This window comes from Spirillospora sp. NPDC048819, assembly GCF_040650055.1.
Lineage (GTDB): Bacteria > Actinomycetota > Actinomycetes > Streptosporangiales > Streptosporangiaceae > Spirillospora.
Map to the genome: position 1 here is coordinate 109,903 of NZ_JBEZGN010000010.1, position 55,913 is coordinate 165,815.

55 protein-coding genes, 2 pseudogenes and 1 riboswitch (2 of these 58 only partly in view) are annotated in these 55,913 nt (G+C 70.9%); of the genes and pseudogenes, 33 read left to right on the forward strand and 24 right to left on the reverse strand.

Annotated elements, in window-relative coordinates:
- On the reverse strand, positions 1-93 hold the start of the coding sequence (locus tag AB0C35_RS16515) for a ribonucleoside-diphosphate reductase subunit alpha (RefSeq protein ID WP_358455991.1). Its footprint begins 2,259 nt before the window's first position; only the first 93 of its 2,352 coding nucleotides appear in the window; it begins with the start codon at positions 91-93; its stop codon lies off the left edge, out of view.
- A 124-nt stretch (positions 94-217) separates the two neighbouring features.
- A riboswitch (cobalamin riboswitch) is annotated at positions 218-438 on the reverse strand.
- Positions 439-545: 107 nt separating this feature from the next.
- Between AB0C35_RS16515 and AB0C35_RS16520 the strand changes: the two genes are divergently transcribed.
- From AB0C35_RS16520 to AB0C35_RS16545, 6 genes are all read left to right on the forward strand, one after another.
- The gene (locus tag AB0C35_RS16520; protein ID WP_358455994.1) at positions 546-1,184 is read left to right on the forward strand and encodes an MFS transporter; all 639 of its coding nucleotides are present in this window, start codon (positions 546-548) and stop codon (positions 1,182-1,184) included.
- Between the two features lie 77 nt (positions 1,185-1,261).
- The gene (locus tag AB0C35_RS16525) at positions 1,262-1,972 is read left to right on the forward strand and encodes a YcnI family protein (RefSeq protein WP_358455997.1); all 711 of its coding nucleotides are present in this window, start codon (positions 1,262-1,264) and stop codon (positions 1,970-1,972) included.
- Positions 1,973-1,995: 23 nt separating this feature from the next.
- On the forward strand, positions 1,996-2,598 hold the full coding sequence (locus AB0C35_RS16530) for a copper resistance CopC family protein (protein ID WP_358456000.1): 603 nt from the start codon (positions 1,996-1,998) through the stop codon (positions 2,596-2,598).
- Positions 2,599-2,672: 74 nt separating this feature from the next.
- Complete coding sequence (locus tag AB0C35_RS16535; protein ID WP_358456003.1) at positions 2,673-3,446, forward strand: antibiotic biosynthesis monooxygenase; 774 nt, start codon at positions 2,673-2,675, stop codon at positions 3,444-3,446.
- Positions 3,447-3,569: 123 nt separating this feature from the next.
- Entirely contained in the window at positions 3,570-5,702 is a 2,133-nt protein-coding gene (locus tag AB0C35_RS16540; protein WP_358456005.1) for an MMPL family transporter, read from the forward strand.
- A 14-nt stretch (positions 5,703-5,716) separates the two neighbouring features.
- Positions 5,717-6,295: a TetR family transcriptional regulator gene (locus AB0C35_RS16545; protein WP_358456008.1), complete on the forward strand. Its 579-nt coding sequence runs from the start codon at positions 5,717-5,719 to the stop codon at positions 6,293-6,295.
- A 71-nt stretch (positions 6,296-6,366) separates the two neighbouring features.
- Here the strand turns inward: AB0C35_RS16545 and AB0C35_RS16550 are convergent, their stop codons facing one another.
- Entirely contained in the window at positions 6,367-7,365 is a 999-nt protein-coding gene (locus AB0C35_RS16550; RefSeq protein ID WP_358456011.1) for an NADPH:quinone oxidoreductase family protein, read from the reverse strand.
- 112 nt (positions 7,366-7,477) lie between these two features.
- Here AB0C35_RS16550 and AB0C35_RS16555 point away from each other — a divergent pair, with 112 nt between their 5' ends.
- Together AB0C35_RS16555 and AB0C35_RS16560 are read left to right on the forward strand one after the other, a co-directional pair.
- Complete coding sequence (locus AB0C35_RS16555) at positions 7,478-8,104, forward strand: TetR/AcrR family transcriptional regulator (protein WP_358456013.1); 627 nt, start codon at positions 7,478-7,480, stop codon at positions 8,102-8,104.
- Positions 8,105-8,214: 110 nt separating this feature from the next.
- On the forward strand, positions 8,215-9,345 hold the full coding sequence (locus AB0C35_RS16560; protein WP_358456016.1) for an IS30 family transposase: 1,131 nt from the start codon (positions 8,215-8,217) through the stop codon (positions 9,343-9,345).
- Between the two features lie 160 nt (positions 9,346-9,505).
- Here the strand turns inward: AB0C35_RS16560 and AB0C35_RS16565 are convergent, their stop codons facing one another.
- The 4 genes from AB0C35_RS16565 to AB0C35_RS16580 all read right to left on the reverse strand — a co-directional run bounded on the left by AB0C35_RS16565 (position 9,506) and on the right by AB0C35_RS16580 (position 11,443).
- A complete protein-coding gene (locus AB0C35_RS16565) occupies positions 9,506-9,823 on the reverse strand; it encodes a transcriptional regulator (RefSeq protein ID WP_358456019.1) in 318 nt (105 codons plus the stop codon).
- A 425-nt stretch (positions 9,824-10,248) separates the two neighbouring features.
- Positions 10,249-10,443, reverse strand: a complete 195-nt coding sequence (locus AB0C35_RS16570; protein ID WP_358456281.1) for a DUF397 domain-containing protein — start codon at positions 10,441-10,443, stop codon at positions 10,249-10,251.
- 2 nt (positions 10,444-10,445) lie between these two features.
- Entirely contained in the window at positions 10,446-10,649 is a 204-nt protein-coding gene (locus AB0C35_RS16575; protein WP_358456022.1) for a DUF397 domain-containing protein, read from the reverse strand.
- The gene (locus tag AB0C35_RS16580; RefSeq protein WP_358456025.1) at positions 10,646-11,443 is read right to left on the reverse strand and encodes a helix-turn-helix transcriptional regulator; all 798 of its coding nucleotides are present in this window, start codon (positions 11,441-11,443) and stop codon (positions 10,646-10,648) included. Before AB0C35_RS16580 ends, AB0C35_RS16575 begins: the two co-directional genes overlap by 4 nt.
- A gap of 209 nt (positions 11,444-11,652) precedes the next feature.
- On the opposite strand from AB0C35_RS16580, the gene AB0C35_RS16585 reads away from it, so the two are divergent.
- Positions 11,653-11,853, forward strand: a complete 201-nt coding sequence (locus AB0C35_RS16585) for a hypothetical protein (protein ID WP_358456028.1) — start codon at positions 11,653-11,655, stop codon at positions 11,851-11,853.
- Positions 11,850-12,164 carry a hypothetical protein gene (locus tag AB0C35_RS16590; protein WP_358456030.1) on the forward strand — a complete coding sequence of 105 codons (315 nt, stop codon included), beginning with the start codon at positions 11,850-11,852 and terminating at the stop codon, positions 12,162-12,164. Before AB0C35_RS16585 ends, AB0C35_RS16590 begins: the two co-directional genes overlap by 4 nt.
- A 257-nt stretch (positions 12,165-12,421) precedes the next feature.
- On the opposite strand, the gene AB0C35_RS16595 is transcribed toward AB0C35_RS16590, so the two are convergent.
- Complete coding sequence (locus AB0C35_RS16595; RefSeq protein ID WP_358456033.1) at positions 12,422-12,952, reverse strand: hypothetical protein; 531 nt, start codon at positions 12,950-12,952, stop codon at positions 12,422-12,424.
- A gap of 324 nt (positions 12,953-13,276) precedes the next feature.
- A complete protein-coding gene (locus AB0C35_RS16600) occupies positions 13,277-13,879 on the reverse strand; it encodes a TetR/AcrR family transcriptional regulator (RefSeq protein ID WP_358456283.1) in 603 nt (200 codons plus the stop codon).
- A gap of 108 nt (positions 13,880-13,987) precedes the next feature.
- On the opposite strand from AB0C35_RS16600, the gene AB0C35_RS16605 reads away from it, so the two are divergent.
- Positions 13,988-14,809, forward strand: a complete 822-nt coding sequence (locus tag AB0C35_RS16605) for an SDR family NAD(P)-dependent oxidoreductase (RefSeq protein ID WP_358456035.1) — start codon at positions 13,988-13,990, stop codon at positions 14,807-14,809.
- Positions 14,810-14,881: 72 nt separating this feature from the next.
- On the opposite strand, the gene AB0C35_RS16610 is transcribed toward AB0C35_RS16605, so the two are convergent.
- Together AB0C35_RS16610 and AB0C35_RS16615 are read right to left on the reverse strand one after the other, a co-directional pair.
- Complete coding sequence (locus tag AB0C35_RS16610; protein ID WP_358456037.1) at positions 14,882-15,112, reverse strand: EF-hand domain-containing protein; 231 nt, start codon at positions 15,110-15,112, stop codon at positions 14,882-14,884.
- Positions 15,113-15,367: 255 nt separating this feature from the next.
- Positions 15,368-15,955, reverse strand: a complete 588-nt coding sequence (locus tag AB0C35_RS16615; protein ID WP_358456039.1) for an SMI1/KNR4 family protein — start codon at positions 15,953-15,955, stop codon at positions 15,368-15,370.
- Positions 15,956-16,108: 153 nt separating this feature from the next.
- Between AB0C35_RS16615 and AB0C35_RS16620 the strand changes: the two genes are divergently transcribed.
- The 8 genes and pseudogenes from AB0C35_RS16620 to AB0C35_RS16655 all read left to right on the forward strand — a co-directional run bounded on the left by AB0C35_RS16620 (position 16,109) and on the right by AB0C35_RS16655 (position 23,912).
- On the forward strand, positions 16,109-16,627 hold the full coding sequence (locus AB0C35_RS16620; RefSeq protein WP_358456042.1) for a DinB family protein: 519 nt from the start codon (positions 16,109-16,111) through the stop codon (positions 16,625-16,627).
- 109 nt (positions 16,628-16,736) lie between these two features.
- Positions 16,737-17,387, forward strand: a complete 651-nt coding sequence (locus AB0C35_RS16625) for a hypothetical protein (RefSeq protein WP_358456045.1) — start codon at positions 16,737-16,739, stop codon at positions 17,385-17,387.
- Positions 17,384-18,391, forward strand: coding sequence for a nucleotidyl transferase AbiEii/AbiGii toxin family protein (locus AB0C35_RS16630; RefSeq protein ID WP_358456048.1), 1,008 nt, complete (start codon positions 17,384-17,386; stop codon positions 18,389-18,391). The genes AB0C35_RS16625 and AB0C35_RS16630 overlap by 4 nt, the downstream gene beginning before the upstream one ends.
- 29 nt (positions 18,392-18,420) lie before the next feature.
- A pseudogene (locus AB0C35_RS16635) lies at positions 18,421-18,492 on the forward strand (DUF664 domain-containing protein); the annotation flags it as partial.
- Between the two features lie 142 nt (positions 18,493-18,634).
- Positions 18,635-20,317, forward strand: a complete 1,683-nt coding sequence (locus AB0C35_RS16640) for an AMP-binding protein (RefSeq protein WP_358456051.1) — start codon at positions 18,635-18,637, stop codon at positions 20,315-20,317.
- Complete coding sequence (locus tag AB0C35_RS16645) at positions 20,314-21,951, forward strand: AMP-binding protein (protein ID WP_358456053.1); 1,638 nt, start codon at positions 20,314-20,316, stop codon at positions 21,949-21,951. The genes AB0C35_RS16640 and AB0C35_RS16645 overlap by 4 nt, the downstream gene beginning before the upstream one ends.
- A 150-nt stretch (positions 21,952-22,101) precedes the next feature.
- The gene (locus tag AB0C35_RS16650; protein WP_358456056.1) at positions 22,102-22,932 is read left to right on the forward strand and encodes a helix-turn-helix transcriptional regulator; all 831 of its coding nucleotides are present in this window, start codon (positions 22,102-22,104) and stop codon (positions 22,930-22,932) included.
- A gap of 350 nt (positions 22,933-23,282) precedes the next feature.
- Positions 23,283-23,912 carry a TetR/AcrR family transcriptional regulator gene (locus AB0C35_RS16655; protein ID WP_358456059.1) on the forward strand — a complete coding sequence of 210 codons (630 nt, stop codon included), beginning with the start codon at positions 23,283-23,285 and terminating at the stop codon, positions 23,910-23,912.
- A 1-nt stretch (position 23,913) separates the two neighbouring features.
- Here the strand turns inward: AB0C35_RS16655 and AB0C35_RS16660 are convergent, their stop codons facing one another.
- Both AB0C35_RS16660 and AB0C35_RS16665 read right to left on the reverse strand, forming a co-directional pair.
- Positions 23,914-25,170 carry an amino acid deaminase gene (locus AB0C35_RS16660; protein ID WP_358456061.1) on the reverse strand — a complete coding sequence of 419 codons (1,257 nt, stop codon included), beginning with the start codon at positions 25,168-25,170 and terminating at the stop codon, positions 23,914-23,916.
- Entirely contained in the window at positions 25,171-25,935 is a 765-nt protein-coding gene (locus AB0C35_RS16665; protein ID WP_358456063.1) for an ABC transporter permease, read from the reverse strand.
- Between the two features lie 86 nt (positions 25,936-26,021).
- On the opposite strand from AB0C35_RS16665, the gene AB0C35_RS16670 reads away from it, so the two are divergent.
- Positions 26,022-26,843 carry a polysaccharide deacetylase family protein gene (locus AB0C35_RS16670; protein WP_358456066.1) on the forward strand — a complete coding sequence of 274 codons (822 nt, stop codon included), beginning with the start codon at positions 26,022-26,024 and terminating at the stop codon, positions 26,841-26,843.
- Here AB0C35_RS16670 and AB0C35_RS16675 read toward each other — a convergent pair.
- Complete coding sequence (locus AB0C35_RS16675; RefSeq protein ID WP_358456069.1) at positions 26,833-29,013, reverse strand: MMPL family transporter; 2,181 nt, start codon at positions 29,011-29,013, stop codon at positions 26,833-26,835. The two genes, AB0C35_RS16670 and AB0C35_RS16675, sit on opposite strands and share 11 nt — an antisense overlap.
- 213 nt (positions 29,014-29,226) lie before the next feature.
- On the opposite strand from AB0C35_RS16675, the gene AB0C35_RS16680 reads away from it, so the two are divergent.
- The 3 genes from AB0C35_RS16680 to AB0C35_RS16690 all read left to right on the forward strand — a co-directional run bounded on the left by AB0C35_RS16680 (position 29,227) and on the right by AB0C35_RS16690 (position 32,136).
- A complete protein-coding gene (locus tag AB0C35_RS16680) occupies positions 29,227-30,525 on the forward strand; it encodes a sensor domain-containing protein (protein ID WP_358456071.1) in 1,299 nt (432 codons plus the stop codon).
- A complete protein-coding gene (locus AB0C35_RS16685; RefSeq protein WP_358456074.1) occupies positions 30,489-31,133 on the forward strand; it encodes a response regulator transcription factor in 645 nt (214 codons plus the stop codon). The genes AB0C35_RS16680 and AB0C35_RS16685 overlap by 37 nt, the downstream gene beginning before the upstream one ends.
- Positions 31,134-31,230: 97 nt before the next feature.
- On the forward strand, positions 31,231-32,136 hold the full coding sequence (locus AB0C35_RS16690) for a hypothetical protein (protein ID WP_358456076.1): 906 nt from the start codon (positions 31,231-31,233) through the stop codon (positions 32,134-32,136).
- Here AB0C35_RS16690 and AB0C35_RS16695 read toward each other — a convergent pair.
- The gene (locus tag AB0C35_RS16695; protein ID WP_358456079.1) at positions 32,111-32,884 is read right to left on the reverse strand and encodes an enoyl-CoA hydratase-related protein; all 774 of its coding nucleotides are present in this window, start codon (positions 32,882-32,884) and stop codon (positions 32,111-32,113) included. The genes AB0C35_RS16690 and AB0C35_RS16695 overlap by 26 nt on opposite strands.
- Positions 32,885-33,403: 519 nt before the next feature.
- Between AB0C35_RS16695 and rho the strand changes: the two are divergent.
- Positions 33,404-34,516: pseudogene (gene rho / locus AB0C35_RS16700) on the forward strand (transcription termination factor Rho); the annotation flags it as partial.
- Between the two features lie 37 nt (positions 34,517-34,553).
- Here the strand turns inward: rho and AB0C35_RS16705 are convergent.
- A complete protein-coding gene (locus tag AB0C35_RS16705; protein ID WP_358456081.1) occupies positions 34,554-36,425 on the reverse strand; it encodes a serine/threonine-protein kinase in 1,872 nt (623 codons plus the stop codon).
- 70 nt (positions 36,426-36,495) lie between these two features.
- Complete coding sequence (locus tag AB0C35_RS16710; RefSeq protein ID WP_358456083.1) at positions 36,496-38,100, reverse strand: acyl-CoA synthetase; 1,605 nt, start codon at positions 38,098-38,100, stop codon at positions 36,496-36,498.
- Positions 38,101-38,343: 243 nt separating this feature from the next.
- On the opposite strand from AB0C35_RS16710, the gene sigE reads away from it, so the two are divergent.
- A complete protein-coding gene (gene sigE / locus AB0C35_RS16715; RefSeq protein ID WP_358456286.1) occupies positions 38,344-38,886 on the forward strand; it encodes an RNA polymerase sigma factor SigE in 543 nt (180 codons plus the stop codon).
- 24 nt (positions 38,887-38,910) lie between these two features.
- Positions 38,911-39,726, forward strand: coding sequence for an alpha/beta hydrolase (locus tag AB0C35_RS16720; protein ID WP_358456086.1), 816 nt, complete (start codon positions 38,911-38,913; stop codon positions 39,724-39,726).
- Positions 39,727-39,750: 24 nt separating this feature from the next.
- On the opposite strand, the gene AB0C35_RS16725 is transcribed toward AB0C35_RS16720, so the two are convergent.
- Both AB0C35_RS16725 and AB0C35_RS16730 read right to left on the reverse strand, forming a co-directional pair.
- Positions 39,751-41,055: a PQQ-binding-like beta-propeller repeat protein gene (locus AB0C35_RS16725; protein ID WP_358456088.1), complete on the reverse strand. Its 1,305-nt coding sequence runs from the start codon at positions 41,053-41,055 to the stop codon at positions 39,751-39,753.
- Between the two features lie 111 nt (positions 41,056-41,166).
- Positions 41,167-41,991 (reverse strand): SAM-dependent methyltransferase, encoded by an 825-nt coding sequence (locus tag AB0C35_RS16730; RefSeq protein ID WP_358456091.1) that lies wholly within the window; start codon positions 41,989-41,991, stop codon positions 41,167-41,169.
- A gap of 164 nt (positions 41,992-42,155) precedes the next feature.
- Between AB0C35_RS16730 and AB0C35_RS16735 the strand changes: the two genes are divergently transcribed.
- Both AB0C35_RS16735 and AB0C35_RS16740 read left to right on the forward strand, forming a co-directional pair.
- On the forward strand, positions 42,156-43,028 hold the full coding sequence (locus tag AB0C35_RS16735; protein ID WP_358456094.1) for a metalloregulator ArsR/SmtB family transcription factor: 873 nt from the start codon (positions 42,156-42,158) through the stop codon (positions 43,026-43,028).
- On the forward strand, positions 43,025-43,627 hold the full coding sequence (locus AB0C35_RS16740; RefSeq protein ID WP_358456097.1) for a dihydrofolate reductase family protein: 603 nt from the start codon (positions 43,025-43,027) through the stop codon (positions 43,625-43,627). Before AB0C35_RS16735 ends, AB0C35_RS16740 begins: the two co-directional genes overlap by 4 nt.
- Before the next feature lie 155 nt (positions 43,628-43,782).
- Here the strand turns inward: AB0C35_RS16740 and AB0C35_RS16745 are convergent, their stop codons facing one another.
- Complete coding sequence (locus tag AB0C35_RS16745) at positions 43,783-44,505, reverse strand: choice-of-anchor P family protein (RefSeq protein ID WP_358456100.1); 723 nt, start codon at positions 44,503-44,505, stop codon at positions 43,783-43,785.
- Positions 44,506-44,655: 150 nt separating this feature from the next.
- Positions 44,656-45,471 (reverse strand): L,D-transpeptidase, encoded by an 816-nt coding sequence (locus AB0C35_RS16750; protein WP_358456102.1) that lies wholly within the window; start codon positions 45,469-45,471, stop codon positions 44,656-44,658.
- A gap of 276 nt (positions 45,472-45,747) precedes the next feature.
- Between AB0C35_RS16750 and AB0C35_RS16755 the strand changes: the two genes are divergently transcribed.
- Positions 45,748-46,299, forward strand: a complete 552-nt coding sequence (locus tag AB0C35_RS16755) for a YceI family protein (protein ID WP_358456105.1) — start codon at positions 45,748-45,750, stop codon at positions 46,297-46,299.
- 118 nt (positions 46,300-46,417) lie between these two features.
- Here AB0C35_RS16755 and AB0C35_RS16760 read toward each other — a convergent pair whose 3' ends face one another.
- Positions 46,418-47,794, reverse strand: coding sequence for an ATP-binding protein (locus tag AB0C35_RS16760; RefSeq protein WP_358456108.1), 1,377 nt, complete (start codon positions 47,792-47,794; stop codon positions 46,418-46,420).
- A 154-nt stretch (positions 47,795-47,948) separates the two neighbouring features.
- On the opposite strand from AB0C35_RS16760, the gene AB0C35_RS16765 reads away from it, so the two are divergent.
- The 4 genes from AB0C35_RS16765 to AB0C35_RS16780 all read left to right on the forward strand — a co-directional run bounded on the left by AB0C35_RS16765 (position 47,949) and on the right by AB0C35_RS16780 (position 53,362).
- Positions 47,949-49,430, forward strand: coding sequence for a glutamate--cysteine ligase (locus AB0C35_RS16765; protein WP_358456111.1), 1,482 nt, complete (start codon positions 47,949-47,951; stop codon positions 49,428-49,430).
- A 64-nt stretch (positions 49,431-49,494) separates the two neighbouring features.
- Positions 49,495-50,187, forward strand: a complete 693-nt coding sequence (locus AB0C35_RS16770; RefSeq protein ID WP_358456113.1) for a response regulator transcription factor — start codon at positions 49,495-49,497, stop codon at positions 50,185-50,187.
- A complete protein-coding gene (locus tag AB0C35_RS16775; protein WP_358456116.1) occupies positions 50,184-51,251 on the forward strand; it encodes an ATP-binding protein in 1,068 nt (355 codons plus the stop codon). The genes AB0C35_RS16770 and AB0C35_RS16775 overlap by 4 nt, the downstream gene beginning before the upstream one ends.
- A gap of 635 nt (positions 51,252-51,886) precedes the next feature.
- Complete coding sequence (locus tag AB0C35_RS16780; protein WP_358456119.1) at positions 51,887-53,362, forward strand: DUF4173 domain-containing protein; 1,476 nt, start codon at positions 51,887-51,889, stop codon at positions 53,360-53,362.
- On the opposite strand, the gene AB0C35_RS16785 is transcribed toward AB0C35_RS16780, so the two are convergent.
- From AB0C35_RS16785 to AB0C35_RS16795, 3 genes are all read right to left on the reverse strand, one after another.
- Positions 53,340-53,975, reverse strand: a complete 636-nt coding sequence (locus AB0C35_RS16785; RefSeq protein WP_358456121.1) for an NUDIX hydrolase — start codon at positions 53,973-53,975, stop codon at positions 53,340-53,342. The two genes, AB0C35_RS16780 and AB0C35_RS16785, sit on opposite strands and share 23 nt — an antisense overlap.
- Before the next feature lie 2 nt (positions 53,976-53,977).
- Positions 53,978-54,727 carry a GntR family transcriptional regulator gene (locus tag AB0C35_RS16790; protein ID WP_358456123.1) on the reverse strand — a complete coding sequence of 250 codons (750 nt, stop codon included), beginning with the start codon at positions 54,725-54,727 and terminating at the stop codon, positions 53,978-53,980.
- A gap of 468 nt (positions 54,728-55,195) precedes the next feature.
- On the reverse strand, positions 55,196-55,913 hold the 3' portion of the coding sequence (locus AB0C35_RS16795) for a helix-turn-helix domain-containing protein (protein ID WP_358456125.1). It continues 560 nt past the right edge of the window; only the last 718 of its 1,278 coding nucleotides appear in the window; its start codon lies beyond the right edge, outside the window; it ends in the stop codon at positions 55,196-55,198.

Consider the following 55,913-nt stretch of genomic DNA (forward strand, 5'->3'; position numbering starts at 1 on the left):
GGCGCCCGGTACCCCGTCGCAGGCCGCCTCGACCTCGGCGGCGATCCCGGTGAACGGCGCCGCCGCCGGCGGCGCGGCCAGGTCCTGTGTCACGTGCTTCTCCCCTCGCAAGCCGCCTCGCGGAGGCATGCGAACGGGACGCGGGCGCCACCCGCCAGGGCACGCCGCGCTCCGTCCCCGGCCCACCCGCGAGGCCTGGACGTGTTGGTCCGGAACGCGTCCCGGACGCCGTGCCGGCAGGTCTTCGGACTCGCGGGCGCCGCCTCCTCCGAGGCGTCCTACTGGCCGTCGCTTCCCGGGCCCGCGCGGGCCCAGTGCTTCATGACGGCGGTCGTTCCCGCTCACCGCTGCGGGGCAGTCCCGGACTCGCACCGGGTTCCCTCTCGCGTCGCCCCCGCCGCGAAACGGCGGGGGCGAACCAGCACGGGATTGAACCCTACATCTAGATGACGATCTTTGTGCAACCCCAAGATGTTGGGCGTGTCTGAAAGGACCGGCAGGGCCGGATGCGGGGACGGCGACCCGGGTGGGAGGATGGTCTCGCCATGTCCCCGCATGCCCCAAACTCCGTTCTGCGAACCGCCCGCGCGGTGGTGTTCGCCACCGTGTGCGTCACGCTTGCGATCACCGGGCACGTGCTCGCGTCGGGGACGGTTCCGGCCTGGGCGGCGGTCGCGGGGTTCTGCGCCGTGCTGGGCGTGGCCTTCATGCTCGTGGGCCACGAACGCTCCCTCGCGACGATCCTCGGCGGCCTCCTCGGCGGCCAGTTCGCTCTGCACACCCTGTTCACGGCCGCGTCCGAGCCGATCCTTCAGCACTCGCCGGAGATGCACGCGGCGATGGGCGGGGTGACGCCGGCCGGTCAGGACGTCATGGTGCCGGTCGTGCACGGCACGGGCGGCACGACGATGACGCTCGCGCACACCGTGGCCGCGCTGGTGGCGGCGTGGTGGCTGCGACGCGGCGAGCGGGCCGCGTGGTCGCTGGCCCGGCGGGTCGCCGCGGCGGCGGACCGTCCGGTCCGGCTCCTGATCGCGCTCCTCACCGTTGAACCCGCGGCGCCTCCGCGGCGTACCCCCGTGGTACCGGCGGCTGCCGCCGTGATGGCCGTCGGCCGTGTGCTGCGGCACCAGGTCGTCCGGCGGGGTCCCCCGCCGCGTTCGAGGGCGCTCGCCCGCATCTGAGGCGAGCGCCGTACGTCACCGGACGCCGATCCAGCGGCGTTTCCGGATTTTCCGTACGACTCGAACGGAGTTCCGCCATGTCCTTTGTTCCGCATGCCCGCAGGGTCGGCGCGGTCGCGTCCCTGTCCGCCATATCCGTGCTCGCGCTGGCGACGGCCGCGTCCGCGCACGTCACCGCCAACCCGAAGACCGCCGAGCAGGGCTCGTACGCCAAGGTGGCGTTCCGGGTGCCGAACGAGCGCGACAACGCGTCCACCACGAAGGTCGTGGTGCACCTGCCGGTCGAGCACCCGCTGTCGTCGGTGTCGGTCCGTCCGGTCCCCGGCTGGACGGTGAAGGTGGAGAAGTCGAAGCTCCCGGAGCCGATCAAGACGCACGGCGGCGAGCTGACCGAGGCCGTCACCAAGATCACCTGGTCGGGCGGGGGCATCGAACCCGGCCAGTTCGAGGAGTTCGACGTCTCGATGGGGCGGCTGCCGACCGACACCGACCAGATGGTCTTCAAGGCCGACCAGACGTACTCCAACGGCGAGGTCGTCAAGTGGGCGGAGGAGCCGCCGGCCGAGGGCGCGGAGGAGCCCGAGCACCCCGCACCGGTCCTCAAGCTCACCCCGGAGGGCGGCACGGAGACGGCCGGGCTGACCGCCCAGACCAAGCCCGGCGAGAAGGCGGCGGCGTCCGCCGATGACGGGACGGCCCGGCTGCTCGGCGGCATCGGCATCGCCGCCGGCGTGGTCGGCATCGGCATCGGCGGACTCGGCCTGACCCGCGCCCGGAGCCGGGCATGACCCACCTCGAAAGGAATGCTGAGATGCGCACCTTCACGCGCCCCGTCATGAACGCCCTGAGGCGGATCGCGGCGGGCACGGCCGCCGTGGGGATGGTCCTGGCGATGTCCGCGTCCCCGGCGTCCGCGCACACCGCCCTGACGTCGGCGGACCCGGAGGCGGACTCGACGGTCAAGGCGCCGTCCCAGATCGTCCTGACGTACTCGGAGCCGGTGCGGCTGCCCCGGGTGCTCGTGACGGACGCGTCCGACAAGCAGGTCCAGTCGGGGGAGCCCCGCGCGGTCGACAACAAGGTCACACAGCCGCTCGGTGGGACACTGCCCAACGGCGAGTACACGGTGGCCTGGCGTGTCGTGTCCGCGGACGGCCATCCGGTGCAGGAGAGCTACACGTTCACCGTGAAGGGCTCGCCCGCCGGGGCGCCGGCTGACGCGCCCGCCGGCTCGCCCAGTGCCGCCGCCCAGCCCCCGGCCGCGTCCCCCGAGTCCTCCCCGGCGAACGCCACGTCCGCCGAGGATTCGGGCACCTCGTCGGGCTGGCTGTGGATCGGCCTGATCGGCCTCGTCATCGCGGGGGCCGCCGGCGCCGTCGCCTGGTTCCGCCGCTCCCCGGCCCCCAAGGGTTGATCATTTCGCTACCGGTCGGGTGATTACAGGATTACTGTGATTACCCGACCGGTTTCGCATACCTGGGGGCCCGAATGATCGTCGAGTACATCCGCTACCGCATTGACCCGCCGGCCACCGAAGACTTCGAAGCCGCCTACGCGCGGGCGTCCGCCTCGCTCGCCGCCGCACCCCAGTGCGTGGACTACGAACTGTCCCGGTGCGTCGAGGAGCCTTCCGTCTACATTCTGCGCATCGGCTGGACGTCCGCCGACGACCACATGAAGGGCTTCCGGGGCGGCGAGCACTTCCCCGCGTTCTTCGCCGAGATCAAGCCGTACGTCCAGGCCATCGAGGAGATGCGGCACTACGAGCGGACGTCGGTGCGAGGCGCGGGCTCGTCCGTCCCGACGATGTACGCGTGGGCGGGCGGCGGCGAGGCGCTCGAACGGCTCACCGAGGTGTTCTACACCAACGTGCTGAAGGACGACCTGCTCAGGCCGCTGTTCGAGCACATGGCCCCGGACCATCCGAAGTGGGTCGCGATCTGGCTGGGCGAGGTCTTCCGCGGCCCCGAGCGCTACAGCGGTGAGCGCGGCGGCTACCGCAGCATGATCGGGCACCATCTCGGCAGGGCCATCACCGAGCCGCAGCGGCGCCGCTGGGTCTCCCTTCTCATGGACGCCGCGGACGAGGTCGGCCTCCCGGACGACCCCGAGTTCCGGGCCGCGTTCACGTCCTACATCGAGTGGGGCACCCGCATCGCCCTCGCCAACTCCCAGCCGGACGCGAAGCCGCCGCTGCAGGCCCCGATGCCGCACTGGGACTGGGGCGTGGCCCCGCCCTACATTCCTGCCGCCGAGTCCTAGCCGAACGCTCTCACGTGCCGCCCTTCCGACGCGGAGGGCGGCACGTTCGCGTTCGGGGGCGGTTGACAGAAAACACTAGTTGACTAACACTTCCTATCTGACTAGTTAAAGGGAGTGACTGTCATGGCGGTGTACCTGTCCAGGCTTGGCCGGTTGTGCTTCCGGCGGCGCCGGCTCGTCGCCCTGGTGTGGGCCGGGCTGCTCGTGGTCGCCGCGTCGGGAGCGGCCTTCCTGTCCGAACCGGCCCCGGACAGGTTCTCGGTTCCCGGGACGGAGTCCCAGCGCGCGAACGACCTGCTCAAGGAGCGGTTTCCGCAGATCGCCACCGATGGGGCCCGCGCCCGCGTCGTCTTCGCCGCTCCCGGGGGACCCGAGGGAACGTCGCTGAACGAGCCCGCCAACCGGACCGCCATGGAACAGGCCGTCGCCCGGATCAAGGACGCGCCGAAGGTCGCCGACGTCAGCGAACCGGTCGTCTCCAAGGACGGCCGGGTCGCGCTGGCCGAGGTCGGCTACCGCGTCCCCGAGTACGAGCTGACCGACGCGGACCGGGACGCGCTCCGCGAAGCCGCCGCGATCCAGGGCGTCCGTGTGGAGATGAGCGGGGACGCCGTGGCGTCCCCCGAGGAGGGCGCGGGCGAGCTGCTCGGCGTCGCGGCCGCCGCGATCGTCCTGCTCGTCACCCTGGGGTCGCTCGTCGCCGCCGGGCTGCCGCTGCTCACCGCCGCCACCGGAATCGTCATCGCCCTGTCGCTGATCAGCGCGACGTCCGCGTTCATCGAGCTGAGCTCCGACACCATGGCCCTCGCGCTCATGCTCGGCCTCGCCGTCGCGATCGACTACGCCCTGCTTATCATCTCCCGTTACCGCCAAGAGGTCCTGGACGGACGGCAGCCCATCGACGCCGCCGGTCAAGCGGCCGGCACCGCCGGGTCCGCCGTCGTGTTCGCCGGGCTGACGGTCATCATCGCGCTGGCCGGGCTCGCGGTCGTGGACATCCCCGTGCTGACCCAGCTCGGCCTGGCCGCCGCGTTCACCGTCGCCGTCGCGGTGCTCGTCGCCCTGACGCTGCTCCCCGCACTGCTCGGGTTCGCGGGCCACCGCGCCCTGGCCCGCCGCCGTCCCGCCGCGTCGGCCGGACGCCGCTGGGGACGGCTCGTCACGTCCCGTCCCCTCCCCGTGCTCGCGCTCGCCGCCGGCGGACTCCTCCTCGCCGCGACGCCCGCGCTGGACCTACGGCTCGGACTCCCCGACGACGGCACCGCCCCACCCGAGACGACCCAGCGGCAGGCGTACGACCTGCTCGCCGAAGGATTCGGCCCCGGGATCAACGGCCCGCTGACGCTCGTCGTGCAGGCCCCGCACGACACCGAGGCCGCCGCCGAACGCGTCGCACGGGACGTCACGTCCCTGGACGGCGTCGCGGCGGTCGAACCGCCCATGCTCAACCCGGCCGGCGACACGGCCCTGGTCGGCGTCGTGCCCACCAGCGGGCCGACCAGCGAGGCCACCGAAGACCTCATCACCGCCATCCGGGACCGCTTCGCCGCCCGCGACGGCGCCACGGTCGCGGTCACGGGGCAGACCGCGCTCGACATCGACACCTCCGAGAAACTCGCCGGCGCCCTGGCCCCCTACCTGGCCGTCGTCGTCGGCCTCGCCTTCGTCCTGCTGACGCTCGTGTTCCGCTCGGTCCTGGTGCCGCTGAAGGCGACCGCGGGCTTCCTGCTCAGCGTCGCCGCCACGTTCGGCGCTGTCGTCGCCGTGTTCCAGTGGGGGTGGCTGGACCTGCTCGGCATCCACGCGTCCGGCGTCATCGTCCATCTCCTGCCGATCATGCTGATCGGCATGGTGTTCGGGCTGGCGATGGACTACCAGGTCTTCCTCGTCACCCGGATGCGGGAGGAGCACGTCCGGGGCGCGTCCCCCACCGAAGCCGTCGTCACCGGCCTCGGGCACGGCGCCCGCGTCGTCACCGCCGCCGCCGTCATCATGATCAGCGTGTTCGTGGGGTTCATGCTGTCGGACACGCCCATGGTGCAGTCGTTCGGCTTCGCGCTCGCCGCCGCCGTGCTCTTCGACGCGTTCCTCGTCCGCATGACGATCGTCCCCGCCGTCATGGCGCTGCTCGGCCGCGCTGGCTGGTGGCTGCCGCCCCGCCTGGACGGCGTCCTCCCGCACATGGACGTCGAAGGCGAACGCCTCCACGACCGGCCGCCGCCCGCGACAGTAGGCTCCTCGTCCGGGACGGAGTGACGAAAGGCTGGGCGATGGCGCCGAAGCAGGGCCTGCGGGAGCTGAAGAAGGCCAGGACCCGCGCCGCGATCCAACGGGAGGCGCTGCGTCTGTTCACCGAGCGCGGCTACGACGCGACGACCGTCGAGCAGGTCGCGCAGGCGGCGGAGGTCGCGCACACGACCGTCTTCCGCTACTTCCCCACCAAGGAAGACCTGGTCATCACCGACGAGGCCGACCCGGTGTTCTATGAGGCGCTGCGCACCCAGCCGCCGGAGCTGACCGCGATCCAGGCCCTCCGCGCCGCCATCCGCGACGTCCTCGGCGCCTTCTCCGAGGACATCGCCACGGCCCGCGAGCGGACCGTCCTCATCCTGTCGGTCCCCGCGCTGCGCGGCGCCGCCTTCGGCAACTACCTCGAGACCATGCGCACCGTGGCCGCCATCCTCGCCGAACGCACGGGCCGCGGCCCGGACGACATCGCCGTCCGCACCCTCACCGGCGCCGCCTTCGGCGTCATGCTCGACATCATGCTCCGCTGGTCCGAAGACCCGTCCCTAGACCTCCCCCAGTCCCTGGACAAAGCCCTCGCCACCCTCGACCCCGACCACTGAGCCATCAGACGGTGGTCGGTGCCCTCCTCGGAAAGCCGAGGAGGGCACCGACACCTGGCGTCACGGTCTGTTCAGGGCAGCAGTGCCAGCTTGCCCACGGTCGCCCGCGCCTCCAGCTCCGCGAGTACTTTCGGCCCCTCGGCCAGCTCATGCACGGCCGGCCGGCCAGGACCGAGCACCCCCGCTGCGAGGAGCCCGGACAACTGGCCCATGACCTCGCCGAATATCTGCGGTGCGGCCTGGATCAGGGTGCCGATGTTCAGGCCGATGACGTGGATCTGGTGCTTGTAGACCAGTTCCCAGTTGGTGATCGCGGCTTCGCCGCCGGCCACGCCGTAGACGACGACCCGGCCGGTGACCCGCTTGGTCGCGGCCAAGCTGGCGCCCAGGGTGGCGCCGCCGACCGACTCCAGTACCAGGTCGGCGCCCGCGCCGCCGGTCAGCCGCAGGACCTCGGCGGCGATATCGCCGCCGCGGGAGTCGATGACGTGGTCGGCGCCCAGCGCCCGCACCACCTCGTGCTTTCCTGGCGAGGCCGTGCCGATCACCGTTGCGCCGTAGTGTTTGGCCATCTTCACCGCGGCCTGGCCGGTCCCGCCGGCCGCGGCGTGGATCAGCACGGTCTGCCCAGCGGTGACGCCGCCCAGCGGCTTGAGCGCCGCCAGTGCGGTCGGCCAGTTCACGACCAGGCCCAGGGCCTGCTCGTCGGCCCAGCCCGTCGGCACCGGGACCGCGGCGTCCGCGGGCAGCACCATGTACTCGGCGAAGGCGCCGCCTTTGACGCCGACGCCGATGACGTGGGCGCCGGGCTCCAGGTCCGTCACCCCCTCGCCCACGGCGGTGACCTCACCGGCGCCCTCGATTCCCGCCAGATACGGCGGCCGCGGTCCGTCTGCGAACGTGCCAAGGGCCTGTGAGATGTCGACGAAGTTGACGCCGGCGGCGGTGACGCGGATCAGCACCTCACCCGGGCCAGGGCTCGGTACCGGCGCGTCTGTGATCAGGCGTAGATCCTGTGGGCCGTTCAGCGACGTCTGCTGCAAGGCGCACATGGTGGACGGGACGCTCACGACGATCGGCTCCCTCTTTATTTATCGAACGACAAACAAAGCGTGGCATGACACTGCAACGCGGGTCAACGTAAACTTGATCGAACGACAAAGAAGTCCGGAGGGACGCTGGATGGCTGCTCGCGGCAGGCCGCGCACATTCGACCCCGACGTCGCCCTGCGCAAGGCGCTGGCTCTGTTCTGGGAACGGGGCTACGAGGGCACCTCGCTCAACGACCTGGCCCAAGCCATGGGAATCGCCTCGGCCAGCATCTACGCCTGCTTCGGGAGCAAGGAGGATCTGTTCCGCAAGGTCATGGCGCTCTACGGCAGAACCTCAGGCGAGCCGCCCAGGCGCGCGCTGCGCGAACAGCCGACCGCACGCGCCGCGATCCACGCCATGCTGCGCGCTACCGCCGATGAGATAACACGCCCGGACACGCCGCACGGCTGCATGCTCATCCTGGCCGCGCCCACCGGCGCCGTAGAGAACCACGCGATCCGGGAGTTCCTAGCCGACCTTCGGTTCGACATGCTCAGCACCATCAAAGACCGGCTCGCCCGCGGCGTCACCGACGGTGACCTCACCCCGCCGGCCGTCGGCCTCGACGCCATCGCCCGCTACTACACCACCGTCGTGCAAGGCCTGTCCGTACAAGCCCGCGACGGCGCGAACCGCGCCGAGCTGGAAGAGGTCATCACCTGCGCGATGGCCGCCTGGGACACGCTCACCTCCGCACCGTCACACCCAGTGAGCTAGTGCGGTGTCCATCAAGGTTCACCGGGTGCGTTCACTTGCGGCGTGTTGCCCCTATGAGCGCGGGCGGTCTCTAGTGTCTGTTGCAACGAGATCTTTGAAAGGATCTTGTTGTGCCAGGACGTCGTCTTACGCTCGCCGAGCGTGCGCAGATCGAGGTGTTGTTCGGTGCGGGCCGGTCGTTTCCGCAGATCGCGGAGGCGATCGGCCGGGACCGGTCGACGGTGTGGCGGGAGGTGAAGCGCAACAACTCCTACCGGTGCTCGAACGTCGCTGGTGGTGGTGGGGTGCGCCATCCCGGCCGTGCCACCACGGCCCGCCCGGGCGGGCTGGGTGGGCTGTACCGGTGGACGTATTCGCATGTCGCGGCGCAGCGTAAGGCCGAGGCGCGGGGACGCCGGCACCGGCCGGGCAAGCTGGTCGGTAATAGCCGCAACCGCGGGCACGCCCGCACCGACGGGCCGTTGTGGCCGCAGGTGCGGGAGCTTCTGGCCCAGCGGTGGTCGCCGCAGCAGATCGCGGCGCACCTGCGCGCTGCCCATCCCGACCGTCCGGAGTTGCAGGTGTCGCACGAGACGATCTACCAGGCGATCTACTACCAGGCCCGCGGCCGGATGCGGGCCGAGTTGGACCGGCAGGTCGCGCTACGGTCGGGGCGGACCCGGCGCCGCCCGCAGTCGCGGCCGGCCCGTGCCGAGCGCAGCGCCAAGCCCTGGATCGGGGACCTGCACATCTCGGCCCGGCCCGTCCAAGCGGCCGACCGGGCGGTGCCCGGGCACTGGGAAGGTGACCTGGTCATCGGTGCCCGCGGCACTAGCGCCATCATCACCCTGGTGGAACGCACCACCCGGTTGGTGATGCTGGGCGCGTTGCCGCACTCGCGGGTGTCGGAGCAGGTCACCGGCGTGCTGACCACTCTGATGCGGCGGTTGCCGGCCGAGCTGGCCGCGACCCTGACCTGGGACCAGGGTTCGGAGATGGCCGAGCATGCCGACTTCACCCTGGCCACCGGGTGCCGGGTCTACTTCTGCGACCCGCACTCGCCCTGGCAGCGCGGCTCCAACGAGAACACCAACGGGCTGCTACGCCAGTACTTCCCCCGCTCGACCACCGACTTCCGCACCTACACCCAGCACGACCTCGACGAGGTCGCCCGCCAGCTCAACGGACGACCCCGCCAGACCCTGGACTGGAAAACCCCAGCCCAAGCACTCAACGAGTACCTCGTTGCAACAGCCGCTTGACATCGCCGCGCCCGAAAGGGCAACACGCCGCAAGTGAACGAGTGCCGACCCGGCCAACGTTTGTGGTCACCGCACTAGATGACTACCGGCAAGCACCGACGTGTTCACCCGAACCTCCTCCAGGGCCCTGGACGACCTCGCCACCCTCGACCGAGGCCCGTCAGGCCGTGGGCGGTGGCTGGGGGACGACCCGAGCGGCGGCGACGATCCGCTCCAAGGCCGCGGCGTGGCGCCGGAACGCTTCGCGCCCCTGCGGGGTGAGCCGGACATGGGTGCGCCGCACGGCTCCGTCCCGCCCCTTCCGGACGGTGACGTAGCCGGCGTTCGCGAGCGCCGTGATCTGCTTGGACAGGGCAGAGTCGCTGGTCCCGACGCTGTCGCGGATGAAGCCGAACTCGGCCCAGTCCGCCGGGGCCAGCAGCGCGACGATCGACAGCCGCGCCGGAACATGCAGGAACTCGTCGAAGCCCGCGTCCATCGCTACCGGACGACCTTCGCGTAAGCCCGGCGCACCGGGTGGGTCGACGCGATGCACCCGAGGGCCGTCGCGGCACCCGCCATCGTGTAAGGCGCCGGCGGGCTTTCGACGGACGGACGCGCGGGCGTACCCGACGGCGAGCACCCCGAGGATCAGGCCGTCCCCGAGCAGCACGGCGACAAGGTCCCAGGGATCCGGTAGATCGAACGACGCGAAGCACGATGAACAGCCCGAGCGCGACAAGCAGCACGCTCGGGCGCGAGGTGCCCTGGCGGATGTACTCGTTCCGGGTTCTGTCCTGAAGACGACGGATCTCGTCGAGCGAAGCGCGAGCCTCATCAGGGTTCATGACACCTCCCGAGCTACTTTCCCCAGAGGAAAGTTGAGCCCCAGCCATCATCCGGCCAGGGCTCGCGGGAGGGACGTCAGGTCAGGTCGTGCGCACCGGACTTGATGCCGCCGGTGAACGCGTCCCACGCGGCCGGAGAGAACGCCAACTTCGGCCCCTCCGGGTCCTTGGAGTCACACACCCCGATCACGAGATTGAGACCCGCAACCTCAACGCAGTCGCCGCCGCTGTGGCCGCTGTGGTTGCTCTTGCGCCAGTGGACGTCTCGCATGGTCACGCCCTGTCGTGCACGCCGGACTTGATGTCGGCAGCGAAGGCACTCCAAGCGGCCGGGGAGAAGGCCAGCGTCGGCCCATCCGGATTCTTGGAGTCGCGCACACCGATCTCCGGAGCAAGGTGCGTCACCTCTATGCAGTTGCCACCACTGTGGTCGCTGTGGCTGCTCTTGCGCCAGTGGACGCTAGGCATGTCCGTCATAGCCTCTCCATCATCGTCCTAATCAGGGCCCGCGACTCTTCAAGGGGGAGCGCGTAGCCTCGGAGCAGATCCCAGCGTACGACTTTGTCTCTGACCCTGACAGGTTTCTCGATCAAAAACCCTTCGCCCGCCGACTCGGTGTAGGCAAGATCTGGCCTTTCATCGAAACTCAAGATGGTGAAGTCGCCACCGAGTCCGGCATGGTAGCCCGCGCTTTTCGGTATGACCTGAAGCATCGTATTGACTCGTTCGGAAGCCTCGAGCAGGAAACTGAGCTGCTCTCGCATGACGTCGGGCCCTCCCACCGTGCGCTGGAGCACGGTCTCGTCCAATACCATCCACGTGTGCGGTGATACCTCACGGGCGAGGGCCGTCTGACGTTCCATCCGCTTCGCCGTCAGTTCCGAGACGTTGGTCCCGCCGTTGGCGTGGAGGATGGAGCGTGTGTAGTCCTCGGTCTGGAATAGGCCGTTGATGAGCAGCGCGCAAGAGATGCGATACGACGTCGCCTTCTTCTCGTATTCCAGGTACTCCGGGAAGCCCGGCGGGAGGACGAACTGGACCTCGATCTCGTTGATGAGTTTCCAGTGGCGGCGGAAGTAGTCTCCCGTCTTGAAGTAGGTGTCGAGGTCCTCGGCGCTCTGCTTGGAGACCTTGCGGCCGCTTTCCATGGTGCTTATCCACTGCGGGGTGCAGCCGAGTGCGTCCGCCAGCTCCTTGCCGGTGAGACCGGCCTCCTCGCGCTTGCGGCGGAGTTCGGTGCCGAAGAAGATGCGCGCTCGATTCTCGCTCATGGGAGCCTCCGGGGGATTAACCAGCGGGCGCTGGTTGAGGTGATCTTGGCTCGGCTTGACCGGCAGTGTGAAACGGTCACTAGCTCCCTTTTACCTAGCCTGTGAGTCTGATCGCAAGTCTTTTCGACGCTGCGACGGACAACGAGGTCTTCGACATGGCAAAGAAGCCGGTATCAACCAATTCCGAGAAAGTGAGGGGAATGCCCCTCATGTCCGATTGGTATGGGGAACCGTCGGACGACGGGTTCGTCGCGCACCGGATCGCCGAGCTGAGCGAATACCAGATGTCGAACGGCTGCCTGGCCGAAGTCCAGGCCAAGGACGAGGGCGAATTGTGGTTGCTGTGCGATGCGCAGACCCGGCTGTCCGAGCGGGTCGCCGTCGCCGAGTCCACGAGGAGGCGGCCGTGAGCGTCCCCGAGCACGAATCCCCGGCGGTGGAGTCCTACGTCCGGCTGCAAGTCCTCGGGATGCACCTCAAGGCGCATGGGTTCACGATCCATCACGTGGCCGGTGGCCTGGTCGTCCGCAACGTGACCTCTACCGCGCGGGGCCTCTGCGGGGGTGGGGGCGTGTCCGGCGACACCGTCGCGTGCCTTCCACACGACGGGGACGGAGGCCGCTATTGGTTCTTCACGTCCTGGCGGCAGCCCATCGCGGAGTGCGAGCGCATCACTGACGCCCTGGTCGTGATCAAGGGCTATCTGGGAGCCCCGGATTGAAGCCCGCCGACGACGGGACATGGCGGCTGGACCCGGCGTCCTACCTCGCCGCGTTGAGGCGCGAGTTTCCGGGGTTCGGCATCATCGCCGACCCGGAACGTCCGATCTGGATCGCGGTCCGGGCAACGACGTGTTCATCAGGGCGTCGGACGGCCCGGTTCTCCGACGGCGCCTTCTCGAGTTGTCCGGGCACTGACGCCAGGCCCGCCCCCGCCGGAGCCGAGAGGACACATTCAGGCGAACCGGTTGAAGCCGCGCTACCAGGTCCCGGACAACTGCCTCAGATGGTGGGCGATTCCCGGGGCGTTGGGGTCGGTCCGATTCTCAGCGATGGCGCGTATCAGGGCGTCGAGTTCGTGCTGGGGAGGAGGGCGGAGGGGATCGTCCGAGGTTCCGAGCGGCAGGTGGACCGCGGCCTTGCCGGGCGGGAAGACGATCAGCATGCGGGGCTCCGGCCGGCCGCTCATGGTTATCGCCGAGCGGTGCAACGCGAATCGAACGGTGCGCAGGTCGTACTTCCGGTACCCGCGTACCTGTCGCTGGACCAGCACGGGCCCGTCCAACCAGAACGCCTTCCGATACTCCTGAAGGCCCCGCCACAGCACGGCCGGACCGACGACGACGGGAATCACCAGCAGCACGGCCGCCGTGGCGCCCTGCCCGATCAGCGCCAGGACGATGGAGACGACCGGCGGCACAAGGGGTACGGGTGCCACCAGCGACCAGAAGATGGTCCAGCTCTTCGACGTCGCCCCAACCGACAGCCGCTGCCCGCGCATCACGTCCACCGCCCCTTCTCGCCACCGGTGTATACGACGGAGCGAGGCGCCATCAGGTTCGTCCACGGCCCCCACCGGTGAAGGGCGGCGACGTTGCGCGGTCTGTGCTCGCCACTTGCAGCAATGGTTCGGTCGGGTCGGCCCAGCGGTGTCACGAACCACTCATCTCCTTGGCCGCAGGGACGTGGTCGTCGTGAGAGCCGGGTCACGGCTCGGCGCCAGCGGCTTCTCCTCGGCGACCCCGCATGTGGGGGTGCAGGTCCGCCAGCCGAACGACGCCCTGGCCACGCTCGAACCCGCGTCGCTTGATCAGCGCCGTCCGTTCCGTACGGCTCAGGAGGCGAATGCGCGGAGGGTGATCTCCACCAACGCGTCCGCGTACTCAGGGGTGAGTGGTCCCGATCGGTGGAGCCAGCGCTGGTAGAGCGGGGCGTACAGCACCTCTAGGACCAGGTCGAGGTCGGCGTCCGCGGCCAGTTGGCCCGCCTGCTGGGCACTGCGCAGCCGCTCCTTCTTGGCCTCGTCCACGGGGCCGGCCAGCTTCTCGCGGTACTGGGCCGCGAGAGCGGGGTCGCCGATGATCTCCATGTTGAGCGCCCTGATGGGCGCCTCGAAGGCCGGGTCGGCGAATTCGGCGACGGTCGCCCGCATGACGGTCTTGAGGTCGGCCTCCAGGTCACCGGTGTCGGGGAGCCGCATGCCCTCGTCGGTTTCGCTGAGCTCCAGGAACGAGTCGAAGATCACCGCGCCTTTGGACGGCCACCAGCGGTAGATCGTCTGCTTGCCCACTCCCGCCCGCGCCGCGATGGCCTCGATCGACACCTTGGCGTACCCGAGTTCGGAGACCAGATCGCGTGCGGCACCGAGGACGGCCCGCCGGGACCGCTCACTGCGCCGGGCCGGGTTCGGCTTTCCAGGGTGCGACACGGTCGGAATCGTAACACCTAGCGAGACGAGACGTTCCGTCTTGACTTCACCAGGGACGTGACGCATACTCCTACGAAACGAGACGAACCGTCTCGTCTCACGTGAGGGGGAGATTGCATGACGACTGCGAGAGTTTGGTTCATCACCGGCGCGTCGAGGGGTCTGGGCCGGGCGTTCGCCGAGGCGGCGCTCGCCGCGGGAGACCGTGTCGTGGCCGCCGCGCGTGATCTCGGCCCGCTCGCTGATCTAGCCGATGCCCACCCGGACCAGCTCGTTCGGTTGACGCTGGACGTCACCGATCGGGCGGCCGTCCAAAAGACGGTGGATCAGGCCGCGGCGGCGTTCGGCCGGCTCGACGTCGTGGTCAACAACGCGGGCGCGATGCTGCTCGGCATGGTCGAGGAGGCGGACGAGGAGCAGATCCGCGCGCAGTTCGACGTCAACTTCTTCGGCGCGGTCTGGGTGGCGCAGGCCGTGGTCCCGCACCTGCGGGCACAGGGCTCCGGCCACATCCTGCAGGTCACCTCGATGGGGACCGGTGGCGGGGTCGCGTCCGCCGGGTTCTACGCGGCGAGCAAGTCGGCGCTCGACTCGCTGAGCCAGGCGCTGGCGATGGAGGTGGCGCCGTTCGGGGTCAAGGTGACGATCGTGCAGCCGGGCGGATACGGCACGGACCTGTTCAAGCGCGGCACCACGATGACCGAGCCGCGCACCGAATACGAGCCGCTACGCGTCCAGCTGGCCGAGATGTGGGGCGAGGACGCCGGTCCCGATCCGAGCACCGCCGCTCCGGTGATCATGGAGTTGGCCGACCTGGCGGAGCCGCCGCTGCGCCTCATCGTCGGCAGCGCCTCCTACGACATGGTTCAGCAGATGGACGAGGCCCGCACGGCGCAGTACCGCGCCTGGGAGCATCTCAGCCGCAAGGCGCCGGGCTGACCTGCAGTGCGGTCTCACCAGGCGTTGCGACAGGGACGGGGGCGGAGGCGAACACCCGGACGCGGGCGCTCGTCACCGGTCCCAGGCGACGAGGAACTCCGCCAGCGAGATGCGCCCGTCGGCGTCTCCGTCGCGCTGGTCCGCCGCCTGGAAGATCGAGTCGAGCTCGTCCGAGGTGACGTCCTCTCCGCGCCCCTTCATGGCGGCGGTGAACTCTTCACGGGTGATGTAACCGTCGCCGTCGCGGTCGAACTCTTTGAACGTGGTGGTCGGGTCGAGATCGGCCATGACGAGCCTTTCCATGCGCACTTATAGGACAGGCAACATCGAAGCACGATCTTGTGTCCTGGCGGGCCGAATTCTCCAATGCGCACACTCAGGGCGAGGATCGGCAGGTCGTCGCAGCGGCGCCCACCAGGGCGTGCACCTCTTGCTCGGCCGCCGGTTCAGGTCCGGTGGCGAGCGTGGCGTCCACGCCGGCGAGCCCGCCACCGGAGTCCACATCCCGTCGCCGGAGCCGATGATTGTTCCGTCGGGGATCGAGCAGAGTGGCGGTGGCTATCCGTGCCGGTCGAATCTGGCGGCGGTGAACGCCTCGAAGTCGGGTTGCCTGGACTCCAGGTCGTCCTCGTCCTCGTCCTCGTCTTCGCCGTTAGGGAAGCCGAACTTCTCGTGGTCGCCGATGAGCAGTGCGTAGACCACATCGGCGAAGCCGCAGGTCAGTGGCGGGCCCTGGTCGTTGTGCCGGGGCCAGAAGATCAGCGGCCAGGATTCGGGGTCTTCGCCCTCGGTCAGCCAGCCCAGATAATCTCCGTGCGCGGTGTCGGCGACCGGCAGGAAGCCACCCGGCTCCGGCCACACCGGGAGGCGGAACTCTTCCGGGAAATCGGCGCGCAGCGTGCGGTACCCGTCGCGGGCCCGTGCGGACTTCTCCGGCATTCCGTATCTTCCCGATCGGCCCGGCGGGAAGAACTTCAGCCAGCCCGCCCACACCCCGGCGCCGTAGTGGTTGATCAGCTCCACGTACTCGTTCGGCAGCCGGGTGCCCACGTCCGCGAAGACCGCTTCCCAGCCGCGTTCACCGATGTAGCGAGACTCGGGTGGTGGGACCAGGCTCAGGAGCGTGTCCAGTGCGGAATTTCCCATGCCGGGGATTATGGCGATCACCCATGACAATGTCCCCGATTCCCTGGACAGAGGCGGTGGACGACACGTCTGGCGACCGCGCCGGGTGAGCCAGGCCTCCGGGAGCGCTAATTTCGTTGACCGGCCGATGTTCCGCGGCGAGGATCGCCTTCCATGACATGGACGGCACCTGCGGTCGATCGCGGCGACTTCCCGAGCGGCGACGACGAGCGGACATCACTGGCGGCGTTTCTGGATTTCCATCGCAGCACGCTGCTGTCCAAGTGCAGCGGGCTGACCGGTGAGCAACTGGCGTCGAAGCCGGTGCCGAGCACGAGCCTGAGCCTTCTGGGACTTGTTCGGCATCTCGCCGAGAACGAGCGCTGGTGGTTCCGTCGCAGATTCGATCAGGACGAGGCGGTCGCCGACCTGTACTGCAGCGACGAACACCCCGACGGTGACTTCGATTTCGCGGACGCGGCCGATGCCGAGGCCGACTTCGCGACATATGCCCGCGAGGTCGATCTGGCACGCCGGACGGCGGCGGGTCGGTCGCTGGACGAGGAATTCCCCGGAAGGGGCGGCACTCTGACTCTGCGCTGGGTGTACCTGCACATGTTCGAGGAGTACGCACGCCACAACGGTCATGCCGATCTGCTGCGCGAAGCCATCGACGGCACCACCGGCGAATAAAGCCTGGCGCTGACGGGTGACGTCGTCCGCGCCGTCCTGCGCGATGTCAGTGGCGTTCGGCAGAATGAGCGGCGAGTCAGTACAGGGGCGGAGCGATTGCAAGGGTGCGGTGAAGGACTTCGCGGGCGTGTTCGAGACCCATCTGACGGTGCTGCCCCCGAGCCCGTCGGAGGACGGCGATGAGGTGATCCGCCGGTGGGCGGCGCGCCACGAGATGAAGTACACCAGGATTCTCCTGGAGCGAGGCAGAACCCCCGACCAGCCGATGCTCAGTTACCGCGGGCCGGGGGTACTCACCATGCAGCAGGCGCAGGCGCGGGAGTGGGTGCAGCGGCTGCGCGTGGAGGGGGTCGGCGTCACCCGGGTGAAAATCGAGGCGGCGCCCTGGAACGCGGACGTCCCGCAGACCGCGCAGGAGTGCGCGGCGCTGCCGCCGGAGTGCTACTTCGAACACCACGTGAAGCTGGTTCTGGCCGGTGCGGACGAGCTGACCGAGGTGCGGGAGCTGGGCCGGAGCCACGCGGCGCACCTGTCGTGGAACGCACGCCGGATGGTGGGCGGGGGCCGCCATGAACGCTTCGTCACCCAGCGGTGCCGGCGGGTCGGCCGTCCGGAAGCGCGCCGGAGACTGACGGCCCTGCTGGACGATCTCGCCCGAGCCGGGCACACGCCCGTGGAGGTCGAGGAGGAGTTCGTGGTGCACGACGACAACCCGGGCATCGACGCCGGGTGGGCCGGCGGCCCGGAGACCGGTACATGAACGGCGACCGGGAGAGCTCGGCGCGGCGCCGCGCGGCCCACCGCGCGGCGCTGGATCATGTGCTGGGCCTCGTCGCGGGTGCCGAATGGTGCGCGAGCCTGGTCCTGCGCGGCAGCATGAGCATGTGCGCGTGGGCGGGGAACCTGGCGCGCGAGCCGGCCGACCTGGATTTCGTGGTGCTTCCGGAATCGACCTGGCGTCCTGATGAACTGGATCCCTATCCCTATGTGGACCGGTTCGACGTCGTCCAGCAGTGGCCTGAAGCCGCCTGGGGCGCGACTGAGTACGACATCTGGATGGACGGGGAGGAAGAGTTCGAAACGCGCGGGCTGCATCCTCGTGTCTCCCCGGACGGTCTGCACTGGGAGATCGACGCCACGCCGGCGGCCCCGCCGTATGGTGACCTGCTCGACCTGCTGCGGCAGCGGCCGAGAGCGGCCCCGGACGTGATGATCCAGGCGGACCACGCTCAGGTGGACGGCGACTGGGGATATGCCTACAACGACGCCGGCGGGGATGAAACCGCCGGGAGCCGCGTGATCATCCCGTGGCGGGCGGAGGGACTGCCCCCGGGGCAGGTGCAACTCGACTTCGCCGCGGACGAGCGGCTGCCCGAACCCCCTGTGTGGAGCCTGGTGCCCCGTGCGGACGGCCGCGCACCGGCGGTCCTCAGGACGGCGAGCCGGGAACTGTCGCTGGCCTGGAAGCTGCTCTGGCTGCAAACCGATGCCGCGACCGGCACGAGATCGCGGTCCAAGGACCTGTACGACGCCGTCTTGCTGGCCGAAGACGATCGCACCCGGCTCGCCCCGCACCTCCTGCGCACGGTTTTCCGGCGGCGGGCCACCGACGACTTCGAACTGGAAGCCATCAGGCTCGAGGACACGGACTGGGCGGCATTCACGGCCGAGCATCCCCGCGTCCACGGAACCGCCCGGCAATGGCTTCAACGGCTCGGCACGGCCCTCGCGCCGATGCTCGCCGTCCGCGACGAGACCGACTGAAGACGATCTTCGCGGACGAGGTACCGCTGGAGGAGTACGCACGCCACAACGGCCACGCCGACCTGCTGCGCGAAGCCATCGACGGCACCACCGGCGAATAGTCGCCTCCGGTGCGCCTTCGTCGCCAGCGGGTAGGGGGCGGGCAAAGGATCGCGCCGGTACCCCCGTTCGGGGGTGGCGTGGGTCACTCGGTGTGGCGACGATTCGTTGTACCGGGTGTCCGTGCGGCTTCGAGGAGAGACCATGCCCGCAGTCGAGTTCCGTGCGGCGCGCGACTTCCTGCTCGCGCATCGCGATGACTACGCGACCGCGTACGAGAAGTTCCGCTGGCCGGTCCTGACCGGCTTCAACTGGGCGCTGAACTGGTTCGACAAGATCGCCGAGAGCAACGACTCGCCCGCGCTGTGGATCGTGGAGGAGGACGGCTCGGAGGCCAGGTACTCCTTCTCGCAGCTGTCGCGGCGGTCGAACCAGGTGGCGAACCTGCTGCGGCGGTCGGGGGTGCGGCGCGGCGACCGGATCATCCTGATGCTCGGCAACCAGGTCGAGTTGTGGGAGACGGTACTGGCCGCGATGAAGCTGGGCGCGATCCTGATCCCGAGCACGCCGCTACTGGGCACGGCGGACCTCCAGGACCGGCTGACGCGCGGCAAGGCGCGCCACGTGGTGGTCGGCTCGGGCGACACGGGCAAATTCGACGGTGTCGAGGGCGAGTACACGAAGATCGCCGTGGGCGGCGCCGTGGACGGGTGGGTGCGCTACGCCGACGCCTACGAGGAGGCGGAGTCGTTCACGCCCTACGGCCTGACGATGTCACAGGACACGCTGCTGCTGTACTTCACGTCCGGGACGACGGCGAAGCCCAAGCTCGTCGAGCACACGCACGCGACCTACCCCGCCGGGCACCTGTCGACGATGTACTGGATCGGGCTGCGGCCCGGGGACGTCCATCTGAACATCTCGTCGCCCGGGTGGGCGAAGCACGCGTGGAGCAACTTCTTCGCGCCGTGGAACGCAGAGGCGTGCGTGTTCATCTTCAACTACACGCGGTTCGACGCGGACCGGCTGCTCGACACGATCGAACGGTGCGGCATCACGAGCTTCTGCGCGCCGCCGACGGTGTGGCGGATGCTGATCCAGTCCGATCTGGGACGGCTGGCGACGCCGCCGCGGGAGGTCGTCGCGGCGGGCGAGCCGCTCAACCCCGAGGTGATCGAGCGGGTCCGGGACGCGTGGGGCCGGACGATCCGGGACGGGTTCGGGCAGACCGAGACGACCGTGCAGATCGCCAACACGCCGGGCCAGCCCGTCAAGCCGGGCTCGATGGGACGCGCCGCGCCCGGCTACAGGATCGCGCTGATCGATCCGCTGACGGGGCAGCCTGGCGAGGAGGGCGAGATCTGCCTTGAGCTGGAGGACCGTCCGCTCGGGCTGATGAAGGGCTACCACGGCGACGACGCCCGCACCGAGGAGGCGATGGCCGGCGGCTTCTACCACACCGGCGACATCGGCTCCCGGGACGAGGACGGATACATCACCTATGTCGGGCGGGCCGATGACGTGTTCAAGGCGTCCGACTACAAGATCTCGCCGTTCGAGCTGGAGAGCGTGCTGATCGAGCACGAGGCGGTCGCGGAGGCCGCCGTGGTGCCCTCGCCCGACCCGGTCAGGGCCGCCGTCCCGAAGGCGTACATCACGCTCGCGAACGGCTGGGAGCCGACCGCGGAGACCGCGAAGTCGATCTTCGCGCACAGCCGGGCGCAGCTGTCGCCGTACAAGCGGATCCGGCTGCTGGAGTTCGGCGAGCTGCCGAAGACGATCTCCGGCAAGATCCGCCGCGTCGAGCTGCGGGCCGCCGAGATCGACAAGCACCCCGGCGCGGACGACCGCCCAGCGAGTGAATTCCGCGAGGAGGACCTGCGATGACGCTCTCGTACGCATCCGGCGTCTCGGCCACCCCGCTGCTCGGCGACACCATCGGCGCGAACCTCGACAAGACGGTCGCCGCGTTCTCCGAACGGGAGGCGCTCGTCGAGAGGACGTCCGGCCGCCGCTGGACGTACGAGCAGTTCGCCGACGATGTGGAGGCCGTCGCGCTCGGCCTGCGGGGCCTCGGCGTCGTCAAGGGCGACCGGGTCGGGATCTGGGCGCCGAACTGCGCCGAGTGGATGCTCGTGCAGTACGCCACGGCCAAGCTGGGTGCGATCCTCGTCAACATCAACCCCGCGTACCGGGTCCACGAGCTGGAGTTCGTCCTCAACCAGGCGGGCATCCGGACGCTGGTGGCGGCGTCGTCGTTCAAGACGTCCGACTACGCGGCGATGATCGAGGAGGTCGGGCCGAAGTGCGCCGCGCTTCAGGACGTGGTGCTCATCGGCGCGCCAGAGTGGGACGCGCTCGTCGAATCGGGCCGGGCAGGCGACCCGTCCGTCCTCACGGAGATCGGGTGGACGCTCAGCACCGACGACCCGATCAACATCCAGTACACGTCCGGGACGACGGGCTTCCCCAAGGGCGCGACGCTGTCGCACCACAACATCCTGAACAACGGCTACTTCGTCGGCGAGCTGTGCGGCTACGACGAAGAGGACCGCATCTGCGTCCCGGTGCCCTTCTACCACTGCTTCGGGATGGTGATGGGCAACCTCGCGTCGACCAGCCATGGCGCGTGCGTCGTGATCCCGGCGCCGACGTTCGACCCGAAGGCGACGCTGGAGGCGGTAGCGGCCGAGCGCTGCACGTCGCTGTACGGGGTGCCGACGATGTTCATCGCCGCCCTCGCCGAGCCGTCGCTGGACGGGCTGGACCTGTCCGCCCTCCGCACCGGGATCATGGCCGGGTCGCCGTGCCCGGTCGAGGTGATGAAGCAGGTCATCGAGCGGCTCGGGATGAGCGAGGTCGCGATCTGCTACGGCATGACGGAGACGTCGCCGGTGTCGACGCAGACCCGCGCGGGCGACTCCCTCGACCGGCGCGTGTCGACGGTCGGGACCGTCCTCCCCCACCTGGAGATCAAGGTCGTCGACCCGGCCAGCGGCGTCACCGTCCCGCGCGGCGAGCCCGGCGAGTTCTGCACACGCGGCTACTCGGTGATGCTCGGCTACTGGGAGGAGCCGGACAAGACGGCCGAGGCCGTCGACGCGGCCCGCTGGATGCACACCGGCGACCTCGCGGTCATGGACGACGACGGCTACGTCAACATCACCGGCCGCATCAAGGACATGGTCATCCGGGGCGGCGAGAACATCTACCCGCGCGAGATCGAGGAGTTCCTCTACACCCATCCCGACATCGTGGACGCGCAGGTCATCGGCGTCCCGGACGAGAAGTACGGCGAGGAGCTGATGGCGTGGGTGCGGCTGCGCGAGGGTGTGCCGGACCTGACCGCCGGGCAGCTGCGGTCGTTCTGCGAGGGCAAGCTGGCCCACTTCAAGATCCCGCGCTACGTGCACGTCGTGGACGAGTTCCCGATGACGGTCACCGGGAAGGTCCGCAAGGTGCAGATGCGCACCGAGGCCGTCGACATCCTGGGCCTGGACGACCCGACCGATCACACCTGAGCGAAACGAAGCGCATCCGGGTGGTCGCCGCCCACACCGAACCCGGCTGACTTTTGGGGTGGGCGGCTCTTTCGTGACGGGTCTCGGGCGGGGCATCCTCTGAGGATGGGTGCGCCTACGCCGGGGGGCCTCAAGGGTCGTCCCCCCAGAATGTCGCGTGATGACGCGGGTGCCGTCCGGTCGGCGGTGCTGACGTTGCAGCGCACGACCGGTCTGCCCATGGTCTTCGGCGGTGCCGTGTCCGGCGGCGGGCAGGACCGCCTGCGCATCACCGAACTGGTCGGCAACACCACCGACTCGCTGAACGGCCTGGTCGTCCACCACGGCAACGGGCTCGGCGGCAAGGCGATGGCCATGGGACGCCCCCTGTGGGTGAGCAACTATCCGTGCTCGGCGTCGATCAGCCACGACTACGACAAGCCCGTCGGCCGCGAGGGTCTGCTGTCGATCGTCGCGGTCCCGATCGTCGTCCGCCGGCGGGTCCGCGGCGTGCTCTACGGGGCGCTGCGGGAACCGCTGTCGCTCGCCGACCGGGTGGTGGGCTCCGCCGTCCAGGCGGCCCGCGACCTCGAACAGGACCTCGCCGTCCAGGACAGGGCGGACGAGGCGCTCGCCCGCACGCCGCCGGGCACGTCGACGGCCCGGTGGGAGGAGGTCAGGGCCGTGCACGCCGAGCTGCGCGCTCTGGCGGAGGAGGTCCGCGACCTGCCGACCCGCGACCGGCTCCGCGCGGCGTCGCTGCGCCTGGCCGCCGCCGGGCTGGACGATCCGGACGAGTCCCCGCGGCCCGTGCTGACGCCGCGTGAGCTGGACGTCCTGTCGTACGTCGCGATCGGCTGCACCAACGCGGAGGCCGCCGAACGTCTCGGCCTGCTGCCCGAGACGGTGAAGAGCTATCTGCGTTCGGCGATGCGCAAGCTCGACAGCCACACCCGCCTGGAAGCCGTCACCACCGCCCGCCGCGCCGGCCTTCTCCCCTAGACACCAGCGGTCCCCGACGGCCGCGGTCTTCTTGACGGGGCAGGCTCCACCGACCGGAGGGAACCGCGGGGCCGCGCGGTCTTCCGGTGGATCTGGCCCGGCGACGGGGTCAGCGTCGCGGGTGGCGGACGTCGTCCAGGACAGATCGGCCCCCGTGGCGCACTGCCTGGACGGAACGGTCACCACTCGCCGGCTGCGCCGGGCCGTGATCGCACGGCCGTCCCGCCTCGTTCCCGGGCAGGGACGTCCGGCCCCCGAATTGCACTGGAACCGTAACACCTCGGCGAACAAGGTTGTTCATGGTTAATCGATTTCGTCATGCGCCACGAGCCCGTTGATACCTTGTGGGGGTGGACTCCGACGGCTTCACCTCGCTGCCGCGCGGGCGCCATCACCTCACCCGCGAACAGGTCGCGGCCTCCCAGCGGGACCGTCTGCTCCAGGGCATGACGCAGGCGGTCGGGGAGAAGGGATACGCCCGCACCTCCGTCGCCGACGTGCTGAAGCGGGCGCACGTGTCCCGCGAGACGTTCTACGAGCATTTCACCGACAAGCAGGCGTGTTTCCTCGCGGCCTACGAGGCCGCGGCGGAACGCATCATGGGCGTCGTCAACGACGCGCTCGCGGCCCGCGACCAGCCGCTGATGCAGCGGCTGGAACGTGCCCTGCGCGCCTACCTGCGGGAACTCGCAGGCGACGCGGGCGCGGCCCGCACGTTCCTGCTGGAGATCTACGCGGTCGGGCCCGCCGCGACGACGCTGCGCTACACGGTGCAGCGCGGCTTCATCGAGATCATCGACGGGCTGCTGGAGGAGGACGAGCGGTTCCGCTCGCTGCCCGACCCGCAGTTCGCGTGCCGGATGCTCGTCGGCGGGGTGGCGTCGCTGGTGACCGGGAAGGTCGCGATGGGCCAGCACGCCGCGCTCCCCAAGCTGTGCGCGCCGATCCTGGCGCACTTCAAATCGCTCCTCGACCAGTGAGTCAGAACCACGTCCTGACGTAGTCGACGACGGCGGGGTGTTCGGCGCCGGCGTCGTCGACGACCGGGATCATCGTCCACTTGTCGAGCGCCGTGCAGGGGTGCGACGGGCCGAGCCTGACGACGTCGCCGACCTCGGCGGAGCCGCCCACGAGGTAGGCGTGCTGGTCGTTGAGCGCGGTGATCCGCGCGCCGTGCACGGGCTCCGCGCCTCTGCCGCGGACGAGCTGCGGCTCGGGCAGTCCCGCGTCGAACGACAGGTCGCGCCTGCCCGCGTCCAGGATCGCGAGGCCGGGTTCGGGACGGGACAGGACCCGCGCCCACCCGTGCATCGCCGAACGCAGCCGCGACCCGGCGCCGCCCGCGCCGCGCGCGAACGGCGAGATGCCCCGGTAGAAGCCGTCGTCGTGGACGATGTACGCGCCCGACCGCAGCACGACCCGCCCTTCGAGGCCGCCGAGGACCTCCGCGACCTGGTCGAAGAACGCGCTGCCGCCCGCCGACACGACCGGCTCGTCCGTCTCGTACTCCAGGCCCCCGTACAGGTTCGCGAGCCGGCGCAGGTAGGCGTCGATCGTGCCGCGTCCCTCCTCGGACGCGTCGTGGGCGAGGGCGCCCTCGTAGCCGACGACCCCGGCGAGCCGGAGCGTGCGCGCGTCCCTGACGGCGCCGGCGACCGCGCGGGCGTCGCCGTCGTCGCGCACGCCCATGCGCCCGCCCGGCCCGCCGAGTTCGACGCAGACGTCGACCTGCCGCTGCGCGCGGGCGAGGCGCAGCGCCTCGTCCATCAGCTCCACCGCGCGGACCGAGTCGACCCAGCACTGGAACTCGAACTCGGGGTTCAACTCCAGCTCGGCCGCCAGCCAGGCGAGACCGGCGGGGTCGAGGAGTGTGTTGGCGAGCAGGACGCGGCGGACGCCGAACGCGCGGGCGACGCGGAGCTGCGGAAGGTTCGCGAGCGTGATGCCCCACGCCCCGGCGTCCAGCTGCGTCCGCCACAGCGCGGGGGCCATCGTCGTCTTGCCGTGCGGCGCGAGGTCCAGTCCGGCCGCGTCCGCCCATTCCGCCATCGTCCGGACGTTGTGGTCGAGGGCGCCGGCGTCCAGGGTCAGCAGCGGCGTCCCGAAGTCGTCCAGCGGCAGCCGCGCCCGGCGGGCCTCGCCGACCGTCAGCCCGTGCGCGGACGCCGGGATCGCCTTGAACCGCCAGTCGAGCCGCTCGCCGGCGAGCGCGTCCACGGCCTTGCCGTCGATTCCCACTTACGACCTCCCGTTCGAGACTGCGCCGTGCAGGCGGCCCGTCGCCACCAGTTCCAGTGTGACGAGGACCGCGATCGACTCGATGGCCAGCAGCCCGATGAGGACGAGGAGCTGGATCGCGCCCGCCTCGACCGGGTCGGCGCCGCCGAGCAGCACCCCGACGAACGCGCCCGGCAGCGTCACCAGCCCGACCGTGCGGGTCTGGTCGAGGGCGGGGTACAGCGCGAGCGCGGCGGCCGGGCGGCACACCTCCAGCGCCGCGTCCCTGGGCATGAGGCCGAGCGCGAGCCCGCCCTCGTACTCGCCGCGCCGCGTGGTCAGCTCGTCCAGCGCCCGGCGGCCGGTGAGCCCCGTCGCCGTCATCGCGCCGCCGATGAAGATCCCCGCGATCGGCAGCACCGCCACCGGACGCGACGGCACCAGCGTCGAGGCCAGCAGCAGCCCGAGGACCGGCGCGACCCCGGCGGCGATCGGCAGGACCGTCCACCGCCCCGACCGGACGGCCGAGCCGGTGATGCGCTTGCCCGCGGTCGCCGCGGCGACCACGACCATGCCCGCGATGAACACGGCCGTCCATCCGGCGCTGCGCAGCACCGCCGCGATGAGCAGCGAAACGACCGTGAGCTGCACGGCGGCCCGCGCCGAGACGACGAGCATGTCGCGGCCGAGACGGAGATCACCCAAGTGGACCAGCAGCGCGGCCGAGACCGCGAGCGCGACGAGGACCAGCGCCAACACCGGCCCGATCTCGGGCGCCGCGCTCACACGTCCGCCGATTGCACCGATTGTGATCCCATAGCGCTCTCCTACCCGCTTAAAACACCGATAGCGTGGGGCTTGTGGAGGTTGATGTGGCAGGTGGGACATCCCGCCGCAAGGCTCTCTGGCTGCTGGGTGCGTTCACCGGCCTCACCGCCCTCGGGGCGGACACCGCCCGTCCGCAGGACGGCTCCGCCGCGGCATCGGCGCAGGCCACTCCCCGTGCACGGCCGGTCATCCATCCGACGCCGACGCCTTCCCCGACACCGACTCCCCGTGCCGCCGCGTGGACGCCGGCGAAGCTGACCGCGGTGGAGACGCCCGTCCGGGAGCTGTCGCAGCTGTCCCCTCCGCCGCCGCCGAAGTCGATCGCGCTGACCCTCGACGACGGCCCGCATCCGGAGTGGACGCCGCAGATCCTCGACCTGCTCGCCGAGGAGAAGGTCCACGCGACGTTCTTCATCGTCGGCGAGCAGGTGAAGGAGTACCCGAAGCTCACCCGCCGCATCGCCGACGCCGGGCACCAGATCTGCAACCACACCGAGACGCACCCGATGTCCATCGCGAGGATGTCGAAGAAGAAGGTCCGCAAGGAGATCGTCGACGCGCACGACCGGATCGCCGACGCCGCCGGCGTCGTCCCGCAGTTCTTCCGGTCGCCGGGCGGCGCCTGGTCCAAGACCATCCTCGACCTGGCGGCCGAGAACGACATGCTGCCGATCGACTGGGCCGTCGACCCGCGCGACTGGGCGCGGCCGGGCGTCGGCCGCATCCGCAAGGCCCTGCTCAAGGGCAAGGACGGCAACATCCTGCTGTGCCACGACGGCGGCGGCGACCGCTCCCAGACCCTCAAGGCCCTGGAAGACGTCATCCCGAAGCTGAAAGAACGCGGCCTGACCTTCGTCACCCTCTGACCACCACGAGCTCACCGGCGTCGGGGGCGGCGGCGGGCTCGGCGTGGGAGATGCGGGGGAGCCAGTCCAGCCAGCGGGGCAGGTACCAGTTCGAGCTGCCCAGCAGGGACATGACGGCCGGCAGCAGGACCACGCGGACGATCGTCGCGTCGATCAGCACCGCCGCCGCGAGGCCGACGCCCAGCTGCTTGAAGTCCTGCATGGACAGCGTTCCGAAGATGCCGAACGTGGCGATCATGATGACGGCGGCGCTGGTGACGACCCCGGCTGTGGCGCGGACGCCCTCGCTCACGGCGCGGGTGGTGTCCAGGCCCCGGTCGTGGGCTTCGCGGATCCGGGAGACGACGAACACGTGGTAGTCCATCGACAGCCCGAACAGGACGACGAAGACGAACAGCGGGATCCATGACTCCAGTGCCCCGGCGCCCGTCGTCCCGACCAGGGAGTCGCCCCAGCCGTGCTGGAACACCGCGACCATCACGCCGTAGGTGGCGCCGACCGAGAGGAGGTTGAGGACGATGGCGCTGACCGCGATGAGGAGGGAGCGGAAGAAGACCAGCATCAGCAGGAACGTGATGCCCATGACGAACAGGAAGACCGGCACGATTCCTGCCTTGAGCTGGGCGTTGTAGTCGGTCGACCAGGCGAGCTGCCCGGTGACGGGGGCCTCGGCGACCTTCCCGACCGTCTGCGGGACGATCCGCTCCCGCAGGGTCTCCAGTGCGTGCTTGGAGGTCGCGTCCGCCCCCGTCCCGGCGAGCGGCACCTCGATCTCGGCGACGTTCGCCCGTTCGTGGACGGTGACCTCGATGGGCTCGTTCATCTCGCCGGACGCGACGGCCCGGCGCTTCAGGTCGCCGATCGCCGACGCGACCTCCGGGGCGTCGATGTCGGCGGCCTTCACCACGACGACCGCGGGGTCGGGGTTGCCGGGGAACGCCGTGTTCAGCCGCGTGTAGGTCTGCGCGATCTCCTCGCCGGGCGGGACCTGCTGGTCGATGCGGAGCCGTTCGGTCTTCATGCCGAGCGCGGGCGCCGCCAGGGCCAGAAGCAGGCCCGCCGAGAGCACCGCCGCGATGCCCGGACGCGCGAGAACGGGCTTCAGCAGCGTCCCCACCACGCCGTCGCGGCCCTCGCGGCGCCGCGGCAGGCGGATGCGCCCGAGGTCGACCTTGTCGCCGAGCAGGGACAGCAGCGCGGGCAGGACGGTCACCGACCCGAGCATCGCGATGAACACCACGAGGATCGTCGCGATCGCGAAGCCCTTGAACAGCAGCAGCCCGGACAGGAACATCCCGGACATCGCGACCATCACGGTGAGGCCGGAGACGAGCACCGAACGCCCAGACGTGGCCGCGGCGATCGCCAGGGCCGTCTCCCGGTCCCGGCCCCTGCGGCGCTCCTCTCGCTCCCGCTGCAGGTAGAACAGGCAGTAGTCGACGCCGACCGCGAGGCCCATCAGCAGCATCACCGAGTTCGTCGTCTGGTCGACGTGCACCGCGTGGCTGGTGACGGCGAGGAGCCCGCCGGCGGCGAGGAACGCGGTGAACGCCAGCATCACGGGCAGGACGGCGGCGAGGAACGCGCCGAAGGCGACGAGCAGGATGCCGAGCGCGAGCGGCACCGCCGTCATCTCGGCGCGCTTGAAGTCCGCGCCGAGCGCCTCGTCGAACCACGCGTCGGCGGTGGCGCCGCCGAACTGCCCGATCTCGACGGACGGGTTGTCGCGCTGCGCCCGCACGACCGCGTCCCGGATCGCCGGCAGCGGGTCGGGCGCCCCGTCCGCCACCTCCTTCACCGTGAACTGGACGATCACGTGGTGCCGGTCCTCGGACACGACGTCCGGCCGCAGATCGGTGATCTTCCCGGTGGCCCGGACGTTCGCCCGCACGGCGGCCGCGGCCCGGTTCATCTCGGGCGACCCCGCCGCGTGCGTCCCGCCGGAGATCAGCACCGTCTCCTGGTCGGGGTCGGCGACGCCGGCCGCGGAGATGATCTGCGCGGCCCGCGCCGACTGCCCGACGCCCTGCTCGTGGTCCTCCATCGTGATCTGGCCCGCGGCCCCGCCGAGCACCGAGGCCAGGACGACGAACGCGAGCCAGCCGAGAATGGCCGTCAGTCGGTGCCGCGCGCTCCATCCTCCGAGCGCGGCGGCGAGATTCCGTTTCATGGGGGTCCCCCGGTGTCGTCGAATGCGAGCTGACACCCATGGACGGTATGGAGGACGCCTCCGCCGCGACATGGCTCTAAACGGCGTCCCGACGGTGCACTCAAGTACACCCCACCTTCGGGTTGCGGGCACACTGTGCTGAAGGGCGCCTGCCAGAAGACTGGAGTCCAGACGGCATGTGACCTGCGGAGGACCCCGGTGAACGGTGAATTGGTGAACGAGACGCGACTGCAGCGGCACGTGAGGTCCCCGGGGCGGGGGCTGGCGTTCATGCTGCTGGGCATCCCGGCGACGCTGGCGGGCCTGTGGTTCATCACGGTCATCTCGATGATCACGAGCTTCATCGGGGTGCTGCTGTTCCCGTCCGCGACGATGCTCATGCGCACGCAGCTGGACGCGTACCGCACCCGGATCAACAAGTGGACGAACGTCAAGATCGAGCGGCCCTACCTGCCCGAACCCCCCGAGGAGCCCGGCCTCAACGGCATCGTCAAGCGGTTCGTGCGGCTGCTCACCGACCCCGCGACGTGGCGTGACTACCTGTGGGTGGTCGCCGACCCGGTGGTGGTGATCTTCACTGCCGCGCTGCCCGGCCTGCTGATCCTGTACGGGCTGTGGGGGTACGCGCTGGCGACGTTCGCCGGCGGGATGATCGGCCACTACGGCGGCAGCGACTGGTACACGTGGATCCACATCGACGGCGGCTACGACCGCGACCCCGAGCGGATCGCGTCCACCGTCGTCGTCGCCACCGTCTGCATCGCCGCCGGGTTCGCGATCGCGCCGAAGATGATGGCCGTGTACGGGCGCTGGGGCAAGGTGATCCTCGGGCCGACCAGGAAGTCGGAGCTGGCGCTGCGCGTCCGGCACCTCACCGAGACCCGCTCGGAGGCCGTGGACGCGTCCGCCGCCGAACTGCGCCGCATCGAGCGCGACCTGCACGACGGCGCGCAGGCGCGGCTCGTCGCGATGGGGATGACCCTCGGAGCGATCGAGCACCTGCTCGACAAGGACCCCGAGAAGGCCCGGTTCCTGCTGGCCGAGACCCGCGCGTCGTCGGCGAAGGCGCTGCACGAGCTGCGCGACCTCGTCCGCGGCATCCACCCGCCGGTGCTCGCCGACCGCGGCATCGGCGACGCCGTCAAGGCCCTCGCGCTCGACCACCCGCTGAAGACCGAGGTCACCGCGGACCTGCCCGCGCGTCCCGAGCCGCCGGTCGAGTCCGCCGCCTACTTCGCCGTCTCGGAGATCCTCACCAACGCCGCCAAGCACTCCGGCGCGTCCCGCGTGTGGGTCGACCTGCGGTACGAGAACGGGATGCTGCGGATCACCGTCACCGACGACGGCCGCGGCGGCGCCACGATGGAGGGCGGCACGGGCCTGCGCGGGATCGAGCGCAGGATCGGTACATTCGACGGCGTCCTCGCCCTCAGCTCACCGGTGGGCGGCCCGACGATCGTGACCATGGAGCTGCCGTGCGCGTTGTCATCGCCGAAGACCTCGCCCTCCTGAGGGAGGGACTGGTCAGCCTGCTGGAGACGCACGACTTCGAGATCGCGGCCGCCGTCGACAACGGCCCCTCGCTCCTGAAGGCACTGCTCGACCACCGCCCGGACGTGGCGGTGGTCGACGTGCGTCTGCCGCCGTCGTTCACCGACGAGGGCCTGCAGGCGGCGCTGGAGGCGCGCCGGCAGGTCCCCGGCATGCCCGTCCTGGTGCTGTCGCAGTACGTCGAGCAGCTCTACGCGCGCGAACTGCTCGCCGACGGCAGCGGCGCCATCGGCTACCTGCTGAAGGACCGGGTGTTCGACGCGGCGCAGTTCGTGGACGCGGTCCGCCGCGTCGCCGCCGGCGGCACCGCGATGGACCCCGAGGTCATCTCCCGGCTCGTCGCCACCAGCACCCGCGACACGCCGCTGGGCCGCCTCACCCCGCGCGAGACCGAGGTGCTGGAGCTGATGGCGCAGGGACGCTCCAACGCCGCGATCGCGGAGCGGCTCGTCGTCACCGAACGGGCCGTGACCAAGCACACGGCGAACATCTTCGCCAAGCTCGACCTGCCCGTCACCGGCGACGACAACCGCCGCGTGCTGGCCGTTCTCGCCTACCTCAACCGCTGAGCGGGCCGCCCGCGGCTTCCCTCTGCGCCATATCGGCCTATCCGGGCCCGCGCCGGGTGAAATATGTTGCTCGGCGAGATGGCCCCGGGAGGGCGCGATGACGGTGATTCTGGTCCTGCTCTGCTTGGCGATCGCCGGGCGCGAGCTGTATTCGGCGTTCGAACGCAAACGCACTCCCGGCGCTCCCGAGATCGCCGACATCCGCACCCAGCTCCGCGCGCTGAAGGGCACGCGGGACGAGCTGGAGGGTTTCCGCGCGTCCCAGCGGGAGCGGCTGGACCGGCTGACGCGGGAGCAGGACCGCGACCGCGAGGCGCTCGGCGAGGCCGACGCCCGCATCCGGTCGCTGATCGCGCAGATCAACGACCGGATGGTGCCGGACGTCAACGACCGGCTGAACCGGCAGCGGGAGGCCGCCGACCTGCAGCGCGCGGCCGTGGAGCGGCTGGCCGCCGAGGTCGCCGGGCTCCGCGCGCACCTGGTCGGGCGGCTCGACCAGGCCGTCGCCGCGTCCCTCGGCGCCGCCCCCGCCGACATGGTGGCCGGGGCCGTCGTCGCCCGGCCGTCCGCGGTGCGGCCCTCCCTGACCGGCCCGTACGAGCGGTTCGCCGAACGCCACGGGCTGCGCGTCGAGCTGACCGAGGCGTCCACCACGAGTGACCGCTACTACCTGTCGGGGCACAGCCCCCGCGGCCTGGAACGCGAGTTCACCGACCTGGTGCAGGAGCTGAGCGGGAACTGCGCGGACTCCGTCGAGAAGGCCCGGCCGCTGCTGGACGCGCTCCGCGACACCGACCGGGGCGGGATCCAGCTCGGGCCGCTCGTCATCGTCCGGACACCGGAGTCGCTGGTGTGCGGGGTCCTCCCCCTCGCCGAACTGCTCCGCCCCGAAAGCGCCGCGCTGCTGGACGACCCGGAGACCGCGGCCCGCCGCCTGCACCGGCTCCCCCCGGGCCGCTTCTGCGACGTGACCGCGCTCAGCGGGTCGGGGCCGTCCAGGTGAAGCCGGGCGGGCGGCGCTCCAGGAACGCGGCGATGCCCTCCTCGACCTCGCCGACGGCGGCCATCTCCTCCAGCCACCACCGCGTCCTCTCCGCGACCGGGCCGGCGGCGACGATGGCGTCCACGATGTCCTTGGTCGCCCGCTGGGTGAGCAGCGACCGGGACGCGAGGGTCTCGGTGAACTCCGCGACCCGCCCGCGCAGGCCGTCCGCCGGGACGACCTCGTCCAGCAGCCCGATCCGCAGCGCGTGCCCGGCTCCGACCAGGTCCGCCGAGTACAGCAGGTACTTCGCGGCGGACGGGCCGACCAGGCGGACGAGCCGGGTCGTCGCCGCGGCCGGGTAGACGAGGCCGAGCTTCGCCGGGGTGATCCCGAATTGGGAGCCCTCCGCCGCGAACCGCAGGTCACAGGCCGCGGCGAGCTGGCAGCCGCCGCCGACGCAGTACCCCTCGATCGCCGCGAGCGTCGGCTTGCGGAACGCCGCGAGGGCCCGCTCGGCGACCGTCGACAGGTGCGAGTCGTCGTCGCGGTGGATGTCGGCCAGCTCGCCGATGTCGGCGCCCGCGCAGAAGTTTCCGCCCGCCCCGGTCAGCACCACGACCCGGACGGCGGAGTTCACGGCGAGATCGTCCAGGATCCCGGGAAGCGCCCGCCACATGTCCGCCGACATGGCGTTGCGCTTGGCCGGCCGGTCGATCGTGATCGTCGCCACGCCCTCGGCGACCTCTGTGTGCAGCCCGGCGGCCATCGTCCCCCCTATGCTTCGACGCGGCTCATCGTACGAAGCTCAGTTCGCCGGGACCACAGGGGGACCACCCGCATGAAAATGGTCACCGACCTCCGGGAATGCGAAACCGTCCCGGAGTGCTGTACTGTCGAGACAACGTCTTCGAGTTGCCGCGATTCGCGGCGAGGGCGCTTCTTCCCCGCCCGGGCCATCTGAGAGCTCGGTGATCTCCGGTTCGGTACGCGCGCAGACCGGCGTTTCGGACCGCCGCACAAGGGAGTCGACGTCAGCCCGGTGAACGGAGCTGCATCTCTCACATTTCTCTCGCGTACGCGCCGCGGGTTCCGCCGCCGTACTCGGGATTCGACCCCGGGCCGCGCGGAGTGTTCCGCACCGGCCTGAGAAGGGACCCACATGTCCACTTCCACCCTCACCACCGAACGGCCCGCCGCAGAGCGCCGCGCCGATCACAAGTCGCAGGCGCACGGTGTGCCCGCCCAAGGGGCCCGCAAGAGCGGGCGCCAGGGACGGCGCCCCGCCGACGACGCGCCCGTCGTCCCGTTCCACGGCATCCTCGCCGTCCAGGACAAGCACGCGTTCGTCCGCACCTCCGGCTACCACCCCGGGCAGGACGACGTGCACGTCTCCCTCGCCCAGGTCAAGGCCGACAACCTGCGTCCCGGCGACGCCGTCACCGGCACCGCGCGGCCGCCGAAGTCGGGCCGCGACAAGTTCGCCTCCCTCGCCGCCGTCGAGACCGTCAACGGGGTGTCGCCCGCCGAGGCGGCGCATCGTCCCGAGTTCGGCAAGCTGACGCCGCTGTTCCCCGACGAGCGGCTGCGGCTGGACACCGGGCCGCTCGCGACCCGCGTCATCGACCTGATCGCCCCGATCGGCAAGGGGCAGCGCGGCCTCATCGTGTCGCCGCCGAAGGTCGGCAAGACGATGGTCATCCAGGCCCTCGCCAACGCGATCGCGCAGAACAACCCCGAGGTCCACCTCATGGTCGTGCTCGTCGACGAGCGGCCCGAGGAGGTGACCGACCTGGAGCGGTCGGTGCGCGGCGAGGTGATCCACTCGACGTTCGACCGTCCGGCGCAGGACCACACGGCGCTCGCCGAACTGGCCGTCGAGCGGGCCAAGCGCCTCGTCGAGCAGGGCCACGACGTGGTCATGCTGCTCGACTCGATCACCCGGCTCGGCCGCGCCTACAACCTGGCGGCCCCCTCCAGCAGCCGCATCCTGGCCGGTGGTGTCGCGACGACCGCGATCTACCCGCCGAAGAAGTTCTTCGGCGCCGCCCGCAACATCGAGAACGGCGGCTCGCTGACCATCCTCGCCACCGCCCTCGTGGAGACCGGGTCCCGCATGGACGACGTGTTCTTCGAGGAGTACAAGGGCACCGGCAACATGGAGCTGAAGCTCGACCGGAGCCTCGCCGACCGCCGCATCTTCCCCGCCGTCGACATCGAGGCGTCCGGCACGCGCCGCGACGAGCTGCTCATGTCCCCCGAGGAGCTCGCGCTCTCCTGGCGGCTGCGCCGCGCCCTCCAGGGGCTCGACCGGCAGCAGGCCGTCGAGCAGCTCCTGGAGAAGATGAAGGGCACCTCGTCCAACGCCGAGTTCCTCCTGCGCCTCCAGCAGACGACCTGACCGGCCCCGAGCCGTTCGCCGTACCCCCCGGCTCGTCTCAGCCCTGCTCCGGACGGAACGAATCCAGGATCTTGTCGTAGAGGCGCTGACCCGGCGTCCACCGCCGGTCGGGCGCGTGGAAGCAGAACTCGTACCCCGCCGCCCGGCTGCACAGCACGTGCCTGACGCCGTTCTCGTACGCTCCGCCGGCCACGCCCCTCCAGATGAACTCCCATTCCGCCGCGCCGGCGATGACCTCGGGGACGGCCTGGAGCCGCAGCCGCCGATATCCGGGGTAGCGGTGCTCCGCCACCGCCGCCTGTTCCGCGGCGCGGAGCCCGGCCAGAGGGTCGCCCGGCGCCGGGGAGATGCGCAGCCCCCGCCCCGTGCGGACGTCCTTCCAGCGCACCAGGGACCCGTGCCGCTCGGCCCGCCACCCCGCCGGGACGCGCACCGAGTAGCCGCCGGCCTCCCGGTACTTCGTCGTCTTGGCCGTCACGCCCGCCGCCGGACGCAGCGCGACCGAGTCGCTCGTGCCGATCGCCGTCCACCGGGCCGCCCAGGTGCCGGTTCCGGCCGCGAGCACGGCGAGGACCGTCACGCCTGCGAGGGCGCCGGGCCGCACCCGGCGTCCCGCCATCCGCGCCGGGACGCGCGGCCTCCACAGCACCCGCCGCTCCCCTGCGGCGCGCCGCACCGAATGGCGCGGGGTCCACGCGTCGCGGTGCCGCCACCAGCCGCGGACGCGCCGCGAACCGCACGGCGCCGGGCTGCCCTGCGGGTCTCTGCCGCCCTGCGGGTTGTTGATGCCCTGCGGGTTTCTGCCGTCCTGCGGGTCGCCGGACGGTTTCGCGCCGCGCAGCGTCCACGGGACGCGCGGCCCCCGGAACACGCGCACCCGGGACCTGGCCGCGTCCCGCGACACCCACGCGCCGCGCGTCGCCGCCCACGGCGCGCGGCGGCGCAGAATCAGCCGCCGCCTGGACAAGCCGCGCTCCCCGTTCGGAACACGACTCAGCGTCGCCACTGTGGCGCCCGGCTCGGGGACGGTCCCGACGACGTCCTGCAGTAGCTCGGCCGTCGCCTCCGCCGTCAGGCGGTCTTCAGGCCGTTGCCGCAGCAGTCCTTCGATGACGGGGGTCAGCGGCCCGGCCCGTACAGGACGCGCATAGTCGCCCAGCAGGACCGCCATCATGGACGCCAGCGCGTGGCAACGCAGGAACGGCGAGAAACCCTCGACCGCCATGTACAGCGTCGCGCCCAGCGACCACAGGTCGGACGCCTCCAAGCCGGGCAGTCCGTTGACACGCTCTGGCGACAGGTAGGCGGGAGAGCCCTCGATCCCCGCCGGCATTGTGTCGACGGTCTCGTGGTCGTTGACCATGTGGACGGCCAGGCCGAAGTCGGTGAGGAGAATCCTTCCGTCGTCGCAGACCAGGACGTTGCTGGGTTTGACGTCTCGATGCAGGATTCCCGCGGCGTGCGACGCGCGGAGCACCGACAGGACCGCCGCGCCGATCTCCGCCGTCCGGCGCACGCCGAGGGGGCCGTCCTCGGCGACGAGACGGTTCAGGGAGTACGACTCAAGGAACTCCATGACGATCCAGGGGCGGCCGTTCTCCATGATGAGGTCGTGAACGGCGACCACGCCCGGATGTTTCAGCGCGGCGGTGGCACGCGCCTCGGAAAGCAGACGCCGGCACATCACCCGCCGTTCGCCTTCGGTGATGCGCCCGGGGAGATGGACCTCCTTCACCGCGACGTCGCGGTCCAGCATCTCGTCGTACGCCCGCCAGACGGTGCCCATGCCGCCCCTGCCGACCACAGAGAGCAGACGATACCGTCGCGCGAGCGGTATCAGCCGATCCCCATTCATGCCGGAGTTATTCGCCCGGACGCGCCCAAGCCATGCTCCCTCGGCATCAATCATTTCTTGACCGGTGCCCGCCGGGGAAAAAGTGGCCGGACGTGGTATAACCCCGCCGTATAACCTCCGCCGTTTAGCCGAGGACGCTCCGGGCCCATTTGTAGTCGGATTTGCCGACGGCCGTGCGCTGCACCTCGTCCACCACCGTGATCTGGCGCGGCAGCTTGTAGCCGGCGAGGCGCCCGCGGCAGTACCCGGTCAGTTCCTCGAGCGTGACCGTCGCGCCGGGCCGGGGCGCGATCACGGCGGCGACGCGCTCGCCGAACCGCTCGTCCGGGAGCCCGACGACGACCGCGTCGTCCACGTCCGGGTGGTCCTTCAGCGCGACCTCGACCTCCTCCGGGTACACCTTCTCCCCACCCGTGTTGATCATGAGTGAGCCGCGGCCGAGGAGCACGATCGTCCCGTCCTCCTCCAGGGAGGCGAAGTCGCCGGGGATCGACCAGCGGGTGCCGTCCGCGTCGGTGAAGAACGTCGACGCCGTCTTCTCCGGGTCGTTGTAGTAGCCGAGCGGGATGTGGCCGCTGCGGGCCAGCCTGCCGATCTCACCGGGCGCGACCGGGTTCAGGTCGTCGTCCAGGACGGTGATGCCCGGCTTCATCATGAACCGGGCCGTCCCCTCCTTGCCGCCGACGGACGGGCCGCACGCACCCGTCTCCGACGCGCCGTAGTTGTCGAGGAACATGATGTTCGGGAGCTGCTCGGCCAGTGCCTGCTTCGCCCCCTCGGTCAGCGGGGCGCCGCCGGACGCGACCGCCATCAGCGAGGACGTGTCGTAATCGCCGGCCGCCAGCGCCTTCGCGACCGGCCGCGCCATTACGTCGCCGACCAGCATCAGCACATTCGCCTGCTCTTCGGTGAGCAGCCGGAGCGCCTTGTCGGCGTCGAATGCGTGGTCGGTGTAAAGGACGACTTTGGCGCCGCTGAACAAACCCATGAACGCGACCCACTGACCGGCGCCGTGCATGACGGGCGCGCAGTCGAGGACGGCCATCGCGGGCTGTTCGGCGTTGGCGGCGAGTTCCTCCGGGCTGGAGATCGGGTCGCCGAGAACGTTTCCGCCGCCGAGCGCGCCGAAGAAGATGTCCTCGCAGCGCCATTCGACGCCCTTCGGGTAACCCGTCGTACCACCCGTGTACATGATGTACCGGTCGTCGCTGGAGCGTTCGGGGAAGCCGTCGCCCGGGTCGGCGTCCGCGAGCGCCTTCTCGTACTCGACCGCGCCCGGGATCCCGGCCCCGTCCGCGGGCACGGAACCGTCCTCCAGCACCGCACCGTCCTCCAGCACCATGACGTGCCGGAGCTTCGGCAGATCCGCGCGGATCTCCTCCGCCTTCGCCAAGAGCGAACGCTCCCCGATGAGCGCGACCGAGTCGGAGTCGGACAGGACGTGCCGCAGTTCCGCGGCGACGTACCGGTAGTTCACCGGCACCGGCACGGCCCGGATCTTGAACGCGCCGAGCATCGCCTCGATCCACTCGGCGCGGTTGTAGGCGAGGATCGCGACATGCTCGCCCGGCCGCACGCCGGCCGCCGCGAGATGGTGGCCCACCCGGCTCGCACGCTCGCTGAGCTGCGCGTATGTGCGCCGCTCGTTCCCCGCCACCAGCGCGGGACGCTCGGGCCCGGCCGCGGCCAGGATCTCCAGCAGGTCGGCCAGGTTGTAGGTTCGCACCATGCACGTCCTCGCGTGTCGGGGTGGGGCATGTCGGGGTGGGGACTGATCCCGATCCTCCATGCGGCGGGACGGCGAACTCAATCCTTGTTGTAATCCAGTCCAATGAGATGGGTCACATCCGCGCCTCCGGGGGTGCCCTCATCCGGCCACGCCGGCAGTCCTTACACGGCTCTTATCCGGGTACCGGCATGCTTGGCCGTAACGATTCAGTATCAGACGGGGGTAGTGGTGAGCGCAGGCGCGATGGCGTGGACCCCGCCGACGTGGGAGGAGATCGTCAGCGAGCACTCGACCAGGGTGTTCCGGCTGGCGTACCGGCTGACCGGCAACCGGCACGATGCCGAAGACCTGACCCAGGACGTCTTCATCCGGGTCTTCCGCTCGCTGTCCTCCTACAGCCCCGGCACGTTCGAAGGCTGGCTGCACCGGATCACGACGAACCTCTTCCTCGACCGCGCCCGCCGCAAGCAGCGCATCCGGTTCGACTCCCTCGGCGACGACGCCGCCGAACGCCTGCAGGGCCGCGAACCGACCCCTCAGCAGGCCTACGACGACCGGCACCTGGACGCCGACATCCAGAAGGCGCTGGACGCCCTCGTTCCCGAGTACCGGGCCGCCGTCGTCCTGTGCGACATCGAGGGCCTGTCCTACGAGGAGATCGCCGCGACCCTGAACGTCAAGCTCGGCACCGTCCGCTCCCGCATCCACCGGGGCCGCGCCCAGCTCCGCGACGCGCTGGAGCACCGCCGCCCGGCAGAGGTGACGAGCGTCACTAGTGACCGGTGAGTAACTTCTGATTACCCTCGGCCCGTGGACATCGTCTTCGAGCGCCGCGGCGACGGGCCGCCCCTCGTCCTCCTGCACGGCATCGGCCACCGCCGGCAGGGCTGGTTCCCCGTCATGGACCTGCTCGCCGCCGAACGCGACGTCATCGCGGTCGACCTGCCCGGTTTCGGCGACTCCCCGCCGCTGCCGCCCGGCACCCCGTACACGCTGAACACCGTCCTGACCGTCCTGTCCAGGACGCTCGACGACCTCGGCCTGGAGAAGCCGCACATCGCGGGCAACTCCCTGGGCGGCCTGTTCGCCCTCGAAGCCGCCGACCGCGGCCTCGTCAGCTCCGCCACGGCCCTGTCCCCCGCGGGCTTCTTCAACGCCCTGGAACTGCGCTACGCGGCGTCCGTCCTGCGCGCGTCCCGCCTGGGCGCCCGCGTGCCCGACACTCTCCTCACCCGCCTGGCCCGCTCCCCACGCCGCCGCACCGCGATGTTCGGCATGGTCTACGGCCGCCCCGACCTGATGGACATCGAGGCCCTCACCGGCGACGCCCGCGCGATGCGCGACGCCCGCGGCTTCGAACCCACCCTCCGCGCCGGCCGCACCACCCGCTTCGTCGGCTCCTGCGCGGACGTCCCCGTCACCATCGCCTGGGGCACCAAGGACCGCCTCCTCCTGCGCAGCCAGGCCATCCGCGCCCAGCGCCGCCTCCCCCACGCCCGCTTCGTCTGGCTGGAGGGCTGCGGCCACGTCCCCATGTCCGACGACCCGCCCCAGGTCGCCAGGGTCCTCCTGGAGGGCAGCACCCACCCCCTCCAGGGCAGCCACCCTCAGTCCGCTGCGTCCTAGCCACGCGTGCTCGCTGAGGGCTCGTCACCGGGGCAGCTGGTAGGCCGCGATGGCCGAGCCCTTGGTGCGGTGGTGGAAGACGTAGACGCGTCCGTCGTCCCAGGCGAACGGGACCACCTGCAAGTCGTCCGGCCTCCAGTTCCCGTCGGAGCCGCGCACCTTCAGGCGGGGGACGAGGCCCAGCTCCCGGTACCGGCCACCTCGCAGGGCCGAACGCAAGAGCCGCCGCCCGGCTGCCTCCATCCCCGGGTCAGTGGAGGGGGCCTCGCCCGGGACCCGGGCGCTGGCCAGCACGACGTCGTCGCCGACCGCGACGACCGCCGCCTCGCCCGCCGGCCGCTTCCACAGCGTCCCGCCGGTCTCCAGATCGAACGCGTGGACCTCGGCGCCGTGGACCCCGGGGCCGCCTTCGAAGCCGGTGACCAGCACGCCGCCGCTGACCAGCGGTCCGCGTCCACTGACCGTTTTCCACCCGTTGGCGCTCCTGCCGGGGACGCCGCCGGCGACCTCACCCGGGATGCCGATGGTCCGGAGCGGTTCGCCGGACGCGTCATACGTCCGCAGGGAGCGTTTCCCGTCCACGGTGACCTCCAGCGTCACCGGGTCGCCGGCGATGATCCGGTGCAGCCGCGTCCCTTCCGCCGGGTCCGTGCTCCAGAGCCGCTTGCCCGACTCCGAGTCGTACAGCGTGAAGGAGGAGGCCTTCTCGCCCCGGTCGCGGCGTAGGGCGACATGGACGCCGTCATGGAACGTGTCATTGGGGCGCGCCTTGCCCTCGGGGAGGATGGCGGGAAGCACCTTGCCGCTGCGGACGGCGAGGCGCTGCGCCCCGTTCCGGTCAGGCTGGTCGGACTTGCGGCCGGTGACGGTGATGACCGCCGGGCCCGTGCTGACGTCGGACAGATTCGCCATCCCGCGATGGGACCAGAGCAGCCTGCCGTCGCCGGTGTCCACCGCTCCCACGATGTCGCAGCCGTTCCCCAAATGAGTCTTCTGAGGGGAACGGAAGACCACGCCGGCGATGCCGTCGGCGTTGGGACGATCCGACAGGCCGCAGATGCCGTCGGCACCGTCCGGCAGCCGCAACTTCCACCGCAGTGCGCCGGTCCCGGCGTCGAAGCCGCGCAGCCCGTCCTTGGACGTGTACACGGCGAACAGCCCCTCGCCGGTCCAGACCTTCTCTGCGGGGCCGTTGAACGGGACGTCCCACAGCCGCTTCAACTCGGGCGCGGCGGTCGGGCCGCCGGCGGGCGTGCGCCCGCCATCGCATGCCGCGACCAGCGCCATGAGCACCATCACGGCCACCGCCGCCGCACCCCGCCGTGCCATCCCCGCATCCCCCCGTCGCTCGACTGCCTGGGATTCTCCTACGTGCGGAACACCCCACCACAAAGGGCCGCCCCCGCAAGCCCCAGGGCGTCTCGGTAAGAGCACCGCGTCCTAGGGCTTGTGGCCGACGGCGCAGTAGGCGTCTACTTCAGGTTCGCCGATCACAGGGTCCGGGCGCCAGCGGGAGCAGGACACCACACCGGGCTCGGCCAGGACGAGGCCGTCGAAGTAGGCGGCGATCTCGTCCGGGGTCCGCAGGGTGACGGTGGGCCTGCCGCCGGACTCGTTCCACGTCCGGGCGCTGCGCTCGGACCGCTCGCCGTGAACGACGCTGGTCGGATGGTTGACGACGAGGCGGCTGCCGGACGGCATCGCCTCCATCAGCCGCCGCACGATCGCGTGGGACTTCTCGGCGCCCTCGATGTGGTGCAGGATCCCGACGAGCATCACGGCGATCGGGCTGGTGAAGTCGAGCAGCGTCCCTGCCTCCGCGAGGATCTTGTCCGGTTCGCGCAGGTCGGCGTCGATGTAGTGGCATTCGCCTTCCGGGCTGCTGGCCAGCAGGGCGCGGGCGTGCGCCAGGACGAGCGGGTCGTGGTCCACATAGACGATCCGGCAGCCGGGCGCGACCCGCTGCGCGACCTGGTGCGTGTTGTCCGCCGTGGGGAGCCCGGTGCCGATGTCGAGGAACTGGCGCATCCCCTCGGTGCCGGTCAGGTACCGGACGGCGCGTCCCAGGAACCGGCGGTCGGCCAGCGCCTGCTCCTGCATGTCGGGCTTGAGCCTGATCGCGTTCTCCGCGGCCCGGCGGTCGGCTTCGAAGTTGTCCTTACCGCCCAGCAGGTAGTTCCAGACCCGCGCCGAGTGCGGGATGTGCGGCTTGAGCGCGTCCTCGTCCGAGGGATCGTGCTTCGCAGCCGTTCCGAACTCGCCCATCGGGCGGCCCCTCTCCTTCGCCGGTGAAGGACGGGAGTCTAGATCGGTTCACCGGCGAGGGCGGGCGGCCTGACCGGATGTGGAGAGGCCCCCGGCTCACGCGAGGCCGGCTTCCCGGAAATATTCCTTGACACGAATATTCGTCGTGGAGAATACTCTTCCTCATGGAGGCACTTCTCACCGCGTTGGCCGACCCCGCTCGCTGGCGGCTCGTGGGCCTGCTGGCCGAGCGGCCCCGCTCGGTCGGCGTCCTGGCCCAGCTCGCCGGGGCGCGCCAGCCGCAGACGACCAAGCACCTGCAGGCCCTTGAGCGGGCCGGCGTCGTCGCCTCCCGGCGCGTCGGCCAGCGCCGCATCTATGAGCTCCGGCCCGGTCCCCTGCGGGATCTGGCGGCCGCGCTCGGCCGGCTCGCCGACATCGCGGACCAGGCCGGCGGCATGCGCGAGACCTTCGACCGCCACGGGCGCAGCCTCCAGGCGGAGCGGCTCGCCGCAAAGGCGCCGGGGTGGGCCGACGGCCGCTCGTTCAGCTTCCTCCGGTCGCTGAGCGGGCGCCCCGACGTGGTCTGGCACCACCTGACGGACACCGCGCTGCTGTCCCGGTGGTGGACGCCCGACACCCTCCGCGTCTCCGAGCTCGTCTTCGAGGCGCGACCGGGCGGGCGGATCCTCCACGAGTACCGCGACGCCGAGGACGCCGACGGCTCCGACGCGGTCGCCGGGCGGGCGGAGGGATTCGTCGACGACGTACGTCCCGGTGAGCACCTCGCCTACCGGCTGTCCCCGCTGCTTCCGGAGGGCGGCCCGGCTTTCACCGCCCACGTCGCCCTCGACCTCCGGCCCACCGGCACGGGCACCGATCTTGAGGTCCACTGGCGGATCACCGACAGCACCGTCGCCTCGGCGGACTTCATCGCGGGCATCGAGATCGGCTTCGGCCAATGCCTCGACAAGCTCGCGGAGGGCCTCGCCGGGGACTCGCACGACAACGAGCATGACGGCGCCGAGCACGACAACGACAGAAGGAGCATGAGATGACGGAGCAGACCACCGGCCGCAGGGTGACGGCGAACATCAATCTCACCCTCGACGGGCGATACAACGGCCCTGGCGGGGCCGCCGATCTGGGCGCGATCGTCCCGTATGCGACCACCGAGGTCGCGCGGGCCCACCTCACCCGCATCTGGGAGGGGGCGACGACGGCGCTGCTCGGCCGGGTCAACGCCGAGGGGTTTCTGGGGTTCTGGCCATCGGTCGCCGCGGACGAGAACGCCGATCCGCGTGATCGCGGATACGCGACGTGGCTGGTCAACGCGGAAAAGGTGGTCTTCTCGACCACCTTGACCGAAGCGCCGTGGGAACGCACCCGCGTGGTGAACGCCCCCGCCCCGGACGTCGTCGCCGAGCTCAAGGCCGCCGGCGGGGGCGACCTGCTCGTCAACAGCAGTGCGAGCCTCATCAGGCCGCTTCTCTCGGCGGACCTGATCGACCGGCTGTATCTCATGATCACCCCCGAGATCGCCGGGAGCGGGCAGCGGCTCTTCGACGACGGCCTGCCGGCGTCGAAGTGGACGCTGACGCACCAGGAGACCGGCAAGCTGGGCGAGATGGGCCTGGTCTACGACCGCGCCCGCTGAACCGGCGGATCGGGGCGCCCGGCCGACGCGCCCGGCCGACGAGGCAGGCCGACGAGGCAGGCCGACGAGGCAGGCCGACGAGGCAGGCCGACGAGGCAGGCCGACGAGAAGGACCCGCGCCGTGGGGGCGCGGGTCCTTCAGGCCGTGGACGGGGTCAGCCGGTCACGGGCAGGTCGCCGGTGACCGGGGTGGGCACCGGGGCGGCGCTCGGCGGGCCGGACGGGGCGGGCGCCGGGGACGCGGACGGGTCGCCGCCCGGCTTGCCCGGGTTGGACGGCTCGCCGGGCTTGTCGCCGGCCTTGCCGCAGGTGACGGACGCGATGCTGATCGTCTGCGTCTTGCCGGCGAGGACCAGGCTCACCTCGATGGCGGTGATGGTGAGGCTGCCGTCCTTGTCGCGGACGTGCCTGTTGAGCGTGACCGTGGCGTTGCCGAGGCTCGGCAGGTCGACCTTCACGGTGCTGTTCGGCGTCGCGGCGGCCTTGAGCTTCTTGCCGTTCAGCGACGCCTTGACCAGGTGGGAGATGCCGTTGCCGTTCTCGCACTTGGCGGTGACCGCACTGGCGCTGAGCCCCAGCTTGGCGATCTTGAGGTCGGCGACCGAGGCGCGGCCGTGCCCGGACCAGGCGGCGGCGTTGAGCACGCCCGCCTGGACGAGGGGGTTGTCCGGCAGTTCGGCGACGCTCTTGCGCTCCGGCTTCTGGGCGGTGGAGGTCACCGACGGGGTCTGCGGGATGGCGACGGGCCCGCTCGCGGAGATGGCGAAGGCGGAGCCGGCGCCGCCGCTGGTGGCGGACGCGGCGGGGACGGCGACGGCGAAGGGCAGGGCGAGCGCGCCGACGGTGGCCACGCACTTCGTGAGTGCCTGCAAACGCACGATTGTTCTCCTTGTGTCTTTGAGTCGATCGGGTGTCTTTGAGCCGATCGGATGTTTCGAGCTGGTCAGGCGTTTCGAGCTGGTCGGGTGTTGAGCTTCTTGGGGGTGTGAGCGGGGAACCGGCCTCACGGCCGGAGACTTGGGGGCGCGTCAGTCCGTGATGTGGACGGGCGTGCCGAGCGGGACCTTGGCGAGGAGCTTCAGGGCGTCCGCGGGGACGCGCACGCAGCCGTGCGTGACGGCCTTGCCGAAGACGGACGTGGACGGCCAGCCGTGGAACGCGACCGTCCCGGGGCCGCCGCCGTAGGTGTCGAGCGTGTCGGAGTGCGCGCCGACCGGCAGGATCAGCGGGCTGTAGGTCGGCTTGGCCGGGGCGAGGGAGGCGAGCAGGAACGTCCGTCCGGTCGGGGTGGGCGTCTTCTGCGCGCCGACCGCCACCGACCAGGTTCCCTTCGGGCGTCCGGAGTCGACGAGGGTCATCTTGCGGTCGCTGAGATCCACCTTGACGACGTGGGTGCTGCGCGCGGTCTTCAGCCCGGCATCGGGGATCCAGCCGGTGACGCCGTTGGGACGGCTCGGGAGCAGCACGCGCCGCCAGCCGGGACGGCTCTCCAGCACGGGAACCCAGGTGGGGCCCTTGAGCTGGGTGGCCGGGAGTTCGGCGACGGCGGGCGCGCCGGGCTTGGCCGACACGGGCGCCGCCTCGTTCGGGTGCACCACCGTCCCGTCCACGGCGGCGGAGGGGGCCGGGTCGCGCGGCAGGTCGTTCAGGGTGGTGTAGGTGGTGGCCTGGGGCAGTTCGCCCGCGCCGCCCGCCGGCGCCGCCTTCGCGGCCGGTTCCTGTCCTCCCCCGCAGCCGCTCGCGAGGATGGCGATGGCCGCCAGTGCGGCCGTGCCGGCCGCCGGCCCGCGGGCCCGGCGAACCGCGCCGTGCGGTGTTTCGTCGCTCACGGTTTCGTCGCTCAAGAAGACTCCCGATGTTCATGAATGCCGGAAGGACGGGTCTTCTCGTCCCCATGCCGTCCTTCCGGACCGCCTCTGTGCCCGCTGATTACGCACGAGGCCGCCATCGGGTTGCACGGTGTGTGGACCGAGTTGCGGACCGTGTTTCGGGACTGGTGGCGGACCTTTGCCAGGCCTTGACGGTCGTCCGGAACAACGGGGGATTGACAAGTGTTTGAACCCTCAACTAACCTCTGCAGAGTCGTTGAAGTTTCAAACACATAAGACACAGGAGCCACCATGAGCATCGCCACCGTCGCCCCCGAACTGACCGCCGGGACCTGGAACATCGACCCCGGGCACTCTGAGGTCACCTTTGTCATCCGCCACCTGATGACCAAGGTGCGGGGGACGTTCACCGATTTCACCGGCAGCGTGCAGATCGCCGAGGAGCTCGGCGAGTCGACGGCCACGGCCGAGATCAAGATGGCCTCGCTGGACACCCGCAACCCCGACCGGGACGCGCACGTCCGGACGTCCGACGTCCTGGACGTCGAGAAGTACCCGACGATGACCTTCAACACCACGGGTGTGCGCGCCGAGGGCGACGAGTACTACCTGGACGGCGACCTGACCATCAAGGACGTCACCCGTCCGCTGAGCCTCAAGGTCGAGTTCAACGGCGTCGGCGAGGACCCCTGGGGCGGGACGCGCGCCGGCTTCTCCGCCGGGGCCACGATCAACCGCAAGGACTGGGGCATCGAGTTCAACATCCCGATCAAGGGCGGCGAGAAGGCTCTGCTCAGCGACAAGGTCGACATTCAGCTTGAGGTCCAGGCCGTCCTGGCCTGACCTGCCGCACGGGAACTCGACGCACGGGAACTCGACGCACAGGAACTCTCACGCGTAGGGGCACTCGACGCACGGGGGCCGTCCACAGGCTGTGGGCGGCCCTTTCGCGTGCCGCGGCTCAGGCCCGGTCCGGCCGCCGGTCGGGGGACGTCGCGGCGAGGGGGAGGCGCAGGATGAAGCGGGCGCCGGCCGGGCGCTCCTCGACGTGGAGGGTGCCGCCGTGCGCCTGGGCGATCTCCCGCGCGATCGCGAGGCCGAGGCCGGTGCCGCCGGTGCCGCGGCTGCGGGCGGTGTCGAGGCGGGTGAACCGCTCGAAGATCCGCTCGCGGTCGGCGGTCGCGATGCCCGGGCCGTCGTCGGTGACGGTGAGCAGCGCCCGGCCGTCCAGCCGCGCCACCTCGACCGTGATGGACGAGTCGGCGTAGCGTTCGGCGTTGTCCAGCAGGTTGCCCAGCAGCCGGACCAGCTGCATGCGGACGCCGCGCACCACCACGTCCCCGGTGAACTCCGTGACGATCTTCAGGGTGAAGATGCGGCGGCCGACCTCGGCGTCGGCCAGCGCGGACAGGTCGATCGGCTCCTGCGCGGCCGTTCCGCCGGTTCCGATGCGGGCGAGCAGGAGAAGGTCGGTGACGATCGACTCCAGCCGGTCGGTGTCGTGCAGGGCCGACTCGACGACGGCCCGCAGGTCGTTGTCGTCGGGGTGCATCGACGCGTCCTCCAGGTTGGCCCGCAGGCCCGCGATCGGGGTGCGCAGCTCGTGGGACGCGTCGGAGGCGAACTGCCGCTGCCGTCCGACCGCGCTTTCCAGCCGGTCGAGCGTCGCGTTGGCGGTCCGGGCGAGCTGCGCGATCTCGTCGTGCCCGGGCGGTTCCGGGACGCGGCGGCTCAGGTCGGTGGCGCTGATCTCGGCGAGCTGGGCGCGGATCGCCTCGACCGGGCCGAGGGTACGGCCGACGACCCGCCAGGTGACCCACGCGGCCGCCCCGGCCAGCAGCAGGACGCCCCCGGCCAGCAGCGCCTCCAGCAGCCCGTTCACCAGATAGGACGGCAGCGGCGACGCCGCGTACACGACGACGGAGTCGGGCGCGGTCGTGGCGCGGATGGCCTCCAGGACGAGGCATTCGCGACCGGGCCAGCCGCCGTGGCACTCGGTGTAGTCGCGGACCCGCAGGTTGCTCGACGGCCAGAGTCTGCTCACCGGCGGCCTGCCCGCAATGGCGGGTGTCGCGTTCGTCACACGTCCGCCGGGTGCGACGACCTGGATCAGGACGCGGCCGCGGGTGTCGTCCGAGATGGGCCCCTTCAGGGTGCCGTCGCGGACGCCGCCGCTGACCCGCCGCCCCTCGACCTGCGTCTGCCGCAGGACGTCGGCCTTGACCGCGCTGCGCACGGCGAAATCCACGCCCACCGCGGTGATGCCGAAGACGACGGCGGCGATCACGGCGGCGACGAGCGTGTCCCTGGCCCGGATGGACCGGGGGCGCAGGCTCATGGGCCTCCCCGCTGGGGTTGCCGGTTCCGGACGAGGCATAACGCTACCCGCCGGTCACAAATCGGGGAGCCCTAAATCTGATGCCGGGTTTTCACCTCCTCTCACCGGGACATCCCGTTTTATGACGGTTCTTCCGGAGCACAGGGACGGACACATGGGCAGGGACGTGGCTTCGGTCACCATCAGCGGCGAGGACCGGCGACGGTACCGCGACAAGGTACGCAGGTGCCTCGACGTGCTGGCCCGCATGCTGGGCGAATCCCAGTTCGACTTCGAGCACCCCCACATCGGCCTGGAGATCGAGCTGAACCTGATCGACACGATCGGCGACCCCCTGATGCGCAACGCGGACGTGCTCAAGGCGATCGCCGACCCGGCCTGGGCCACCGAGCTCGGCCAGTTCAACCTGGAGATCAACATTCCGCCCCGCGAACTCGGCGGGGAAAGCACCGGCGAGCTGGAGGCGGAGGTCCGCGACCACCTCCAGCACGCCGACGACCGGGCCCGCGAGGTCGGCGGCCGGCTCGCCATGATCGGCATCCTGCCCACACTGCGCCGCACGGACATCGGCGAGGAGACCCTCTCCGCCAACAGCCGCTACAAGATGCTGAACGACCAGATCTTCGCGGCACGCGGCGAAGAGATGCGCATCGCCATCGACGGGCACGAACCGCTGCACATGCACGCCGACACGATCCTCCCCGAGGCCGCCTGCACGAGCGTCCAGTTCCACCTGCAGGTGAGCCCCGACCAGTTCGGCGCGTACTGGAACGCCGCCCAGGCCGTCGCCGGCCCGCAGGTCGCCATGGGCGCCAACTCCCCCTACCTGTTCGGCCACCAGCTCTTCCAGGAAACCCGCATCACCCTGTTCGAACAGGCCACCGACACCCGCCCGGACGAACTCAAGGCCCAGGGCGTCAGGCCCCGCGTCTGGTTCGGCGAACGCTGGATCACCTCGGTGTTCGACCTGTTCGAGGAGAACACCCGCTACTTCCCCGCCCTGCTGCCCCTCTGCGAGGACGAGGACCCGCGCGCCGTCCTCGACGACGGCGGAATCCCCGAACTGGACGAACTCACCCTCCACAACGGCACGATCTACCGCTGGAACCGTCCGATCTACGCGGTCGTCAAAGGCCGCCCCCACCTCCGCGTGGAGAACCGCGTCCTGCCCGCCGGCCCGTCCGTCGCCGACGTCATCGCCAACGGTGCCTTCTACTACGGCATCGTCCGCATGCTCGCCGAGGACGAACGCCCCGTCTGGACGCGCATGTCCTTCGCCACCGCCGAAGAGAACCTCCACCGCGCCGCCCGCGACGGGCTCGACTCCACCCTCTACTGGCCCGGCCTGGGCGAAGTCCCGGCCGCCGAACTCATCCTCCGCAAACTCCTCCCCCTCGCCCACGAGGGCCTTCAGCGCTGGGGCGTCGACCCGGCCCGCCGCGACCGGCTCCTCGGCATCATCGAGCGCCGCTGCGTCACCGGCCAGACGGGCGCCGCCTGGCAGATCGACACCGTCCAGGCCATCGAGGACTCCTTCGGCACCCCGAGACACGAGGCCCTGCGCATGATGACCCGGTCCTATGTGGACCACATGCGCCACAACGACCCCGTCCACACCTGGCCTATCGGGCCGTAGTTCTTCACAAGTCCTGCACATTTCACGCTCATTGCGTACATCGCGGGCTTCTAGAGTCTGGTGCGTGACTGGGAACGAGACGCGGATCCTCGTCGTCGAGGACGAGCCGACGATCGCGCGGGCCGTGGCCGACCGGCTGACGGCTGAGGGCTTCGGCGTCGAGGTCGCCGGGGACGGGCCGTCGGCGGTCGAGCGCGCCCGCGCGTACGAGCCGCATCTCATCGTGCTGGACGTGATGCTGCCCGGGTTCGACGGGCTGGAGGTCTGCCGGCGGGTGCAGGCGGCACGGCCCGTGCCGGTGCTGATGCTGACCGCCCGCGACGACGAGACGGACCTCATCGTCGGGCTCGGCGTCGGCGCGGACGACTACGTGACCAAGCCGTTCAGCATGCGGGAGCTCGTGGCCCGCATCCGGGCGGTGCTGCGGCGCGTCGACCGTCCACGAGCGGGAGACGCCGTGCCGGACGAGCCCGTGCGGATGGGCGCGCTGGAGGTCGACCCGCGGGCCCGCCGGGTTCGCCGCGACGGCCGCGAAGTGCACCTCACGCCGACCGAGTTCGACCTGCTCGCCTGCCTCATGCGCAACCAGGGGACGGTGCTGACGCGCGCCGTCCTGCTGGAACAGGTGTGGGACTGGGCCGACGCGTCGGGGACGCGGGTCGTCGACAGTCACGTCAAGGCGCTGCGGCGGAAACTCGGACAGGGCCTGATCCGGACCGTCCACGGCGTCGGCTACAGCCTGGAGGGAACGTCGTGACGGCCGTCGAGCGGGGATTCGTCCACAGGCTGTGGACAAGGCTGCCCCGGCCCCTGGACCCGCTCCGGTCGATCAAGGTGAAGTTCGGCGTCGTGGTGGTGGTCACCGCCTGCGTCGCCGTGCTGATCGTCCTGTGGGGGTACCCGCTGGGGTTCCGGGCGCGGGAGACGATGCCGGTCGGCCTGCTCATCTCGGTCGTCGTGATACAGCTCGTCGCGCACGGCATGACCGCGCCGCTGCGGGAGATGACGACGGCGGCGCGGGCGATGGCGCGCGGCGACTACAGCCGCCGCGTGCGGGCCACGTCGCGGGACGAGGTCGGCGAGCTGGCGCAGGCGTTCAACCGCATGGCCACCGACCTCGCCGAGGTCGACCGGCAGCGCCGCGAGTTCGTCGCGAACGTGTCGCACGAGCTGCGCACCCCCATCAGCGCGCTGCGGGCCGTCCTGGAGAACGTCGCGGACGGTGTCACACCCGCGACGCCCGACGTCCTCGAATCGGCGCTGGACCAGACCGAGCGACTCGGACGCCTCGTCACGCAGCTCCTGGACCTGTCGCGGGTCGAAGCGGGCGCGGCGACGCTGGACGTGGCCGACATCGACGTGGCCGCGTTCGTCGCCGACGTCTTCGCGGAGGCCACCGCCGGGCACCCGGACGCCGTGTTCGAGTCCGACGTCGCGCCCGGCCTGCGCGCCGTCGCCGACCGCGACCGGCTCCACCAGATCGTCGCGAACCTGCTCGACAACGCGACCCGGCACGGCCCGGACGGCAGACCCGTAACCGTGACGGCACGTTCAGCGAACCTCCCGGGCGGGCTCGTCATCGAAGTAACCGACGAGGGACCTGGCATTCCACCGGAGGAACGCGCCCGTGTCTTCGAACGCTTCACCCGCGGCTCCGCATCCGGCCCCCGCGCCGGAACACCGGGCGGCGGCACCGGTCTCGGGCTCGCCATCGCGAGCTGGGCGACCGACCTGCACGGCGGCGACATCACCGTCCTCGACACCCCGAGCGGCTGCCGCATCCGCGTCGTGATCCCCCCGAACATCGGAGAATCCGCATGACCGAACCCCCACAGGACTCGCCCGACCGCCCACAAGAACCCGCTCCACAACCCAAGAACCCAACCCCCACCCCAGCAAAACCAGGCACCGCATCCAACGAACCACACGCCTCCAAAGAGGAAAGCACCCCCGAAAACAAGACCACCAACCCCGTCGAACCGGACGGTGGGCCCGCAGAAGCGACCGCCGTCTCCACCGAATCGGGCGCCGTACCCACAGACAAGGACACCGACCCCGGCGGGACGGGCGGCAGGCCCGCAGAAGCGGCTGGCGCCACTACCAAGTCAGCCGCTTTTCCCGCGGACAAGGGTGGCGTGGCCGGTGGGGCGGGTGGCGAAGGGACAGTGGCGGCTGGGGTCTCTGCTGGGGTGAAGCCAGGGGCTGGGTGGGCCGAGCCGACCGGCTCGGTGGGGCAGGCGGCCCCTCCCCGGATGTCCGAGGGGGTGGGTGCCGAGCCTGTGGGGGGTGTGCCGGGGCATGGGCCTTATGGGGGTGCGCAGTATCCGGCGGGTTATGGGCAGCCGCCCTACTCGGCGCCTCATGGTGTCCGGGGGTATCCGCTGGCGCCTCCGATCGCCTACACGCCGACGAAGCTGGATCGGGCCATCGCGGCCTGGAAGCGTCCCGCGCTTCCGATGTCGCCCGCGCTCGCGGCGGGTGCGGCCATCGCCGGGCTCATCGGTGCGGTCACGGTCGGACCGGCGCTGCCCGGCGGGCATCTCGGTGTGGGGATCCTCGTCACCGCCACGGCCGTCGCGTATGTGACCGGGGCGTCGGCCTGGTCGGCGGGGCGTCTCGTCCGGAGCGGGCCCGGTAAGCGGGGGTCGTGGTTCAACCGGACCGGGGTCGTGTTCCTGGTGCTCGCGGTGCTGCTGTCGGCGAGCGCGGCGGTCCGGGACGCGGACTGGATCGTCCTGCCGGCGTTGCTGCTCGCCGTCGCCGCCGGCTCGTACGCGGCGTGCGGCGGACGGTCCTGGGCGGAGGTCCTCGGCGGGGGGCTCGCGGTCGTGCCGGCGGTCGGCTACATGCTGCCGTGGGCGGGACGCGGCGCGTACCGGGCGGCGTCACCGAGCCGGGGCAACGCCTGGCCGGTCATCCGGACGGGCCTGATCGTGGTCGTGCTGCTCGCGGTGTTCGGCGGCCTGTTCATGGGGGCGGACGCGGCGTTCGGCAGCCTCGCCTCCGGTCTCGTCCCCGAGATCTCGGCGGTCTCCGTCTTCCTGTACGCGTTCGCGGGTACCGCGACGCTGGTGCTGACCTGCGCCGCCGCGTACCTCGGGCAGGCGCCGCCGCCGCTGCGGATGCTGAACCCCGAGCCCGCCACCCCGGCCGGACGCTGGTCGTGGGCCGTGCCGATCGCCGCGCTTGACCTGCTGTTCCTGGCGTTCTGCGCGATCCAGGCCGGCGTCTTCCTCGCCGACGACAAGGACAAGCTGCTCGAGTCCACCGGCCTCACCTACGCCGAGTACGCACGGCAGGGCTTCTTCCAGCTCGTCGTCGTGACGGTCCTCGTCCTCGCGGTCATCGCCGTCGCGATGCGGTACGCGCCGTCGGGCGGGCGGGGCGACCGCGTCACCGTCCGGGGCCTGCTCGGGCTGCTGTGCGCGCTGACCCTCGTCGTCGTCGCCGTCGCGCTGCGGCGCCTCTACCTGTACGAGGAGACCTTCGGCTGGACGCGGCTGCGGCTGTGGGTGCACGCGTTCGAGTTCTGGCTCGGCGGCGTGGTGGTGCTGGTCGCGGTCGCGGGCGTCGTGAAGGGACGCCTCGCGTGGCTGCCGCGGGCGGTCGCGGCCGGCGGCGCCGTCGCGATGATCGCGCTGGTGTCGATCAACCCGGACGGGTTCATCGCCGGGCACAACGTCGACCGCTACGAGGACACCGGCAAGGTCGACGTCGACTACCTGCGGGGCCTGTCCGCCGACGCCGTCCCGGCGCTGGACCGGCTGCCCGAGCCGCAGCGGTCCTGCGCGCTGCGCGCCATCGCCTTCGACCTGAAGGACGACGAGCCGGCCATGGGCGCGAACTACGCGCGGAGCAGGGCCCGCGAGATCCTGAAGCACCGTCCCGTGGACGACTCCGCGAACTGCGCTAGCTCGTACCGTTCCGATTGACCCGGTCGCCCGCGGTGAGCTGGTCGTCCGCGGTGAGCTGGTCGTCCATGGTGAGCAGGGCGAACGCGGCGAGGGTCGAGTCGTCGGTGATCCGGCCCTCCCGCACCAGCGCCGTGAACTCGTCCCTGGAGAACCATTTCTGCCGCATGTCCTGCTCCTCGGGCTCCCGGTCGGTCTCCCCGGCGCGGAGGTCGGACGCGACGAAGATGTTGAAGCCCTGGCCGCTCGTCCCGTGGGAGCAGTGCAGGTGGCCGAGGTGCTTCAGCGTCCCGGCGCGGAGCCCGGTCTCCTGCGCGAGTTCCAGGCGGGCCAGTTCCTCCGGGTCGGCGTCCTCCCGGCCGGGGAGGGAGCCCTGCGGGAAGTTCCAGGTGCGCTTCCCGATCGGGTACCGGTACTCCTCGACGAGATGGAACCCGTCCCCTTCGACGGGGATGACGAGGACGAAGTCGGGTTTGTCCACGACCCCGTAGATGCCGCGCGAGCCGTCCAGCCGCTCGACCTCGTCCTCCCGGACGACCATCCAGGGGTTCTCGTAGACGACCCGCGTGCCGACCTGGCGGACCGCGGGCTCGCCGGGCCGACCGGCCTCGCCGGGCTTTCCGGTGTCATCCATGCTCAGGCTCCCGAACCGTAGCGGTAGACGAGTTCGTGCCGGTCGCCGACCACCACCCGGTGGGTGACCTCGACGACGCGGCCATCCTGGTCGTACGCGCGGCGCCACAGCGTGAGGACGGGCTGGTCGGGGCCGATCTCCAGCGTCTCCTGCTCGTCCGCGCACGGCAGCCGGCACGTCACCGACTCCTCGAACGTGATGCGGTGGCCGGTCTCCTCCAGCCGCGAGTAGATGCCGCCCGGACCGGTGTCGACCTGCCGCAGCACCGGGATCCGCTCGACGATCTCGGGAATCACCCAGGTCGTCGCCGTCTGGACGGGCGGTTCCCCTTCCACCCCCTGGACGCGGGCGCGCTCCAGGACGCGCGTCCCGGGCGGCACGTCCAGCCGTGGCGCGAGCCGCTCGCCGGCTTCGACCTCGCTGACCGTCGTCCGGGTGAACGGCGTGCGGCCGCCCTTCCGCGCCGAGACGTGGAACCCGCGCCACGCGCCGTCCTGCCGGGTGATGTCGGCCGCCGCGCGCCGCACCCGCTGCGCCGTCCGGACCTGGGTTCCCGCGCCGGGACGCGGCTGGACGAGTCCCTGTTCGGCCAGCATCTGCAGTGCCCGCCGGACAGTCGAGCGGTCGGCCTCGTACTCGCGCGCCAGCTCCCGCTCGGGCGGCAGCCACGCGCCCGGATCGAGCTCGCCCTCGACGATCCGGGCGGCCAGCGCGTTGCTGATCGCCTGTGCCTTCGTGGGGGGTCGGGGCATACCAGATCCTGCTCCGGGTCGATGCGTTGACTCACACCCCTCAGCGTCCTTGGGATATGGCGAACGCGATGCGGGGTGCTCGGTCGGCCTACGGCAGGTCCACCATAGGCCGACCGGGGGAGTCCGTGCGATCCATGATCGGACTACCAGCTCGTCAACTCCTCGGCCGTGGACAACCGAGCTCGTTGGCTCGATCGTCTCCACCGATTTACGCTCTTCGCTCACGGCTGGCAGCGGTGGCGAAGGCGCATCCACCACAGGTTTGCGGTGCGGGAACGTTGACAGGGCCCCACGCTGGGGCGAGCCCAGCGACATCCACCCGATCAACGCCATCTGAACCGTATCCCCGGCAAGCCGGTTCGTGCCTTCCAGGCTCACGGACGGACACCGGGAGATTACCGGACCTCTTCGCGGTTCGCAGGCTAAGGATGCGATTATCCGAGAGTGGCCCGGAACGGGTCGACCGGGTCAGGTCCGGCGGAAGGTGACCACCTCGCCGGAGTCGCCGACGGCCTCGCGGGGCGGCTGGATCATGCGCTCGCCGGCGTTGTCGGCCAGCAGCGCGCGGGCGCGCAGCACGATCTCCAGGTCGAACCGCAGGTCCGGGTCGAGAAGCTGGTCGCCGAACAGCTCCTCCAGCTGACGCAGCCGGTACCGGACGGTCTGCGGGTGGACGTGCAGCCGCATCGCGACCTCGTTGGCGTTGCGGCCCGACTGCAGCCACGCCAGCAGCGTCTCGGCCAGCCGGTCCTGCTGGCTGGGCCGCAGGTGCGCCAGCGGTGCGAGGCGCAGATCGGCCAGCGACGTGATGAGCCCCTCGTCCTGGAACAGGATCAGCGTGGACATGTGCTCCACGCTGCGGATCACGCCGCTCTCCGCCTCGATCACGCCGCGCTGGACGAGGCAGAGCGTCTTGCGGGCCCACTGGATCGAACGCGCCGCCTCCATCAGCGGGACGGTCGGGCCGACGACGGCGAGCGTCCCGGACAGGGCGCGGTCGACGAGCTTGGCGCGTCCGGGGCCGTCCGGGTCGGGGATGATCAGGCTGGGGGTGCGGCGGGTGAGGTCGGCGAGGACGTCGGGCGGGAAGGCGGGCTGCCGGGTGCCCTGATGGTGCCGGCCGAGCGCGACCGCGGCGACCGTCCGGGGGACGGGCCAGTGCGCGGCGGCGGCGAGGTCGGCGATG

Bases quoted from the DNA above. Each gene is read 5' to 3' on its own strand.
- AB0C35_RS16675 (WP_358456069.1), bottom strand. From the start codon at position 29,013: ATGAAACGGAATCTCGCCGCCGCGCTCGGAGGATGGAGCGCGCGGCAC.
- AB0C35_RS16780 (WP_358456119.1), top strand. From the start codon at position 51,887: ATGTCGCCCGCGCTCGCGGCGGGTGCGGCCATCGCCGGGCTCATCGGT.
- AB0C35_RS16730 (WP_358456091.1), bottom strand. From the start codon at position 41,991: ATGGGCGAGTTCGGAACGGCTGCGAAGCACGATCCCTCGGACGAGGAC.
- AB0C35_RS16695 (WP_358456079.1), bottom strand. From the start codon at position 32,884: ATGGCCGCCGGGCTGCACACAGAGGTCGCCGAGGGCGTGGCGACGATC.
- AB0C35_RS16785 (WP_358456121.1), bottom strand. From the start codon at position 53,975: ATGGATGACACCGGAAAGCCCGGCGAGGCCGGTCGGCCCGGCGAGCCC.
- AB0C35_RS16725 (WP_358456088.1), bottom strand. From the start codon at position 41,055: ATGGCACGGCGGGGTGCGGCGGCGGTGGCCGTGATGGTGCTCATGGCG.
- AB0C35_RS16535 (WP_358456003.1), top strand. From the start codon at position 2,673: ATGATCGTCGAGTACATCCGCTACCGCATTGACCCGCCGGCCACCGAA.
- AB0C35_RS16690 (WP_358456076.1), top strand. From the start codon at position 31,231: ATGACGGTGATTCTGGTCCTGCTCTGCTTGGCGATCGCCGGGCGCGAG.
- AB0C35_RS16630 (WP_358456048.1), top strand. From the start codon at position 17,384: ATGAACGGCGACCGGGAGAGCTCGGCGCGGCGCCGCGCGGCCCACCGC.
- AB0C35_RS16580 (WP_358456025.1), bottom strand. From the start codon at position 11,443: ATGAGCGAGAATCGAGCGCGCATCTTCTTCGGCACCGAACTCCGCCGC.
- sigE (WP_358456286.1), top strand. From the start codon at position 38,344: ATGGCGTGGACCCCGCCGACGTGGGAGGAGATCGTCAGCGAGCACTCG.
- AB0C35_RS16755 (WP_358456105.1), top strand. From the start codon at position 45,748: ATGAGCATCGCCACCGTCGCCCCCGAACTGACCGCCGGGACCTGGAAC.
- AB0C35_RS16735 (WP_358456094.1), top strand. From the start codon at position 42,156: ATGGAGGCACTTCTCACCGCGTTGGCCGACCCCGCTCGCTGGCGGCTC.
- AB0C35_RS16525 (WP_358455997.1), top strand. From the start codon at position 1,262: ATGTCCTTTGTTCCGCATGCCCGCAGGGTCGGCGCGGTCGCGTCCCTG.
- AB0C35_RS16620 (WP_358456042.1), top strand. From the start codon at position 16,109: ATGACATGGACGGCACCTGCGGTCGATCGCGGCGACTTCCCGAGCGGC.
- AB0C35_RS16530 (WP_358456000.1), top strand. From the start codon at position 1,996: ATGCGCACCTTCACGCGCCCCGTCATGAACGCCCTGAGGCGGATCGCG.
- AB0C35_RS16765 (WP_358456111.1), top strand. From the start codon at position 47,949: ATGGGCAGGGACGTGGCTTCGGTCACCATCAGCGGCGAGGACCGGCGA.
- AB0C35_RS16545 (WP_358456008.1), top strand. From the start codon at position 5,717: ATGGCGCCGAAGCAGGGCCTGCGGGAGCTGAAGAAGGCCAGGACCCGC.
- AB0C35_RS16760 (WP_358456108.1), bottom strand. From the start codon at position 47,794: ATGAGCCTGCGCCCCCGGTCCATCCGGGCCAGGGACACGCTCGTCGCC.
- AB0C35_RS16540 (WP_358456005.1), top strand. From the start codon at position 3,570: ATGGCGGTGTACCTGTCCAGGCTTGGCCGGTTGTGCTTCCGGCGGCGC.
- AB0C35_RS16575 (WP_358456022.1), bottom strand. From the start codon at position 10,649: ATGACGGACATGCCTAGCGTCCACTGGCGCAAGAGCAGCCACAGCGAC.
- AB0C35_RS16565 (WP_358456019.1), bottom strand. From the start codon at position 9,823: ATGGACGCGGGCTTCGACGAGTTCCTGCATGTTCCGGCGCGGCTGTCG.
- AB0C35_RS16640 (WP_358456051.1), top strand. From the start codon at position 18,635: ATGCCCGCAGTCGAGTTCCGTGCGGCGCGCGACTTCCTGCTCGCGCAT.
- AB0C35_RS16705 (WP_358456081.1), bottom strand. From the start codon at position 36,425: ATGATTGATGCCGAGGGAGCATGGCTTGGGCGCGTCCGGGCGAATAAC.
- AB0C35_RS16555 (WP_358456013.1), top strand. From the start codon at position 7,478: ATGGCTGCTCGCGGCAGGCCGCGCACATTCGACCCCGACGTCGCCCTG.
- AB0C35_RS16585 (WP_358456028.1), top strand. From the start codon at position 11,653: ATGTCCGATTGGTATGGGGAACCGTCGGACGACGGGTTCGTCGCGCAC.
- AB0C35_RS16790 (WP_358456123.1), bottom strand. From the start codon at position 54,727: ATGCCCCGACCCCCCACGAAGGCACAGGCGATCAGCAACGCGCTGGCC.
- AB0C35_RS16740 (WP_358456097.1), top strand. From the start codon at position 43,025: ATGACGGAGCAGACCACCGGCCGCAGGGTGACGGCGAACATCAATCTC.
- AB0C35_RS16645 (WP_358456053.1), top strand. From the start codon at position 20,314: ATGACGCTCTCGTACGCATCCGGCGTCTCGGCCACCCCGCTGCTCGGC.
- AB0C35_RS16615 (WP_358456039.1), bottom strand. From the start codon at position 15,955: ATGGGAAATTCCGCACTGGACACGCTCCTGAGCCTGGTCCCACCACCC.
- AB0C35_RS16520 (WP_358455994.1), top strand. From the start codon at position 546: ATGTCCCCGCATGCCCCAAACTCCGTTCTGCGAACCGCCCGCGCGGTG.
- AB0C35_RS16710 (WP_358456083.1), bottom strand. From the start codon at position 38,100: ATGGTGCGAACCTACAACCTGGCCGACCTGCTGGAGATCCTGGCCGCG.
- AB0C35_RS16570 (WP_358456281.1), bottom strand. From the start codon at position 10,443: ATGCGAGACGTCCACTGGCGCAAGAGCAACCACAGCGGCCACAGCGGC.
- AB0C35_RS16650 (WP_358456056.1), top strand. From the start codon at position 22,102: ATGTCGCGTGATGACGCGGGTGCCGTCCGGTCGGCGGTGCTGACGTTG.
- AB0C35_RS16605 (WP_358456035.1), top strand. From the start codon at position 13,988: ATGACGACTGCGAGAGTTTGGTTCATCACCGGCGCGTCGAGGGGTCTG.
- AB0C35_RS16610 (WP_358456037.1), bottom strand. From the start codon at position 15,112: ATGGAAAGGCTCGTCATGGCCGATCTCGACCCGACCACCACGTTCAAA.